Raw genomic sequence first — 56795 nt, 5'->3', positions numbered from 1 at the left:
CGCCCGCCATAATCCCGGTGCGCAAGCTCGACAGGTCAAACCCGGCCCGCTGCGGGTGATCGAGCAGGGCAATAAACATGGTGGGCACCCCGTAGAGCCCGCTGGCGCGTTCTTGTGCGATGGCTTGCAGGGTCAGGCCGGGATCGAAGGCTTCACAGGGGTAAATCATCGTGGTGCCGTGGGTGACGCACCCCAGGTTGCCCATGACCATGCCAAAGCAGTGGTACAACGGCACCGGAATCACCAGACGATCATTGGCCGTCAGCCCGAGGCTTTCGCCCACCATGAAACCGTTGTTGAGGATGTTGCGATGGCTCAGGGTCGCGCCCTTGGGAAAACCTGTGGTGCCTGAGGTGTACTGGATATTCACCGGGTGCTCGGGCATCACGGCCGCCTTGCGCGCCTGCAATTGCTCAACCTCGACCCCTGCCCCCAGCGTGGCCAGTTGCGCCCAGGGCAAAAAGCCGGGCGCCGGCGCCGCCGCGAGGCTGATCACACCACGCAAATCCGGCAGGTGCGCACTGCACAGGTGGCCAGGCGAGTGAGCACTCAATTGCGGGACCAATTGCTCAACCATCGCGTGGTAGTCCGATGTTTTGAACGCCCCGGCGCACACCAGCCACTGACAGGCCGACTGCTTGAGCACGTAGTCCAGTTCAGAAAGCCGGTACGCCGGGTTGATGTTGACCAGAATCACGCCGATCTGGGCGCTGGCAAATTGGCAGATAAACCATTCAAGGCAATTGGGCGCCCAGATGCCCAGCCGGTCGCCAGCTTGCAGCCCCAGCGCCATGAAGCCACGGGCATGCAGGTCGACAGCACGGCTCAATTGCGACCAGCTCAGGCGCTGGTGTTGATGGCGCACAATCAGCGCCTCGTTCTCGGGGTAACGCGCGGCCGTACGCTCAAACGCCTGGCCGATGGTCAATGTCAGCAGGGCCTTGTCCTGCGCACCCTGGCTGTAACTGGGGGCTGATTGCGACGTCATGACAACTCCTCTTGTGATTATTGTTGGGAGTATGGGAAAGCGCGCACAGGCGCCCTCTCAATCAGAAGAATAGCAATCACTCTGGCTTAAGTTGACGTTAACGTAAAGGTCATTGACAGGCCCAGGTGCCAAGTTTACGTTTACGTAAAGCTTCCCCCTGGCGACGCAGTAACCGCCTCATACAAGAACAATGAACAAGGTGCCCCATGAGCTACCCGACTTTGAACTTCGCCCTGGGCGAAACCATCGACATGCTGCGCGAACAGGTCCAGTCATTCGTCGCCGCTGAACTGGCGCCCCGCGCAGCGCAAATCGACAAGGACAACCTGTTCCCGGCAGACATGTGGCGCAAGTTTGGCGACATGGGCTTGCTGGGCATCACCGTTCCGGAAGCCTACGGCGGCACCGGCCTCAGCTATTTGGCCCATGTGGTGGCCATGGAAGAAATCAGCCGTGGTTCGGCGTCGGTTGCGCTGTCCTACGGTGCGCATTCGAACCTGTGCGTGAACCAGATCAACCGCAACGGCAGCGATGCTCAAAAACGTCACTACCTGCCCAAACTGATCAGCGGCGAACACATCGGCGCGCTCGCCATGAGCGAGCCCAACGCCGGCTCTGACGTGGTGTCCATGAAATTGCGCGCTGACAAGCGCGGCGACCATTTCGTGCTCAACGGCAGCAAAACCTGGATCACCAACGGCCCCGACGCCGACACTTATGTGATCTACGCCAAGACCGACCTCGAAAAAAAGGCCCATGGCATCAGCGCCTTTATTGTCGAGCGCGACTGGAAAGGCTTCAGCCGCAGCAAGCATTTCGACAAGCTGGGCATGCGCGGCTCCAACACCGGCGAGCTGTTTTTCGACAACGTTGAGGTGCCTGAAGAAAACCTGCTGGGCCCCCTCAACGCCGGGGTCAAGGTGCTGATGAGCGGCCTCGATTACGAGCGCGTCGTACTGTCGGGCGGCCCGACCGGCATCATGCAAGCCTGCATGGACCTGGTGGTGCCCTACATCCATGACCGCAAACAGTTCGGCCAAAGCATCGGGGAGTTTCAGCTGATTCAGGGCAAAGTGGCCGATATGTACACCCAACTCAATGCCAGCCGTGCCTACCTGTATGCGGTCGCGGCCGCCTGTGAGCGGGGCGAAACCACCCGCAAGGACGCCGCCGGGGTGATCCTCTACAGCGCCGAACGCGCCACGCAAATGGCCCTCGACGCCATCCAGATCCTCGGCGGTAATGGCTACATCAATGAATTCCCGGCCGGACGTCTGCTGCGCGACGCGAAGCTGTACGAAATCGGTGCGGGCACCAGCGAGATCCGCCGGATGCTGATTGGCCGCGAACTCTTTAACGAAACCCGCTAAGGAGTGGCCCATGTCTATCTTGCACAGCACCGTCAACCCGCGCTCCCCCGAGTTCGCCGCCAATCGCGACGCCATGCTCAAACAGGTGGACGCCCTGCACAGCGTGCTCGCCCATGTGCAACAGGGCGGCGGCGCCCGCGCCCAGGAGCGCCACACCGCCCGGGGCAAACTGCTGCCGCGTGAACGCATCGACCGGCTGGTGGACATTGGCTCGCCCTTCCTTGAACTGAGTCAGCTGGCGGCTTACGAGGTGTACGGCGAGGACGTCCCGGCTGCCGGCATCATTGCCGGCATCGGTCGGGTTGAAGGCGTGGAATGCATGATTGTGGCCAACGACGCCACGGTCAAAGGCGGCTCGTACTACCCGCTGACGGTCAAAAAGCACCTGCGGGCGCAGACCATTGCCGAGCAAAACCGACTGCCTTGCATTTACCTGGTGGATTCGGGCGGCGCCAACTTGCCGCGTCAGGACGAAGTCTTCCCGGACCGCGAGCACTTTGGGCGCATCTTCTTCAATCAGGCCAACATGAGCGCCGCCGGGATTCCTCAAATCGCCGTGGTCATGGGCTCGTGCACGGCGGGCGGCGCGTACGTGCCCGCGATGGCGGACGAAGCGATCATGGTGCGCCAGCAAGCCACCATTTTTCTCGCCGGGCCGCCGCTGGTCAAAGCCGCGACCGGAGAGGTGGTCAGCGCCGAAGACCTGGGCGGTGCCGATGTGCACTGCAAGATCTCCGGGGTGGCCGACCATTACGCCGAGAACGACGCGCATGCGCTGGCGCTGGCGCGGCGCAGTGTTGCCAACCTCAATTGGCGAAAGCTGGGGCAATTGACCCGGCGCACACCGTTGGCGCCGCTGTATGCCAGCGACGAGCTGTACGGCATCGTCCCGGCTGAGGCCAAGCAGCCGTTTGATGTGCGTGAGGTGATCGCCCGGCTGGTGGACGGCTCGGTGTTCGATGAGTTCAAAGCACTGTTCGGCACCACGCTGGTGTGCGGTTTTGCCCATTTGCACGGGTATCCGGTGGCGATTCTGGCCAACAACGGCATTTTGTTTGCCGAGGCGGCGCAAAAAGGCGCGCATTTCATTGAGCTGGCCTGTCAGCGCGCCATTCCGCTGGTGTTCCTGCAAAACATCACCGGTTTTATGGTGGGGCAGAAATACGAAGCCGGCGGCATTGCCAAGCATGGTGCCAAGCTGGTGACCGCCGTGGCGTGCGCCAAGGTGCCGAAATTCACGGTGATCATCGGTGGCAGTTTTGGCGCGGGCAACTACGGGATGTGCGGGCGTGCCTATGACCCGCGTTTTTTGTGGATGTGGCCCAACGCCCGCATCGGCGTGATGGGGGCGGAACAGGCGGCGGGCGTGTTGGTGCAGGTCAAGCGTGAGCAGGCGCAACGTACCGGCGAGGCCTTTACCCCTCAGGACGAAGCCGACATCAAGCAGCCGATCCTCGACCAGTACGAACATCAGGGCCACCCCTACTACTCCAGCGCCCGGCTGTGGGATGACGGCGTGATCGACCCGGCGCAAACCCGTGACGTGCTGGCGTTGGGCTTGTCCGCTGCCTTGAGCGCGCCGATCGACACCACGCGCTTTGGCGTGTTCCGCATGTAAACCCGTACCGGGGCGTGCATGGGCGGGCGCAACACCTACCCGCCGCGCCACTGCCGGCCCCCCTGCGCACTCATCTACACGTACAGCCATCCAAGGACTGACGGACATGATCGATTTCAACACCCTTGAACTCCAGACCGACCCCCGGGGTTTCGCCACCCTGTGGTTGAGTCGCGAAGAAAAAAACAATGCTTTCAATGCCGAGATGATCCGCGAACTGATCCTCGCGCTGGACGCTGTGCAAAGCGACGCCAGCCTGCGGTTTCTGGTCCTGCGCGGGCGCGGCAAGCACTTTAGCGCTGGCGCCGACCTGGCCTGGATGCAGCAATCGGCTGAACTGGATTACAACACCAACCTCGACGACGCCCGGCACTTGGCCGAGCTGATGTACAACCTGGCCAAGCTGAAAATGCCGACGCTGGCCGTGGTGCAAGGCGCGGCCTACGGCGGCGCGCTGGGCCTGATCAGCGCCTGCGACATGGCCATCGGCACGGACGACGCGCAGTTCTGCCTCTCTGAAGTACGCATCGGCATCGCGCCTGCGGTCATCAGCCCGTTTGTGGTGCAAGCGATTGGCGAACGTGCCGCGCGCCGCTACGCGCTGACCGCCGAACGTTTCAGTGGCGAACGGGCGCGTGAGCTGGGGCTGTTGTCCGAAAGCTACCCGGCCGCCGAACTCGATCAGCAGGTCGCACGCTGGATTGACACGTTGCTGCTCAACAGCCCCTTCGCCATGCGCGCCTGCAAAGACCTGCTGCGCGAAGTCAGCCATGGCGCACCGACGCCAGCCATTCGCCGCTACTGTGAAAACGCTATTGCGCGCATTCGCGTCAGCCCCGAAGGCCAGGAAGGCCTGCGCGCATTTCTGCAAAAGCGCGCGCCCAGTTGGCAGATCGACTCAACGCAACAGGAGCCGCGCCCATGAAGGCCCAGACCCTTACCACCGTGTTGGTGGCCAACCGTGGTGAAATTGCCTGCCGGGTGATGCGCACTACCAAGGCCTTGGGCCTGACCAGCGTCGCCGTGCACAGCGACACTGACCGCGACGCACGCCACTGCAGAGAAGCCGACCAGTGCGTGAACCTAGGGGGCAGCAAGGCGGCCGACAGCTACCTGCAAATCGACAAGATCATTGCCGCGGCCAAGGCCAGCGGCGCGCAGGCGATCCACCCCGGCTATGGCTTTTTGTCTGAAAACGCCGGGTTTGCCAGGGCGATTGAACAGGCAGGCCTGATCTTCCTCGGCCCGCCCGCCTCGGCCATTGATGCCATGGGCAGTAAGTCCGCCGCCAAGGCTTTGATGGAAGTGGCCGGGGTGCCTCTGGTGCCGGGTTATCACGGCGAGGCGCAAGATCTGCAAACCTTTCGCGCCGCGGCTGAGAACATCGGCTACCCGGTCTTGCTTAAAGCCACCGCCGGGGGTGGCGGCAAGGGCATGAAAGTGGTGGACGACGAAAGCCAACTGGCCGAAGCACTGGCTTCGGCTCAGCGTGAAGCGCTGTCGTCGTTTGGCGATGCACGCATGCTGGTCGAAAAATACGTGCTCAAGCCCAGGCATGTGGAGATTCAGGTGTTTGCCGATCAGCACGGCCATTGCCTGTACCTCAACGAACGGGATTGCTCCATTCAGCGCCGTCACCAAAAAGTGGTTGAAGAAGCCCCTGCGCCGGGGCTCAGCCCCGAGCTGCGGCGCGCCATGGGCGAATCGGCCGTGCGGGCGGCCCAGGCCATTGGTTACGTGGGCGCCGGTACGGTGGAATTTTTGCTGGATGCGCGGGGGGATTTCTTCTTTATGGAGATGAACACCCGGCTGCAGGTGGAACACCCGGTGACGGAAGCCATCACCGGGCTTGATCTGGTGGCCTGGCAGATCCGCGTTGCGCGCGGCGAAGCGTTGCCCATCACCCAGGCGGATGTACCACTGCGCGGGCATGCCATCGAAGTGCGTCTGTACGCCGAAGACCCGAGCCATGATTTCTTGCCCCAGACCGGCCGTCTGGCGGTGTACCGCGAGTCGGCCGAGGGTGCAGGACGCCGGGTCGACAGCGGGGTCAGCGAAGGCGATGAGGTGTCGCCGTTTTATGACCCGATGCTGGGCAAGCTGATCGCGTGGGGCGAAGACCGCGAGCAGGCGCGTTTGCGCTTGTTGGCCATGCTCGATGAATTCGCTATCGGCGGCCTGAAAACCAACCTGAGTTTCTTGCGCCGAATCATCGCTCACCCTGCGTTTGCCGCGGCCGAGCTGGACACGGGGTTTATCCCGCGCCATGAGGCGCAATTACTGCCAAAGGCGCAACCTTTGCCTGACGCGTTTTGGTCAGTGGCAGCCCCCGCATTCGTCCAGACCCTGCCACTTGATCGTCGCGACGACGAAGCCACTTCACCGTGGGCGCAGCGCAACGGATGTCGCATCGGTTTGCCCGCGCAAACCCTGTTGGCCCTGAGCTGTAAGGGTGAACACAAGCTCATTGCCCTGACCGGGCAGCAGCCCACGGTGCAGGATCAGCATCTGGTGATCGAACAACACGGCGTGCGCACCCGGCATCTGGCTGTGCGGCGCGGCGACACGCTGTATGTGCAGTGGGACGGCGAGCTGCAGGCCGTGAGCGCTTGTGATCCGTTGGCCGCGGCCGGTGCCCGGCAGGCACACGAAGGCGGACTGAGTGCGCCCATGAACGGCAGCATCGTGCGCGTCATGGTGGCGGTCGGACAGAACGTGGCGGCAGGGGCGCAACTGGTCGTGCTTGAGGCCATGAAGATGGAACACAGCCTGCGAGCGCCACGCGACGGGGTGGTCAAAGCCGTATTCGGCCAGGAAGGTGACATGGTGGGAGAAGGCGCGGTACTGGTCGAACTCGAATAAAGCAACGGGCATGAAAAAGGCGGCTACCGGTTTCGGTAGTCGCCTTTTTAGTGGATGTCTGGAAACTGCGCCTCAGAACTTGGTCGTCGCCTGCACCACGACGCCAAGAACGCGGCAGCCTTCATCAAACAGGACTTTGGGATAGGTCGGGTTGAGCGGCTTGAGATAACGCTGGCCACTGTCCTCGATCAACTGACGGAACATGGCGCTTTCGGCGCCCGGTGTGCGCACGACCACCATTTTGCCGGGCTCCACCTCGATATCGGGGTCCACCAGGATCAGCATGCCCTGGGGAATGCTGAGGCCCATGGGCGCCGTCATCGCATCACCGGTCACTTGCAGCCAGAAAGCATCGCCCTTGGCGTAGTGATCACTCATTTCAAAAGCTGTGGCCGCGGGATAGCCGTCGGGCGTGGCCTCGTTGATCTCACCCACCTTCTCCCAATCCCGCACGGGGTATCGGAAGGCTGAGGTAATGACGTACGTGTTTTCTTCAGGGTTGAGGTCGTCGTTACTGGCCTTGCGTTCACGCACCACCAACGCTACCTCAAGGTGCCCAAGCCCGAGGGCATGCAGCACTTTGTTCATGGTTTCGAGGTCGGGTTGACGACGTTTATTAAGCCAATGACCAACGCCGCCCTGGGAAGCCCCCACGCGTTCGGCGAGTTTTTCTTGCGTGAGTTTGAGCTCGCGCAATTTCGTTCTGACTAAAGCGATCCATTTATCCATTTGCCGAACAATACGGATTGCCCGTCACGCAACAATACACATATTGTATTATTTATTTTGTTAATCATAAATACCTTACGTACTAATCTGACCTCTGCTGATTCGATTAACCTCACAAACGCAGGCAGATCATGACTCCAATAACAAAAATCCCTCTCAAGATTGAGGCCGATGCCGAGCTTGAAGCCCTCAAAGACAGCGCCGCAACCCAACGCGCGCTCGACTATTATTTGAAACCATCTGTAACTCAGCGCTGCAACGAGCAAAAAGTGTTCAACGTCAGCGACGATGTCGGCTACGAAGAAGCCTTGTTGCACGCGTCGGAGTTAATGCGTTTTGCATTGACTTACGCTCATGGAGGCGCGGCGAGTGTGCAAGGCCCTCATCTGGACCTCATCAGGGGCATGGCGCACTTCGTCGAAATGGCCAAAGACCTGGTCGACAAGACCATCGACAAGCAAAAAGCACCTGCACGCTGAGGTGGGTCGTCGCTCCAAGGCAATGAAGTCGCACACGAGGGGTTAACGTCACACCGCGGGCAATGGCTGCTCCCTTGCGCAGCCTCGCCCACGGCGGCAACCCCATTGGCTGCCTGCGGTGTTGCGTTACATCAGGCGTTGAGGCGTTCGTGGGCAAGGCTGTCGGCTATCAGCGTGGTGTTGCGATCCTCAGCCTTCGCTCGCTCAAAAATCTGACGCAATGTTTCGCCAATGCCTTCAACGTGCTGACGCACTTGCTCAGGCGTCCCGCCGTTGTACTCGTAGGACACGTCGATAATGCCCCCGGCATTGATCGCGTAATCGGGTGCATGCAGGCAGCCCCGGCGCCACAACACGTCGCCGTGCTCGGGACGGGCCAGTTGATTGTTGGCTGCACCGGCAATCACCGGGGCACGCAGCAATTGCAGGGTTTCGTCGTTGATGACCGCCCCCATGGCGCAGGGTGAGAACACATCCACGTCCAAGCCGTAGATGTCCTGCCCACTGACCGCATGGGCGCCCAACTCGTCCACGGCGCGGCGGACATTGGCTTCCTGAATATCGTGCACCCATAACTGGGCACCGGCCGCGCTGAGCTGTTGGGCCAGGTTGAAGCCCACTTGCCCCAGGCCTTGAATGGCCACGCGCAGCCCGCTCAGGTCGGATCGCCCCAGACGCTGGCGAACGGCCTCGCAGAGGCCGATGTACACCCCCAGTGCCGTGGCAGGCGACGGATCGCCGCTGCGCGTGCCGCCACCCAACTGCTCACGTGTACCGGCCCCCACGACGTGACGGGTGCGTTGGCCCATTTGCGCCATCTCCGTCACCCCGGTGCCCGAGTCAGCGGCGGTGATGTAGCGACCGCCCAGGCTTTCGACAAAGTCGCCCATGGCCTGGAACAGCGCCTCGGTTTTGTCCTTGCGCGGATCGCCAATGATCACGGCCTTGCCACCGCCCAAGGGCAACCCGGCCAGGGCCGATTTGTAGGTCATGCCCCGTGACAGGCGCAACACATCATTGACCGCCTGTTGCTCATCGGCGTATGGCCACATCCGGCAACCGCCCAGTGCAGGGCCCAGGCGCGTGTTGTGCACCGCGATAATGGCGTTGAGGCCGCTGGCCTTGTCGTGGCAGAACATGACCTGTTCGTGTTGATCAAATTCGGGATGAGCAAATATCGGCATTTCAGTTCTCTCTTGTTGTTAGCGCACAGGGACGTCAGACCAAAAGGTCAGTTTTCGACCCGTTCAGGGGCTGCGAAGTCCGCCTTAAGAGCGTGAAGGGTTACAAGAGGATTTTTCTTTCTAATTCTTAGGAAATGCAGTGCTACGCTGCATGAATCATTCAACAAAAATAAGAAATCTGATCAATTCATGCCGATTAAATTAAGCCCCATCGACCGTAAGATTTTGCGCCTGCTGCAACATGACGCCGACCTGTCCGCCGCCGAGGTGGCCGAGCGCGTGGAATTATCCCAATCCCCCTGTTGGAGACGGATTCATCGCTTGCAGGAAGAAGGCTTGATAGAGCGCAAAGTTGCCCTGCTCAGCCCGAAGAAACTGGGACTTAACGTCGTGGTATTCGTCAATGTGCGGTTATCGGGGCACGGACGTCGTCACCTGACCGAATTCGAAGAAGCCATCACTCATTACCCGGAAGTCATCGAGTGCTACACCATGGCGGGCGATATGGATTACCTGCTGAAAGTGGTCACGCACGACATCGACAGTTACGAGCGTTTTTTACGCGACCATCTTTTGCAGAAGCCACACGTGCAGGAAGCTCACTCCAACATCGCCATGAGCGAAGTCAAACGCACCACTGAGTTGTTGCTGGATTAGCGAGATAGAGCCTTGCGGCGGGGGAAGGGAAAAAAATTTCCGCGAAGCACAGAAAAAACACTTGCTTTGCAAATGATAATGATTACTATTGCATGCAGCTGGTCGCGAGATCAGCCGATCATTCAAGGGACCTTAGGTCGGTGCTTTGAATAATCTCCTCATCAGGCTAATCACGGTTATTTGACCCGGCTTATGGCCGGGTCTTTTTTTTTGTGGCCAGTTATCTGGCTCAGCTTGCTTCAGGCTAATGAAGTCGGGTGTGCGACCGGTTTTTTTCAGTGGCCGCTACGATGCCGGCGATGATAGCAAAAGAACATCGACCGAAGAAAGCCTGAAGTCTAGGACTATAGGCGTAATGGCAATTTAGCACTTGAGAATCACTCGCAAAAACACTAGAATTGCGCCGCGTCACGGATGACGCCCCCCTGACGTTTTTCTCCCCCATTCTCTCTGTAAATGCCTGCATTTTCGTATTGGCCCCACGCCATGGCGAGGTACAGTAACGCCCACAATTCTCAGACTCAGGGATCTGGACGATGACTGTGGCGCCCTCCTCACTTCACATCAGCAGTGACTTCGACAGCGGCAATATTCAAGTGCTGGATGCCAGCGATCCGTTGGACGTGAAACTGGCAATCAAACCCGACACCAAAAGCCCGCACTTTCAGTGGTTTCATTTCAAGGCCAGCGGCCTCACGCCCGGGCAGCCCCATCACTTTCATCTGACCAACGCCAGCCAGTCTTCCTACAACAAAGCGTGGGACGGCTACCGTGCGGTGGCGTCCTACGATCAGGAACATTGGTTCCGCGTGCCTACAGACTTTGATGGGACTTCGCTCAACTTCAGTCTTGAACCTCAACACAGCAGCGTCTGGTTTGCCTACTTCGAACCCTACAGCCGCGCACGTCACGAGGTATTGATCAGCGACGCGCAGCAATGGTCCGGTTGCCAAGTGCTGGCGGTGGGCAAAAGTGCCGAAGGGCGTGACATTCAGCTGTTGCGCAAAGGAAATGGCGCCGCCCGCAAACACAAAATCTGGATCATTGCGCAGCAGCACCCCGGCGAACACATGGCCGAGTGGTTTATGGAGGGCATTTTCAAGCGCCTGGAACAAGGCAGCGACCCGCAACTGCGCAAGTTGCTTGATTACGCCGAGCTGTACCTGATCCCCAACATGAACCCCGACGGCGCCTTTCACGGGCATCTGCGCACCAATGCCAACGGCCAGGACTTGAACCGCGCCTGGCAAAACACCAGCCCTGAGGTCAGCCCTGAGGTGTTCTTCGCACTGGAACAGATGCACACCTACGGCGTCGACCTGTTTCTGGACATTCACGGCGACGAAGAAATCCCCTACGTCTTCACCGCAGGCTGCGAGGGCAACCCGGGCTATAACGAGCGGATTGCCGCGCTCGAAGAACGTTTTCGTTCGCACCTGAGCCAGCAGACGAAAGACTTCCAGACAACCCACGGTTACACCCGCGACGAACCCGGCCAGGCCAATATGACCCTGGCCTGCAACAGCGTGGGCCAACGCTTCGACTGCTTGTCCCTGACGCTGGAAATGCCGTTCAAGGACAACAACGACGCACCCGACCCGGTCACCGGCTGGGATGGTAAACGCTCGATGCAACTGGGCCATACGGTGCTGACCACCCTTTCGGATATGGTCAAAACGCTGCGTTAACCTCCTCGCCTTAATTGCCTGAAACCCGCGCACGATTAATCGCTATCATGCGCGGCACTTTCACTGATCGATACGAGTGCACATCGCCTGCTTATGGATACCCTCGCTAAACTGCGCGCCGGTCAACTGTCGGGGCTCAAACGTCTGGATTTGTCCTGTGGGCTGACCGAGTTCCCTGAGGAAATCTTTCAACTGGCGGATTCGCTGGAAATCCTCAATTTGAGCGGCAACGCCCTGTGTTCCCTGCCCCACGACCTGCATCGCCTGACGCATTTACGGGTACTGTTCTGCTCGGACAACCTGTTCACCACCCTGCCCGAATGCCTGGGTCAGTGCGCCCAACTGAGCATGGTTGGCTTCAAGGCCAACCGGATCACCGACGTGCCAGGCGCCGCGTTACCGCCGCAACTGCGCTGGTTGATCCTCACTGACAATCACATCAGTCAGTTGCCGGATGAGTTGGGCCGCCGCCCCTTGCTGCAAAAATTGATGCTGGCCGGTAACCGTCTTCAGGCGTTGCCGCGCAGCCTGGCCGGTTGCGAGCGTCTGGAGCTGATTCGCCTAGCCTCCAACCAACTGCGCGAACTGCCGGACTGGTTACTGGCGATGCCCGGCCTGAGCTGGCTGGCGTACTCGGGCAATCCGTTGGCGGACAAACTGAATGCCGAGCACGCGCCTGACAGCACGCCAAACATCGACTGGACAGAACTGGAACTGGCGCAGCCGCTGGGCGAAGGCGCATCCGGGGTGATTTACCAGGCCATCTGGCGGGCACCGGGTCAGGCGCAACGTGCGGTGGCAGTCAAACTGTACAAAGGCGCGATCACCAGTGATGGCTCACCGCTTGACGAGATGCACGCCTGCATTGCTGCGGGCCAGCACCCGAACCTGATCAACGTGTTAGGGCGCGTGGTAGGCCATCCGCAGCACCAGGCGGCATTGGTGATGGAGCTGATTGCGCCCTCTTTCCGCAATCTGGCCGGGCTGCCGAGCCTTGAGAGCTGCAGCCGCGACGTCTATGCCGATAGCACGCGGTTCAATGCCGACAGCGCGTTGCGCCTGGCACGTGGCATCGCGTCAGCCGCAGCGCATCTGCACGCGCAGGGCATCTGCCACGGTGACCTGTATGGGCACAATATTTTGTTCAATGATCAAGGCGAGTGTTTGCTGGGCGACTTCGGGGCCGCGTGCTTGCACGCCACCGATGACAGCCCGCACACCCGCGCCTTGCAGCGTATCGAGGTGCGTGCGTTCGGCATTCTGCTGGGGGAGTTGCTGCAGCGGATCGATTCAGGATTGAGCGATCAACAGTGCGCAGCGTTGCAACACTTACAAACGCGCTGCATGCAGCCTGAGGTACTCGCCCGGCCGGACTTCGTTGAAATCTGCCGCGCCCTGGGCTGAGGGCTGCCCGACCACCGCCCCACGCCTGGTCAGCGACATACAGAGCGGCAGTCGTTGACGAGGCGACGAAGCAAGGCCCGGCGACACACTCGTCGTGAACGGGCCTCTTAAGGGGCGGGCTCGTCTTCAGGCGCAAGCGCTACAAACATGTCCTGCACATCGTCCTGCTCTTCCAGCTTCGCCAGAAATTCCTCGACTTCGGCCATTTGCTCGTCAGTCAGGCCCGTTACCGGGTTTTTAGCCATGTAGCCCAACTTGGCCGACAACACGGTAAAGCCTTGTTCAGGCAACGCCTTTTGCACGGCATCCAGGTCCGTGGTCTCGGTGATGAACAAGGTCGTGCCTTCTTCTTCGCCCTTTTCGAGATCCTGAGCGCCTGCTTCAATTGCTGCCATTTCTGGATCAGCATCCGGGGTGTCAGGCTTGGCTTCGATCAGGCCAACATGGTTAAAGTCCCAGGCTACGGAGCCCGACGCACCCAACTGCCCCTTGCGGAACGCCACGCGGATTTCAGCCACGGTGCGGTTGACGTTATCGGTCAGGCACTCAACGATCAGCGGCACCTGATGCGGGGCGAAACCTTCGTAGGTCACGCGGGTGTATTGCACCGCTTCAGTGCCGATACCGGCACCCTTGTTGATCGCCCGCTTGATGGTGTCAGCCGGCATGGACGCCTTTTTGGCCTGTTCGTACACCAGGCGCAGGTGCGAGTTCATGTCCGGGTCGGCGCCGTTACGGGCTGCAACGGTCAGCTCTTTGGCCAGCTTGCCGAAAATCTTGCCGCGGCTATTGGCGGCTTCCGCTTTGTGTTTAACCTTCCACTGTGCGCCCATTTCTCACTCTCTCAATCGTGTGTGTCGCGGCACGCTGGCCGTCGAATGGGCGCAAGTTTATACGCCCAGAACGCCTCAATCGACCAAAAAATCCAATCACGCCCGGCTCAACCTTTATCCACACCGCCCTTCACCGACGGCACGCGGCCGCTGTCCAAGGCGATAACCCTCACGCTGGGTACGATGGCGCCAGTTCCATGAACGCCTTGATCAGTCGCAGTTGGGCGCGACGCTCCATGCAGCCGAGCAGGTGCCGGTTGGTCAGGCCCTGCCCGTTAATGGGTACAGCGTGTACCCGTGGGTCCTGACTAACCTCCGCCGACGAGACAATGCCCACCCCAAGCTGTGCCGCCACCGCCTCGGTCACCGCCTCGCGGCTGTCCAGCTCCAGCAACACACGCGGGCTGACCCCTGCCTGCTCGCAGGCCAGGTCAAACGTGCGGCGGGTCGTGGACGCGGGTTCGCGCAAGACCATGATGACCTGATCCAACAGCGCCATCTCGACCCCGCCCGAGAGCGCCTGCCAAGGGTGACCGGACGGCACCAACGCGCAGATACGCGATGCCTTGAGGGGCCGCAGCATCAAGCCTTTACGCGGCTCGACCTCTGTCAGCACGGCCACGTCTGCATGTTCTGAGAGCAAAGCGGCCAGGGTGTCCTGCGCATTGCCCAAGCGTAAATTCACGGTGATGCCGGGATAGCGCTCACGCAGGCTCGCCAGCATGGGCATCACCAGGTGCGGGCCGTCCGCCGCCACTTCGAGGCGCCCGGTGAGCAGTTGGCGATTGGCTTCGAGCATGACTTGCGCCTCATCCACCAAACCAAACATGGCGCGGGTGATGGCCGCCAGTTTGATGCCCTCTTCGGTCAACTCCACACGCCGGGCCGTGCGGCGCAATAAGGTGATCTGGTAATGCTCTTCAAGGGTTTTGATATGCCCGGTGACCGCCGGCTGGCTGATAAACAAGCGTGCGGCCGCCCGGGTGAAGCTGCCTTCGCGAGCCACCGCGTCGAAGGCCCGGAGCTGGAACAGATTCATAAATAAGCCTCGCTGATGGCTGGCATCACAACAAACAATTTGAATGATGGTAACTCAAACTGCAATTTAGCCGGTGTATCCAGTCGCTATCCCATTGTTTGCGAGGAACCCCCGAATGCACACTGCCGCGCCGATCCTGCTGACTCCCGGCCCCCTGACCACCTCGGCGCGAACCCGTCAGGCCATGATGGTCGACTGGGGCTCATGGGATGAACGCTTCAACCAATTGACGGCCAGCCTGTGCGAACACCTGCTGGCCATCATCAACGGCGCCAGCAGCCACCATTGTGTACCGTTGCAAGGCAGCGGCACCTTCGCTGTAGAGGCCGCTATCGGCACCCTGGTCCCGCGTGACGGCAAAGTGCTGGTGTTGATCAACGGCGCCTACGGCAAGCGTGTGGCGAAAATCTGTGAGGTGCTGGGGCGCCGCTTCAGCACGTTTGAAACCGCCGAAGATCAACCCACCACAGCCGCTGACGTAGAACGCCTGCTCAAGGCTGATCCCGGTATCACCCACGTGGCGTTGATCCATTGCGAAACCAGTACCGGGATACTCAATCCGCTGCCAGAAATTGCCGAGGTCATTGCCCGACAGGGCAAGCGTCTGATCATCGATGCCATGAGTTCTTTCGGCGCACTGCCGGTGGACGCACAAAAAGTACCGTTCGATGCGCTGATCGCCGCCTCCGGCAAATGCCTCGAAGGGGTGCCGGGCATGGGCTTCGTGTTCGCCCATAAAGCCTCCCTGGCCCAGGCAGCGGGCAATGCCCACTCACTGGCGATGGACTTGCAGGATCAGCACGCCTACATGGCAAAAACCGGCCAGTGGCGCTTCACCCCACCCACCCATGTGGTCGCCGCCCTGCACGAAGCGTTACTGCAATACCACGAAGAAGGCGGCCTGCCCGCTCGCCATCAGCGCTACGCCAACAACTGCCAGACACTGCTCGCCGGCATGGCCACGCTGGGGATTCGCAGTTTCCTGCCCGAAGCGATTCAGGCACCGATCATCGTCACTTTCCATGCCCCGAAAGACCCGCGTTATCAGTTCAAGGAATTCTACGAACGGGTCAAGGCCAAGGGTTTCATTCTCTACCCAGGCAAATTGACCCAAGTTGAAACATTCCGCGTGGGCTGCATAGGCCACGTCACCCACGTCGATATGCAGGCGGCGGTCGATGCCGTGGCGCAGGTGCTGCAAGACATGGAAGTGCTGGACATCTGACGGCACAAACGCTGGTTGAACGTAAATTTCTCCGTGCGGTTACGACCGCTCACACAGGATCCAACGACATGAACTACACCAACCCCCACACGCTTCAAGCCGCCATCTTCGACTGGGCGGGCACCGTGGTCGACTTCGGTTCATTCGCCCCTACGCAGATTTTTGTCGAAGCGTTTGGCGAGTTCGATGTGCACGTTTCCATCGAGGAAGCACGCGGCCCCATGGGTATGGGCAAGTGGGACCACATTCGCACCCTGTGCAATCAGCCGCAGATTGCCGAGCGCTACAAAAAGGTCTTTGGCCGCACCCCGACCGATGATGACGTGACGGCCCTTTATGAGCGCTTCATGCCGCTGCAAATCGAGAAAATCGCCGCGCACTCGGCGTTGATCCCCGGTGCGCTTGAGACCATTGCCCAATTGCGCGCCCAAGGCTTAAAAATCGGCTCTTGCTCGGGTTACCCCGCACAGGTCATGGCCAAAGTCGTTGAACTGGCGGCCTCCAACGGTTACGTCGCCGACCATGTGGTGGCAACCGACGACGTACCCAACGGGCGTCCATGGCCTGCTCAGGCGCTGGCCAACGTGATCGCGCTGGGCATTGAGGACGTGGGCGCTTGCGTGAAGATTGATGACACCGTGCCGGGCATTCTTGAAGGTCGCCGCGCAGGCATGTGGACAGTGGCGTTGGTGTGTTCGGGCAACGCCCTGGGCCTGACATGGGAACAATTCCAAGCGCTGGACGCGCAGACGCTGGCCAGCGAGCGCACGCGCATTCACGCGCTGTTCGAGGGCTCACGCCCGCACTACATGATCGACACCATCATGGACTTGCCGCCCGTGATTGCAGACATCAATACGCGCCTGAAAAACGGCGAAATGCCACACAGTAGCTGACCCGATTCAACGGAGGACAGCGGCCAATGGCGCCGCTGTCTTCACCGCATTCAGGCTGGCGTGTTCAGCTCAACCCACTGCACATACGCATCAATAAAGGCTTGCAGGAAGGGACGGGTTTTTTCCGAGAGTGCGCCGGACTCATCAAAAGCCGCGCCCGCTCCGCCCAGATAGGCTTCTGGCTGCTGCATGCACGGAACATTCAGGAACACCAGCGACTGACGAAGGTGATGGTTAGCCCCAAAGCCGCCAATGGCGCCAGGGGAAACGCTGATCACAGCGCCCGGTTTGCCGCTGAAGACACTTTGACCGTACGGGCGCGATCCCACATCGATGGCGTTTTTCAGCGCACCCGGCACTGAACGGTTGTATTCGGGGGTCACAAACAGCACCGCATCGGCCTGGCGAACCTGATCGCGAAATGCCGTGTACGGCGCAGGCGCCGGGGTGACATCAATGTCTTCGTTATAAAGCGCCAGCTCGCCAATTTCGACAATGTTCAGCTTCACGTGGGGTGGCGCCAGGTGCGCCAGGGCGTGTGCCACTTTTCGATTGAGCGAGTCCTTTCTCAAACTGCCGACCAGTACTGCAACGTTGTAGACCTTGCTCATGGAAACCCCCGAAGCTGCTGTAGGAAAGCTGTAAGAACGTTAGTTATAGATGATCGGACGCCTTTCTTGCACCCCGGTTCACCCTATCGACCGGCAAGCCTGTAAAGTAGCCGGACTATTTTTTCCACAGCGTTAAACTTCCCCGGCTGATCAACGGTCTACAAGAACCGCAAATTGGGTGTTTATCTCCAGAGGTTCTCTACAAATGGCAGCAGTGCTCGTTGGGCAGTTTCATGCAAGAGACGCGGAAGGCCGTGTTTATTCCGTGCATGAGTTTCAAGACTCCACCCCTGGAACAGACGGTCAGCCGGTCATCACGTACAAGTTGGCGATTGGCGACCGCGTCAAGAAAATAAGTGATACCGAATTCGAACTGGTGCAATCAGGCATTGCCCTGGTTCGCGAGCCTGAACCCGCTCACTCTTAACACGTCATTTTTGTGGGAGGCGCGCCTGTCGGGTGGTGCACGATCATGCGCCTTGGCTGAGAAGTCGCTGCGCGCTGCGGGTATCACACGACACGCTCAACCCTGCGTTGACTGACGGCTCATGCCTGCTTTTCAAATAGCAGATACCAGAAGATCGCCACCTCGGCTGTCTGCGGATCAATCCCGCGATAGCGCAAATGATCGACCCCGCCTACCTGATACCCACAACGCTCGTACAAACGGCACGCACCGATGTTGTTGTTCTGGGTTTCCAGCATGATGCCCGGCAGCTTTTTCTTGTGGCTCCAGAACCTCACCACATCCAGCAATGATCGGGCGACCCCATGGCGACGGGCGCCAGCAATCACGGCCAATTCGTCAACGTGGGCAAAACCGTTCCAGTTGGTACTGACCACTACGTGGCCTACGGCCTGGCCATCGAGATAAGCCATGAACACGGCGCTGTCTGGCGCGCCCCGATAACTGGCGAACTCGTCGGGATCGATTCCGTAACACTTGCGGTAGGGTGTGATCCGGTGCAGGGGCCATTCATCGACGCGCGTGTGCAGGTCTACCTGGGCGTAAGCGCGTACTTCAAAACTGAAATCGTTGCACCACACATAGGGCGCGAACCCTTCATCCGCCAGGCGCACAGACACTTCAGGATTTTGCGGGTTTATGACCAGGTGCATGGGTGAGCCGATCCTTGTGTGCGGGCACCTCTCACCCAGGTGCCGCCGATGGCGACAAGGGCTGCCAGCCCTTGCCGAGACCTCAAAGGGGGTCGTTTATTGCAGCGTCTGCTGCTTGGCTTCAAGCAGTTGCACCCATAACGAAGGGGCGCCCGCAGACTTGGCAATCGCTTCGAGCCGCGCTGCGTGCTCAGCCATATCGCTTTCACTTGCACGAATAATCCGACCCGGCTGACGATCTGCGGGCAAACGGCGGATTTCAGTGGCCTGGTTGCCGGAGCCTTCGCCCGAGCCATTGCCGTCAGAGGCATTCCCGGCCAACGACAGACTGGTCTGCCCACCCGTCATGGTCAGGTAAACGTCTGCCAGGATCTCGGAGTCGAGCAAGGCGCCGTGCAGCTCACGGCCCGAGTTGTCGACGCCATAGCGTTTGCACAAGGCATCGAGGCTATTGCGCTGACCCGGGTGTCGGGCACGCGCCATCATCAAGGTATCGAGGATGGTGCAATGCTGCGTGAGGTCGGCGCGGTCGGTTTGCCCGATCAGGGCAAATTCGTTGTTCAGGAAGCCGATGTCGAACGCGGCGTTATGAATGATGAGCTGAGCACCCTTGATGAACTCGAAGAATTCATCGGCCACTTCGGCAAAACGCGGCTTGCCCACCAGAAACTCGTTGGTGATCCCGTGGACGCCAATCGCGCCCTCGTCGCTTTCACGGTCGGGTTGCAGGTACACGTGAAAATGCCGTCCGGTCAGGCGGCGACCCATTAACTCGACACAGCCGATTTCGATGACCCGGTGGCCATCGGTCACCGGCATACCGGTGGTTTCGGTATCGAGGACAACACTACGCATGCTTGAGGCCCCTCATTTCATCCACACCCCGATTGGCCAACTGGTCGGCACGTTCATTGCCCGGATGGCCGATGTGACCACGCACCCATTGCCACTTCACGGTGTGACGGCTGACTTGTTCATCGAGCAACTTCCACAGGTCGGCGTTTTTCACCGGTTCTTTGGACGCGGTTTTCCAACCGCGTTTTTTCCAGTTGACCATCCACTCGGTGATGCCTTTCATCACGTACTGGGAGTCCGTCACCAGCACGACTTCGCACGGACGCTTGAGTTCTTCAAGGCCACGAATGGCCGCCATCAGTTCCATGCGGTTGTTGGTGGTATTGGGTTCGCCGCCCCAGAGTTCTTTCTCGACACCCTGACACACCAGCAAGGCACCCCAGCCGCCGGGGCCGGGATTGCCCTTGCAGGCACCATCGGTGAACATTTCAACGCTATTGCTCATTACAACCTATCCAGAAAAGGGTGTTGTGGCCTGCCCATCACGGATCGGCAGCACCTGAGGCCGGATCGCTCCGGCCCTTCGTTTATTCAAGCGCAACTACGGTTGGCTGTGACGCCGGTTGACCTTGGCCATCGGCAAGGGAATCAGCTTGCCCATGGGCTCGCGTCGTAACGGATTGACCGGCCGCAAGCCAACCACCATCTTGCGTGCCACCAATATATAGAAGCCGCCACCGGCCAATTGCCAGTTGCCCGCCTTGTGTTCCCAACCTGATAAACGACGCTGCCAGGCCGGGGACGCGAGCGGCGGACGATAGCACCCGAAGCGGCGTTTCTCCAGCGCAAAGCCCAGCAGGTTCAGCCAATCGGCCACGCGGGAGGGGGAAATACAACGCGCCTTGCTCAGCGCATCCTTGGCGAACACGTGGCGCAGGCCCCAGGTGCTCCAGGGGTTGATGCCCACGATCAGCAAATGCCCACCGGGCCGGACGCTGCTGGCGGCTTCGCGCAACAAGCCATGGGGCGACAGGCAGAAATCCAGACCGTGTTGCAGCACCACCACGTCGGCCGCGTGCTCGCACAACGGCCAGGCCTGCTCTTCACAAAAAATCTCAACCCCCGGTAATGGCGCCCCCAGGCGCACCGTGCGCTGGACTTGAGCCGCATTGGGCGGGGTATCCGCGCCCGGCCCGTAATGCACCAGATAACCGCCAAAGAACCGGCCGAGCTCGTCTTCCAGTACACGTTGTTCATCTTCCAGCAATAACTGCCCGTGGGGACCGGACAACCATTCGCGCGCCGAACGGATCAGCGCCAGCCACTCAGGGTCAGCCTGAGCCAATGCTTTATCGGTCATTGCTCCTCCAACTCGCCATGTACCCATCACAAGCCCTAAGATGCGCCATTGTTTCGCACTTGGGAATTGCGCCATGCTACAGATCGATGCACTGCCTGCCTTCAATGACAACTACATCTGGTTGTTACAGGACACTGCCAGCAAACGCTGCGCGGTCGTGGATCCGGGCGACGCTGCGCCGGTCGAAGCCTGGCTGGCCCAACACCCGGACTGGACCTTGAGCGACATCCTGATCACCCATCACCACTCCGACCATGTCGGTGGGGTTGAACAGTTGCACCAACAGACTAACGCCAAGGTCTGGGGCCCGGCCCAGGAAACCATCCCCGCACGACAAGCGGCCCTTAACGACAACGATCGCATCGAGGTGCTGGGGTGTACGTTCGAGGTCTTCCTACTGCCCGGCCATACCCTTGGGCACATCGCCTACTATCATGCGCATCCGGCAACCCCGCTGCTGTTCTGTGGCGACACCCTGTTTGCGGCGGGTTGCGGCAGGCTGTTTGAAGGCACCCCCGCACAAATGCATCGCTCCTTGGGCCGACTGACGGCGCTGCCCGGTAACACCGCCGTGTATTGCGCCCATGAATACACGTTGAGCAATTTGCGCTTTGCTCAGGCGGTGGAGCCGGACAACGCGGATATCAAGGCGCGCATCGAACAAGTCACGCAATGGCGAGCCAAGGATCAGATCAGTCTGCCGTCCGATATCGCACTGGAATTACGTACCAACCCTTTTTTACGGGTTAACGAAACATCTGTTAAAGAAAAAGCTGACGAATGGAGCGGGCAGGACAATGCCTCGCCGGGCGCGGTGTTTGCCAGCTTGCGCCGCTGGAAAGATAAGTTCTAATCAGGGTCGCGGTTGGCACAAAAATTCTGAACAGTTGACCGCGTCCCACCTGCTTTCTAGAATCGCCCGACATTTTTGCCCGGAACTTACTTCCAGCCAATGTCGTCATCTATACGTAACTCCCTCAAAACAGACGCATTGACGCGCCTTGCGCAAGCCATCGCGCTGGCCGTGTCCGCTGTACTGGCGGGTTGTCAAAGCATGGATCATTCGGCTCAAACGTCCGAAAGACCCTCGCTCAAACTGACCAAACGCATTCCTCAAGAGCCGATCTGGCTCAACGAAAAACCCAGCCCTGCCGCCCCGCAAGATGTGTGGGAGCGGATGCGCCAGGGGTTCAAGTTGCAGGAAGGCGCGGACGTTAACCCGCGAATAGAACAGCAGCGCCTCTGGTTCGCCAGCAACCCGTCGTTTCTCGAAAACGCGGGCGAGCGCGGCAGCCTTTATATCCACTACATCGTGGAGCGCCTCGAAGAGCGCAACATGCCCCTTGAACTGGCCCTGCTGCCAGTGATTGAAAGTGCCTACAACCCAATGGCGTACTCCCACGCCAATGCCGTAGGTCTCTGGCAGTTCATCCCCTCGACCGGTCGCTACTTCAACCTGCGCCAGACCCGCGCTTACGATGGCCGCAAAGACATTACCGCCTCGACCCTGGCGGCTATGAACTACCTGACCCGCCTGCATGACATGTTCAATGGCGACTGGTTGCTGGCACTCGCGGCTTACAACGCGGGCGAAGGCACGGTGAGCCGGGCAATCGAGCGCAATGAAAAGCTGGGCCTGCCTACCGATTACTGGAACCTGCCCCTGCCCCAGGAAACCAAGGACTACGTCCCCAAGCTCCTGGCATTGTCCCAAGTGGTGATGGCCCCTGAAGCCTATGGCATCAACCTGAACCCTATCGCCAACGAACCGTACTTCGAGATGGTCGAAATCAAGCAGTCCATGGACTTGTCCCGTGTGGCAGCGCTGGCTGAAATCGACGAAGACGAAATGTTCCAGTTGAACCCGGCCTACAAGCAACGCGCCACCACCGATGGCCCGCAGCACTTGCTCGTACCGACCTCCAAGGCTCAATTGCTGACGGCCAGCCTGTCCAACCTCAAACCTGAAGAATTGGTCAGCCTGCGCCCTAAAAAGGCTGTCTTCGATACCGTCGCCAGCACCACGCCACGCCTCAAGCGCACGTACAAAGTCAAAAGCGGCGACAACCTGACCACCATTGCCAAAGCCAACAGGGTCAATGTTCGCGACTTGCAGCGCTGGAACAAGCTCACCGGCAAAAACCTCAAGGCCGGTCAGATGCTGGTCATGCAGGACACACGCAAACCCGCGACCCGCCAGAAACCCACGCAATACAAGGTAAAAAAGGGCGACTCGCTGTACATCGTCGCCAAGCGGTTCAACGTTGAGATGCAACACCTCAAGCGCTGGAATCCCAACAGTGCCAAGGCACTCAAGCCAGGGCAGATGCTGACCATTTCAAAGCCTCGGTAAGCGTCACGCCGTCAACGCAGCGGGCAATCCTGCTCCTACATAAATGTGGGAAGCAGATTGCCCGTTTTGCTTTCCGGTGCAGTCTTTTTCCTACAGATACAAGCTGTTACTGTACGGAAACCCAAGCCCAATGCCGGATCGGATCTCTGACTTGAAGCGTCCCCTCCTCCCGTTACTGCTCTGCCTGGCCTTGAGCGCCCCCGCCTGCGCAACCCTCAGCGAAAGCCACGGTTATGCGCAGTTCGGCACACTCAAATACCCGGCCACATTTACCCATTTCGACTGGGTCAACCCTGACGCGCCCAAAGGCGGGACGCTCAAGGTCATGGCGTTTGGCACGTTCGATACGCTAAACCCCTATACCTTCAAAGGCACCAGCCCGGTTTCAACCCCCAATTTCTTGCAATACGGGGTCAATGAGCTCAATGAAACCCTGATGGCGGGCACCGGCCAATATGCTCCCTCCGGCGACGAGCCGACCGCCAGTTATGGCTTGATTGCCCAATCGGTTGAATACAACGAAGACCGCAGCTGGGTCGTGTTCAACCTCAGGCCCGAAGCGCGCTTTCATGATGGCGCCCCCATCACAGCCTACGATGTGGCGTTTTCATACAACCTGCTGCTCAAAGAAGGCCATCCGCAGTACCGCACCAACCTGCAAGAAGTGCAGCGCGTGGACATTCTGGGACCCAAGCGGATCCGGTTTGTGTTCAAGCGTTCGGGCAACCCGCTGCTGATTTTGCGCCTGGGAGAGCTGCCGGTGTTGCCCCAGCATTACTGGGCCACGCGCGACTTCAAGGCCACGACGTTCGAACCGCCGCTGGGCAGCGGTCCCTACCGGATCACTAAAGTGACGCCGGGACGGCAACTGATGTTTGAACACGTCAAGAACTGGTGGGGCGCCAACCTGCCAGTCAACCGTGGCAAATACAATTTTGACCGGGTGGACGTTGAGTTTTACCGCGACAGCGATGTGGCGTTCGAAGCCTTCAAGGCCGGTGAATTCGATATGTATATCGAACATCAGGCCAAAAATTGGGCCAATGGCTACAACTTCCCGGCCGTGCGCCGGGGCGATGTGATCCAGGCGCAAATCCCTCATCACATCCCGACTCAAACCCAGGGGCTGTTCATGAACAGCCGCCGCAACACGTTCAATTCAACCGGCGTGCGTGAAGCCATGGGCTTGATGTTCGATTTTGAATGGACCAACCGCACCCTGTTCAACGGCGCCTACCAGCGCGCGACGAGCTTCTATCCCAACAGCGATTTCTCGGCCAGCGGCATTCCACAGGGTCATGAATGGCTACTGCTTTCGCCTTGGCGCACGCAATTGCCGCCCGAACTGTTCAAACAGGCTTTTAGCCTGCCGCAAACACAAGGGCGCGGCATCCCCCGCGACACCCTGCGTCGCGCGCTAGCCTTACTGGCCGACAATGGTTGGAAACTCTCCGGGCAACGCTTGATCAATAGCGAAGGAAAACCGCTGAGCTTTGAGATATTGCTGGTAAATCCAAACCTTGAGCGCATTCTGCAACCGTACGTGGAGAACTTGGCGAGCATCGGCATTGCAGCGCGGCTGCGTACGGTGGACCGGGCCCAGTACAAACAGCGTCTGGATCAGTTCGATTTCGACATGATCCTCATGACCCTTGACCAGACCCTGAGCCCCGGCCTTGAGCAGTGGCAGTACTTTCACTCGAGCCAGGCCAACGTCAAGGGCAGTAAAAACTATGCAGGCGTGGCCAATCCGATTGTCGACCAACTGCTCGAAAAGCTGCTGGCCGCGCAAACCCGTGAAGAGCAATTGGCCGCAGGCCGGGCACTGGATCGTGTCCTGTTGTGGCAGTACTACAGCATCCCAAACTGGTATCTGAATTATCACCGCCTGGCGTACCGCAACCGGTTCGCCTTCGTGACTACGCCGCCCTACACATTGGGCTTGAGTGCGTGGTGGCTAAAGCCTACGGAGAAATCCCAATGATGCCTTTGCGTACCCTGCTAAAGCCCCTTGGCGGCCTGCTATTGGCCGGTGTCAGCTGCCTCGTGCTGGCCGCCCCGCAACATGCCCTGACCCTGTACGACGAACCGCCAAAATACCCGGCCAATTTCAAGCACCTCGATTACGTGAACCCGAATGCGCCCAAAGGCGGCACCTTCCGCAAATCCGCCCTCGGCACGTTCGACAGCCTGAACCCGTTTATCAATAAGGGCGTTCCGGCCGATGACATCGATCTGACCTACGACACCCTGGCCCGTCAGAGCCTCGACGAACCGTTTACCGCCTACGGACTGATCGCAGAAAAAATCGAAAAAGCCCCTGACAACAGTTGGGTGCGTTTTTATCTGCGTCCGCAGGCCAAATTCAATGACGGCCACCCGATCCGCGCAGAAGACGTGGTGTTCAGCTTCGACACCTTGATGAAAAGCGCCTCGCCGCTGTTCAAGAGCTATTACAGTGACGTAGAAAAAGCGGTCGAAGAAAACCCGTTGCAGGTGAAATTCATCTTCAAACACACCAAAAACCGCGAATTGCCGCTGATTCTCGGACAACTGCCGATTTTGCCCAAACACTGGTGGGAATCTCGCGACTTCAACAAGGGTAATCTCGAAATACCCGTCGGCAGTGGCCCTTACACCATTACCGAGATCAAGCCGGGCCGTTCGATACGCTACGAACGCAACAAGGACTACTGGGGCAAAGACTTGCCCATCAATAAAGGCCTGTACAACTTCGACGCCATCACCATCGATTATTTCCGCGATAACAGCGTCGCGTTTGAAGCACTCAAGGCCGGCCAATTCGATTACTGGCTGGAAATCAGCGCCAAAAACTGGGCAGGTGCTTACAACGTGCCTGCGGTCAAACAGGGTCGCCTGATTAAAGAAGAAATCCGCAACGCCAACCCCACCGGTATGCAAGGCTTTATTTTCAACCTGCGCAGGCCGATGTTTCAGGATGTGCGCGTGCGTGAAGCCCTGAACCTGCTGTTCGACTTTGAATGGGCCAACAAACAGCTGTTCAACGGTTCATATGCGCGCACCAGCAGCTATTTCGAAAACTCGGACATGGCCGCCAAAACACTGCCGAGCGACGAAGAACTGGCGATTTTGGAACCGTTGCGCGGGCAAATTCCCGACAAGGTCTTCACCGAGGTGTACAAACCGGATGTGACCGACGCCAGCGGCATGATTCGTGAGCAGCAGCGCCGCGCGTACAAGCTGTTACAAGACGCCGGGTGGCGCATCGTTGACGACAAGATGGTCGACACCCAGGGCAACCCGGTAAAGATTGAATTCCTTCTGGCGCAAACCGAATTCGAACGCATCTTGCTGCCGTTCAAGCGCAACCTCAGTGACTTGGGCATCGACTTGCAAATTCGTCGCGTCGACACCTCCCAATACCTGAACCGTCTGCGCTCAAGGGACTTCGACATGATCATCGGCAGCTTCCCGCAATCCAGCTCGCCGGGCAGTGAGCAACGCGAGTACTGGGCCTCTGAAAGCGCCGAAAAACCGGGCAGTCGCAACTTCATGGGCCTCAAGGACCCAGCCATCGATCAACTCACCGAAGGGCTGATCAATGCCGACTCCCGCCAGAACCTGATCACCCATGCCCGCGCGCTGGATCGCGTGTTGCAGTGGGGGTTCTATGTCATTCCCAACTGGCACATCAAAACCTGGCGCGTGGCCTATTCCAACCACATCGGTCACCCGGCCGTCACACCGCTGTATGACATCGGCACCTCCACTTGGTGGGTCAAGCCTGATGTCGAGCCGGTCACTGCCACTCAACCCACAAGCGAAAGCCTGGAGCCTTAGATGCTGGCCTATATATTCAGGCGACTGCTGCTGATTATTCCGACACTCTTCGGGATTCTGCTGATCAACTTCGTCATCATCCAGGCCGCTCCCGGCGGCCCGGTGGAGCAGATGATTGCCAAGCTCGAAGGTTTTGACGGCGCGACCAGCCGGATCGCCGGGGGCGGCTCCGAAGTGTCGGTCGCAGGCTCCAACTACCGTGGTGCGCAGGGGCTGGACCCTGCGTTGATTCAGGAAATCGAAAAAATGTACGGGTTCGACAAGTCTGCCCCGGAGCGCTTGTGGATCATGATCAAGAATTACGCCCACCTGGATTTCGGGGAGAGTTTTTTCCGCGACGCCAAGGTCATTGATCTGATCAAAGAAAAAATGCCCGTCTCGATCTCGCTCGGCCTGTGGAGCACGCTGATCATGTACCTGGTATCGATCCCGCTGGGGATCGCCAAGGCCACGCGGCACGGCAGTCATTTCGACGTATGGACCAGCTCGGCCATCATTGTCGGGTATGCGATACCCGCCTTCCTGTTCGCCATTTTGCTGATTGTGGTGTTTGCCGGCGGCAGCTACCTGGACTGGTTTCCATTGCGCGGCCTGACCTCCAACAACTTCGATGAACTGAGCCTGGGCGGCAAGATCCTCGATTACTTCTGGCACCTGGCCTTGCCGGTCACGGCGCTGGTGATCGGCAACTTCGCGACCATGACCCTGCTGACCAAAAACAGCTTTCTGGACGAAATCAACAAACAGTACGTGGTAACGGCCAAGGCCAAGGGGCTGACCCGTCATCGCGTGCTGTATGGCCACGTGTTTCGCAACGCGATGTTGCTGGTGATTGCCGGTTTCCCGTCTGCTTTTATCGGCATCTTTTTTACCGGTTCCTTGCTGGTCGAAGTGATTTTCTCGCTGGACGGGCTGGGTTTGATGAGCTTTGAAGCGGCGATAAACCGTGACTACCCCGTGGTTTTCGGCACGTTGTTCATCTTCACGCTGGTCGGCTTGCTGGTAAAACTGATCGGTGACCTCTCATACACCCTGGTTGATCCGCGCATCGACTTTGAAAGCAGGGAGCATTGAGATGACGTTATCGCCCCTTAACAAGCGACGATTCGCACGGTTCAAAGCGAATAAACGCGGCTGGTGGTCACTGTGGATTTTTTTGGTGCTGTTCACGCTCAGCCTCGGCGCCGAGTTGATCGCCAACGACAAACCGCTGGTCATCCGCTACGACGGCGAGCTGTACTTTCCCGCCCTCAAACGCTACCCCGAGACCGACTTTGGCGGTGAGTTCCCGCTGGAGGCCAATTACAAGAGCCCTTACATCCGCGAACTATTGGCCAAAAAAGATGCCTGGGTGCTGTGGCCACCCATTCCGTATAGCTATCAGAGCATCAACTACGACCTGAAAGTCCCGGCCCCCGCACCGCCTTCAGCCGAAAACTGGCTCGGCACCGATGACCAAGGGCGCGACGTGCTGGCGCGGGTGATTTACGGCTTCCGGATTTCGGTGCTGTTCGCCCTGACCCTGACGATCTTGAGTTCCATCATCGGTGTGATTGCCGGGGCGCTGCAGGGCTTCTACGGAGGCTGGGTCGACCTGGCAGGTCAGCGCTTTCTGGAGATCTGGTCCGGATTGCCAGTGCTGTACCTGCTGATCATCCTCGCCAGTTTTGTGCAGCCCAACTTCTGGTGGCTGCTAGGCATCATGTTGCTGTTTTCGTGGATGAGCCTGGTGGATGTCGTGCGGGCCGAATTCCTGCGGGGTCGCAACCTGGAGTACGTTCGGGCCGCCCGTGCCCTGGGCATGCAGGACATGGCCATCATGTACCGGCACATTTTGCCTAACGCCATGGTGTCGACCATGACGTTCATGCCGTTCATTCTGACCGGTGCGATCGGCACCCTGACTGCGCTGGACTTTCTGGGCTTCGGCCTGCCGCCGGGAGCGCCCTCTCTGGGCGAGCTGGTCGCCCAGGGTAAATCCAACCTGCAAGCGCCGTGGCTGGGCATGAGCGCGTTCGCCGTGCTGGCAATCATGCTCAGCTTGCTGGTGTTCATCGGTGAGTCCGCTCGCGATGCCTTCGACCCGAGGAAATGAAATGACGCAGGACAATCTGATCGAAGTGCGCGATCTCTGCGTCGAGTTCGTGGCCGGGGAGCAACCGCAGCGTGTGGTGCAAGGCGTGAGCTTTGACATCAAACGTGGCGAAACCCTGGCACTGGTGGGCGAAAGCGGCTCAGGCAAATCTGTCACGGCCCACTCGATCCTGAGGCTGCTGCCCTACCCCATCGCCCGCCACCCCGGCGGCAGCATCACCTATGCGGGGCAGGATCTACTGACGCTGGACGAGAAAAAACTGCGGCACATCCGCGGCAACCGCATCGCCATGATTTTTCAAGAGCCGATGACGTCACTCAACCCCTTGCACAGCATTGAAAAGCAGATCAATGAAGTGCTGGGGCTGCACAAAGGGTTAACGGGCAAGGCAGCCACTGAGCGGACGCTGGAGCTGCTGGACCTCGTAGGCATCCCCGAGCCCCGCAAACGGCTAAAGGCCTTGCCACACGAGCTCTCCGGCGGCCAGAGACAGCGTGTCATGATTGCCATGGCCCTGGCCAATGAGCCTGAGTTGTTGATTGCCGACGAACCCACGACGGCGCTGGACGTCACGGTACAGCTCAAAATCCTCGATTTGCTCAAAGATTTGCAGGCCCGGCTGGGCATGTCGCTGTTACTGATCAGTCACGATTTGAACCTGGTTCGACGAATTGCTCACAGAGTATGTGTCATGCAGCGCGGTTGCATCGTCGAACAAGCATCGTGCGAACAGCTGTTCCGTTCGCCGCAGCATCCTTACACCCGGGAACTGCTCGGTGCAGAGCCCAGCGGAGGCCCAGCGGATACCGTCGCGGGCCCGACGTTGCTGAAGGTCGAGGACCTGAGAGTCTGGTTTGCGATCAAAAAAGGGCTGTTGCGCAAAACCGTCGATTACGTAAAAGCAGTCGATGGCATTAACTTCAGCCTGCCCCGTGGTCAAACGCTGGGCATTGTGGGGGAAAGCGGATCGGGCAAATCGACGTTGGGGCTGGCGATTTTGCGGCTGATTGCCAGTCGCGGCGCGATTCATTTTGGGGACAAGCAGCTAGACTGCCTGTCGCAGAAAGACGTCAGACCGTTGCGACGCCAGATGCAGGTGGTGTTTCAGGACCCGTATGGCAGCCTCAGCCCGCGCATGAGCGTCAGCGAAATTGTCGGTGAAGGCTTACGCATTCACGGCATGGGCACCGCTCAAGAGCAAGAAGCCGCCATTATTGAGGCGTTGCGTGAAGTAGGTCTGGATCCTGAAACCCGGCACCGTTACCCTCACGAGTTTTCAGGTGGACAGCGGCAGAGAATCGCCATTGCCCGCGCGTTAGTGTTGAAGCCAGCGTTGATTTTGCTGGACGAGCCAACCTCTGCGTTGGACAGAACGGTACAACGCCAGGTCGTCGAGCTCTTGCGTGCTCTGCAAGCCAAGTACAACCTGACGTATTTGTTTATCAGCCATGATTTGGCGGTAGTCAAAGCGCTGAGCCACCAATTGATGGTGGTCAAGCAAGGCCAAGTGGTCGAACAAGGTGAGGCGTCTTCCATTTTTGCCTCGCCGCAACATCCATATACACAGCAGTTGCTGGAAGCCGCCTTTTTGGCACCAGTGGCTGTCGATTAATCTGATAGAGGAACAACACATGGGTTTTCTCGCCGGTAAGCGCGTCCTGATCGTCGGTGTCGCTAGCAAATTGTCCATCGCTTCTGGCATTGCTGCCGCCATGCACCGTGAAGGCGCTGAACTTGCTTTCACTTATCAGAACGAAAAGCTGAAAGGCCGCGTTGAAGAGTTCGCCGCAGGTTGGGGCTCCAGCCCTGAACTGTGCTTCCCTTGCGACGTTGCCAGCGATGAAGAAATTGCCAAGGTCTTCGAAGACCTGAGCAAGAAGTGGGACGGTCTGGACTGCATCGTTCACTCCGTGGGCTTCGCTCCGGGCGACCAACTGGATGGCGACTTCACCGACGCCACCACCCGTGAAGGTTTCCGCATTGCCCACGACATCAGCGCCTACAGCTTCGTGGCCCTGGCCAAGGCTGGCCGCCCGATGATGAAAGGCCGTAATGGCAGCCTGCTGACCCTGTCGTACCTGGGCGCAGAGCGCACCATGCCCAACTACAACGTGATGGGCATGGCAAAAGCCAGCCTGGAAGCGGGCGTACGCTATCTTGCTGGCAGCCTGGGCCCGGAAGGTACGCGCGTTAACTGTGTATCGGCAGGCCCGATCCGCACGTTGGCCGCGTCGGGCATCAAGAATTTCCGTAAAATGCTGGCAGCCAACGAAGCGCAAACGCCTCTGCGTCGCAACGTGACCATTGATGAAGTCGGTAATGCCGGCGCCTTCCTGTGCTCTGACCTGGCGTCGGGCATCAGCGGTGAAATCATGTACGTTGACGGCGGCTTCAACACCACCGCAATGGGCAACATCGAAGAGTAACTCTTCGCTGTCGCTGCCTTGAAAACGCCCGGTGCAGCCACTGCATCGGGCGTTTTGCGTTTAAGGTCGGCGCTCCTCCTGCTCTTCCCTCGTCGCATGCGCCGCTACACGGCCAGCCCCCTGATCACGCGAGGACCGCATTCCCTCTGCGTACCCTAATCGCGAGGGAGCTACTGGCCCGTTTCCCAAGCAAAAAAAATGGCCGCTCCATGAGCGGCCATTTTGGTTGAGGCTAAACGCTTGATCTCACGGCTTAGTAGCGTTCGACCTTGGCCTCGTTTTCCAACTGCTTGCGGAAAGCAGAGAAGTCCTGCTGACCGGCACGCGAGGCGAGAACGCGACGATACGTAGCTTTCTCTTCTGCTGTCGGCTGGGCACCGTCATTGACGGCATTCAACCGCAGCACAACAACACTGCCATCCGCCAGGGTAACGCTGCTGAACGTCGGCTTGTCCTTGGAGGCTGGCTTGGGCATGCGGAATACGGCTTGCAAGACAGCCGGATCGATACCGTCCTGACCTCGTGCCACCGCTTGCTCAACCTTCCAGGCATGACCATCAACCGGCTGATTCAACGGCAACTTGCCATCGCGCAGACCTTTAATGATGTCCTCAGCCCGAGTTTTGGCCGCAGCACTGGCGTGCTCTTTAACCAATTGCGCACGAATGCTTGGCGCGACCGCTTCCAGCGGCAATTGCTCCGGCTTGCGGTGCTCCTTGACGCGCAATACGACAACGGTCTCAGGATCAAGCTCAATGGCAGAGCTGTTCGCCCCCTCATCCATCACTTCAGTGCTGAATGCGGCCTGAACCACAGCGCGGTTGGCGGCAACCCCTTCTCCACCTTCACGACCAAACGGTGCAGAGGTGTGAACGGTCAACTTCAGCTCCTGGGCTGGCTGCGCCAGATCAGAGGCTTCAAATGCCGAATCTTCAAGCTGCTTGCTGGCATCGACAAAGCGCTGCTCGACCTGTTGTGTTTTCAGGTCACGCGTCAGTTTGTCTTTGAGGCTGACAAAGGTCGGCACCTCAGGCGCTTCCACACCCAGCAGTTTGATCAAGTGGTAGCCAAAGCTCGTGCGAACCGGCTCGGACACCTGGTCTTTGTTCAGCGCATACAGGGCTGTCTCAAACACCGGGTCGTAAACACCCGGGCCTGCGAAACCAAGATCACCGCCGTTAGCCGCCGAACCTGGATCCTGAGAGAACTCCTTGGCCAATGCCTCGAAACTTTCGCCCTTGGCCAGACGTTGTTGAATCTCGGCGATTTTGGCCTTGGCTTGCTCGTCGCTGACTTTGTCGTTCACTTCAATCAGGATGTGCGCGCCACGACGCTGTTCAGCCAAATTGGCGATTTCTTTCTGATAAAGCGCCTGAAGCTCGTCATCCTTGACCGCCACCTGATCAAAGAAAGAAGACTTCTTCAATTCGATGTAATCGATCACAACCTGATCAGGGGTCATGAACTCTTTGGCGTGCTCGTCGTAGTAGGCCTTGATCTCGTCATCGCTCAATTTCACCGCAGCAGGATCGGCCTTGATGTTCAGCGAGTCGAAATCGCGGGTCTGTTTTTCAAGACGGGCGAAGGCGTTGACTTGCTCATCGGTAACGAAACCACTGCCTGCCAAACCGGCGCGCAGCTGACCAATCAGCATTTCTTCAGCCAACATGTCACGAAATTGCAGACGGCCGTAGCCCAACTGGCGGATGACCTGATCGAAACGCTCGGGACTGAACTTGCCATCCACCTGGAACTCTGGCGTTTGCAGAATCACTTGGTCCAGCGCGGCCTCAGAGAAAGAGAACTTGGACTGGTTGGCACCTTGCAGCAACAGCTTGCGGTCGATCAACCCTTTGAGGGCCGACTCACGCAGCATTTTCTCGTCCAGAAGCGAGGCATCGAAATCCTTGCCCAGTTGCTGCATCAGCTGACGACGTTGCATGTCGACGGCCTGGCTCAACTCGGTTTGAGTGATTTCTTCACCGTTTACCTTGGCTGCATCCTTGCTGGTCGAAGTGGCTTGAAAAATGGCATCGAAACCGGTCAACGCCATTAACGCGACGATGACACCGATGATGGTCTTGGCAATCCAGCCTTGTGAATTGTCCCTGATATTTTGCAGCATGCTTCCCCCAGAAACGGTCTTGCTTAATGAACAACCGTGGAGCGTGGGTAGAGTCCGGATAGAAGAAAGGCGCATCCGAGGATGCGCCTTCTCGTAACTGGCGGAGCGGACCGGGCTCGAACCCGCGACCCCCGGCGTAACTGATCGATATAGCCATCGACCGCACTACCGCTCCGCTGCCAAGCCTGGCGTGCGCCTGACCCGGTTGGGTAAAAGGTGTAGCAGAAACTCAGTTAACGGCTTCTTTCAGCGCTTTACCGGCTTTGAAACCTGGCTTTTTAGCAGCAGGAATTTCCAGCGTTTTACCGGTCTGTGGGTTACGACCAGTACGAGCAGGACGATCGGTTACAGAAAAAGTACCAAAGCCAACCAGTACCACAGAGTCGCCAGCCTTAAGAGCGCCAGTGACGGATTCGATTACTGCGTCCAGCGCACGGCCGGCGGCAGCTTTCGGGATATCAGCAGATGCAGCGATAGCATCAATCAGTTCCGACTTGTTCACTCTAAGTCCCCTTATATCTATCTGAGTATGTTTCTAAAGTTTTTTGGTCAAAGCAAAACGACTGCTGAAGCACTTACGGACACTTATAGAGCCGCTTTATAACAAGGGCTCTAAAAAGCGTCAAGAAAGCCCCTCAGGCGAATCCGTATTAATGCGTGCTAATTCTTTCCTTAGAGTCAGACTCTCGTTTGTCTTCCTTGGCGACAATCTCGGGAGCCTCGGCCGGCAAGGGCTCCGGCGCGTATTGCAGCGCAATTTGCAGGACTTCGTCAATCCATTTAACCGGTTTGATTTGAAGATCCTGTTTGATGTTGTCAGGGATTTCCTTCAGATCACGGACATTTTCTTCAGGAATAATTACTGTCTTGATCCCACCACGGTGAGCAGCCAATAGTTTTTCCTTCAAGCCCCCGATGGCCAATACCTGACCACGCAGCGTAATTTCACCGGTCATCGCAACATCGGCCCGCACGGGAATCAGCGTCAGTGCGGAGACCAAAGCGGTGCACATTCCGACACCCGCGCTCGGGCCGTCCTTGGGCGTAGCGCCTTCAGGCATATGAATGTGAATATCGCGTTTCTCGTGGAAATCCAACGGGATACCCAGACTTTTAGCCCGACTGCGCACAACCGTCAGCGCTGCCGTAATCGACTCGACCATGACATCGCCCAGCGAGCCGGTCTTGATCAGTTGACCTTTGCCAGGCACGACTGCGGCTTCAATCGTCAACAGCTCGCCGCCCACCTGAGTCCAGGCCAGGCCGGTTACCTGACCAATCTGATCTTGCTGTTCAGCCAAGCCATAACTGAATTTTCTTACACCTAAAAAGTGCTCGAGCAAATCAGACGTCACCACCACAGAGAAGCGTTTTTCCAACGCATGCTCTTTGACGGCTTTACGGCAGATCTTGGCAATTTGACGCTCAAGCCCCCGTACACCGGCTTCACGGGTGTAGTAACGAATGATGTCGCGAATGGCTTCGTTGTCGAATGCCAATTCGCCTTTTTTAAGGCCATTCGCCTCGATTTGCTTGGGTGCCAGGTATTTGACAGCAATGTTGATTTTTTCGTCTTCGGTGTAACCCGGCAGACGAATCACCTCCATCCGGTCCAGCAACGCTGGCGGAATGTTCATGGAGTTAGAGGTGCACAGGAACATCACATCGGACAGGTCGTAATCAACCTCGAGGTAATGATCGTTGAAGTTATGGTTTTGCTCGGGATCGAGCACTTCGAGTAACGCTGACGCGGGATCGCCACGCATGTCGCTGCCCATTTTGTCGATTTCATCGAGCAGAAACAGCGGGTTACGTACGCCCACCTTGGTCATCTTTTGAATCAATCGGCCTGGCATCGAACCGATATAAGTCCGGCGATGGCCCCGAATTTCAGCCTCGTCACGGACACCACCCAACGCCATTCGCACGAATTTACGATTGGTTGCATGGGCGATCGACTCGGCAAGCGAGGTTTTACCGACCCCGGGAGGCCCGACCAGGCACAGCACCGGTCCACGGATTTTCTTCACCCGCTTTTGCACAGCGAGATATTCAAGAATCCGCTCTTTAACTTCCTCCAGACCGTAATGGTCGGCATCAAGGATGTCTTCAGCGCGCTTGAGGTCCAGACGCACCTTGCTCTGCGCTTTCCAGGGCACCTGGACCAGCCAGTCGATATAGGAGCGTACGACCGTCGCTTCGGCCGACATGGGCGACATCTGCTTGAGCTTGTTAAGCTCAGCCTGCGCTTTGGCCATGGCATCTTTTGGAAGGCCGGCTGCATCAATGCGCTTTTTCAGTTCTTCAATTTCGTTGTGACCTTCGTCACCATCACCCAGCTCTTTCTGAATGGCCTTCATCTGCTCATTCAGGTAGTACTCGCGCTGACTGCGTTCCATCTGCTTTTTGACGCGGCCGCGAATGCGCTTTTCAACTTGCAGCAGATCGATTTCGGCGTCCAGCAGCGCGAGCACGTGCTCCACCCGGGTTTGCAGATCGATGATTTCGAGTATTTCCTGCTTCTGTTCGATCTTGAGTGCCATATGGGCAGCCATGGTATCGACCAGTCGGCTTGGCTCATCAATGCTGTTAAGCGAAGACAACACCTCAGCCGGTACTTTTTTGCCCAACTGCACATACTGCTCAAACTGCGAGAGCAGGCTGCGTACAAATACTTCGGACTCGCGCTCAGGCGCAGCCGCTTCTTCGATCAAGGAAACTTCGGCGCTCAGGTAGCCATCCGCCTGGCCAAATTTTTCAACAGCGCCACGCTGCTCACCCTCGACCAGCACCTTGACGGTACCGTCTGGCAGTTTCAGCAACTGCAAAACAGTGGCGATAGTGCCCACGCCATAAAGTGCGTCGGCAGTGGGATCATCGTCTGCAGGGTTTTTTTGAGCCAACAGCAGGATTTGCTTGTCGCCCGTCATCGCAGCCTCGAGGGCCTCGATCGACTTCTCGCGTCCCACGAACAGTGGGATCACCATGTGCGGATACACAACGACATCACGCAACGGCAGGAGAGGCAATTCGATGGTTGTCTTCATGATTTCGCCTCTACGGCGGCCATACGGCCGTAATCAGATGGAAGTAAGCTTGAAGCCAAGATGGGGGCTGTCTCTAAAAAAAACAAGCGTTGATAGGCAGTAAAAACAAAGGGGCCCGAAGGCCCCTTTGTTAAACACGCACCATGTAACAAAGAGCTACACATTTACGCGTCTGGCGCAGCCTTGGCAGTCGCATCGTTGTTTTCGTAAATCAACAATGGCTTGGACTTGCCTTCGATAACGCTTTCATCGATCACCACTTTACTCACCTCGGACTGCGAGGGGATTTCATACATGGTGTCGAGCAGCACGCCTTCGAGAATGGAACGCAGGCCACGAGCACCTGTTTTACGTTCCAGAGCACGCTTGGCCACAGCTTTCAGCGCATCCGCACGAAACTCAAGGTCTACACCTTCCATTTCGAACAGCTTGCCGTACTGCTTGGTCAGCGCATTTTTAGGCTCGGTGAGAATCTGCATCAATGCAGCCTCATCCAGCTCATCCAATGTCGCCAGTACAGGGAGACGGCCTACGAATTCCGGAATCAGACCAAACTTGACCAAATCGTCAGGTTCGACCTCACGCAGGGATTCACCTACCTTCTTGCCCTCTTCCTTGCTGCGAACCTCAGCACTGAAGCCAATACCGCCACGGGTTGAGCGAGCCTGAACGACCTTTTCGAGGCCGGAGAAAGCACCACCGCAAATGAAGAGAATATTACGGGTATCAACCTGTAAAAACTCTTGCTGAGGATGCTTGCGCCCACCTTGAGGCGGAACGGAAGCCACGGTGCCTTCGATCAGCTTCAACAAAGCTTGCTGCACACCTTCGCCGGAAACATCCCGGGTGATGGACGGGTTGTCAGATTTGCGTGAAATCTTGTCGATTTCATCAATGTAGACAATGCCCATCTGAGCCTTCTCTACATCGTAGTCGCACTTCTGCAACAGCTTCTGAATGATATTTTCAACATCTTCACCCACGTAACCCGCCTCAGTCAGCGTGGTTGCGTCGGCAATGGTGAAAGGCACATTCAGCAAACGAGCCAAGGTCTCTGCCAGCAGGGTTTTACCCGAGCCAGTAGGACCGATAAGCAAGATATTACTCTTGCCCAGTTCGACGTCGTCGTTCTTTTTGTCACGCTGGTTAAGGCGCTTGTAGTGGTTATAAACCGCTACAGCCAAAACCTTTTTGGCACGTTCCTGACCAATTACATACTGATCAAGGATGCCGCTGATTTCTTTTGGCGATGGTAATTTATGCGCACTGCTCTCGGCCTGGGCTTCCTGCACCTCCTCACGGATGATGTCATTGCACAGGTCGACGCATTCGTCGCAGATAAAGACCGAGGGGCCGGCAATCAATTTGCGCACTTCATGCTGGCTTTTGCCACAGAAGGAGCAATAGAGCAATTTGCCGTTGTCCTCGCCGTTGCGGGTGTCAGTCATTCGATCGATCCAAATCCGATAGGCTTGCAACACAAGATGAAGGCAACTGCAGGCTTTTTCAAGCCCACAGGTGGCCGGATAAACCAACCACCTACATTTGAGCTGCTTAAGCGGGCATTTGACGCTTGCTGAACACAGAGTCGATCAAGCCATATTCGGCTGCACGCTCGGCACTCATGAAGTTGTCACGCTCCGTGTCACGCTCGATGGTTTCGAGGGTTTGACCGGTGTGATGCGCCAACAGCGAGTTCAAACGATGACGGATGTTGAGGATTTCCTTGGCGTGAATATCGATATCCGACGCCTGCCCCTGGAAACCGCCCAGTGGCTGGTGAATCATCATCCGCGAGTTTGGCAGGCAATGACGCTTACCCGGCGCACCGCCAGCCAACAGGAATGCACCCATGCTGCAGGCCTGACCAATACAGATGGTCGAGACGTCCGGCTTGATGAACTGCATGGTGTCGTAGATCGACATGCCTGCCGTTACCGAGCCACCAGGGGAGTTAATGTAAAGATGGATGTCCTTGTCCGGGTTTTCGGCTTCAAGGAAGAGCAACTGCGCCGCGACCAGGTTAGCCATGTAGTCTTCTACAGGGCCTACCAGGAAGATGATCCGCTCCTTCAACAGGCGCGAATAGATGTCATAGGCGCGCTCGCCACGGGCGGACTGCTCAACAACCATCGGGACCAAGCCGCCAGCGGCTTGAATGTCAGAGTTCTGCTGCATATAAGAATTGCGGGACATGTCCTGCAGTCACTCCCAAATAGTTCTGTCTTGAATACGCATAAGCCAGCACGAGGCTGGCTTATGGTTGTGTTTTCAAACGAATCTGAAATCAGTCGGCTTGTGGAGCTTCCACCGGCTTGACAGCTTCTTCGTAAGAGACCGACTTATCGGTCACCTTAGCCTTCTGCAGAACAGTATCCACAACTTGTTCTTCCAGCACAACCGAACGGACTTCGTTCAATTGCTGGTCATTTTTGTAGTACCAGGCTACAACCTGCTCCGGCTCTTGGTAAGCAGAAGCCATTTCCTGAATCATTTCACGAACGCGATCTTCGTCTGGCTTCAGGTCGAACTGCTTGACCACCTCAGCCACGATCAGACCCAGCACAACGCGACGCTTGGCTTGCTCTTCAAACAGCTCGGCTGGCAGTTGATCCGGCTTGATGTTGCCGCCGAACTGCTGAACAGCCTGAACGCGCAGACGGTCAACTTCGCTCGACAACAGCGCCTTAGGCACTTCAATCGGGTTGGCAGCCAGCAGGCCTTCCATAACCTGATTTTTAACCTTGGACTTGATCGCCTGACGCAATTCACGCTCCATGTTCTTACGAACTTCGGCGCGGAAACCTTCAAGGCCAGTCTCTTTGATACCGAACTGAGCGAAGAATTCTTCGTTCAATTCAGGCAGCTTTGGCTCAGAAACGGTATTAACCGTCACAGTGAACTCGGCAGTTTTGCCTGCCAGATCAAGATTCTGATAATCCTCAGGGAATGTCAGGGTCAGAACGCGCTCTTCGCCTGCCTTGGCGCCTACCAGACCTTCTTCAAAACCTGGAATCATGCGGCCCGAACCCAGAACCAGCTGAGTACCTTTCGCCGACCCGCCCGCAAACACTTCACCGTCAACCTTGCCAACGAAGTCGATATTCAGTTGATCTTCGTTCTGAGCAGCACGCTCAGTGACTTCAAAACGGGTGTTCTGCTTGCGCAGCACTTCCAGCATTTTGTCCAGGTCAGCATCAGCCACTTCAGCGCTCAGACGCTCAACGGCAATAGTGTCCAGACCCGTCACTTCGAATTCAGGGAACACTTCGAAAGTGGCGATGTATTCCAGATCTTTGCCTTTTTCGAACACTTTAGGTTCTACAGATGGCTGACCTGCCGGGTTGAGTTTTTGCTCAACCACTGCTTCGTAGAAGGAAGCCTGAATGATGTTGCCCAGCGCTTCTTGACGCGCATCAGCTTCGTAACGCTGGCGGATCACGCTCATTGGCACTTTGCCTGGACGGAAGCCCGGGATCTTGGCCTTTTGGGCAGTCTGTTGCAGACGCTTGTTGACTTCAGCCTCAATACGCTCAGCTGGCACGCCAATGGTCATGCGACGCTCAAGAGCGGAAGTATTTTCAACAGAAACTTGCATGGATATTCCTCGTTGCACAGACGTTAGCCGGCCGTTTCCGACCCCATAATCAAGGGCATGCATTCTAGTGGGTCAAACTCAAGAAGTCACCCTACCGCATTCGTACCCGGAAACAGCACACGCATTAATAAGGAGCAGCATTCATTCGCTCACTCCCGGAGACACAACCTATAACCATAAAGACCGAATCAGAACCTTCCTATATAGAAGGCGACTCTCGGCCATAAACGCCCACCAAAAAGGCCCAGCTAAAGAGGAAAAACAGAAATGCCTGACTCGACAACCCGCCTCTTTAGCATGATCAATGGCGCTTGAACATTTAAAAACGCCAAAACGAAAAAGGCGCAGCCCTTTTCAGGTGCTGCGCCTTTTTTAGTAAGTGGACGAGCCACTAATTTGGTGCGGACGGAGGGAATCAAATCAAAGCCTGAAGCCCTTACCGTACAAGGCCTGCGATACAAACCGAAAAACCAATGTACTAACCGCTGTACTAAAATGCGCTTGCTGGGAACTCTCCACGAGCACCCTAACGTGTTGGTATTGTTACACAAAATAGGCTCTGCATAGAAACCCTGCCGCAGCAGGGTCAATCCAACGCTAATCCTCGCATACGATCGAGCCTTCTATATATAAGGAGGGACATGACGCGTAGATCGATCATTCCCAGCCGGATCAGTAAACCATTTTCTCGACTCCCCCTATCCTGAGGGCCTGGACTTGAAAAGGGGCAGCCTGTCGCCGTTGACCTCAGCCTCATCCAGAAACAGCCCAATGAGATATGCCTCTTCCCACTCAACCAAAGCCCATAATCTGGCAGCATCAGAAATTTCAAGCATGTCCGATAGCTCTCCCGCGTCAACCTGTCGGCGTGCATGAGCCAGTCTTGCCAAGGCTACCAGCCTCCTCAAGCCTTCATCAGGATCGGTAATCAGGTCAGTTGGCATCCTGATGGCAGCCTTCCATTCGGCTAGCGGGTCAGATATAAGCTGAGTCATATTTAAACTGTATAAATAAACAGCATTTGTATCAGGTAACCACTGTCGAATAAAGGCCCGTTCAGCGGGAGTATGCAGTCAGGGCATCGTAGGATCGCTCGCAGGAAAATCCGGCCCGACGACTCGCTGCAAGCGCTGCCGCCAATTCTCCCGCATATCCATCAGCTTCTGATCGCAGCTCGGCGAGCAGATCGACAAGGTCGTTGATTGTCTTGCCTCGCTGGGCAAGGCGGGCACTGAGGACGGACTTGTCGGCAAGTAGCTGACGGGTTTGGTCGCGCAGGCTGTCATTGTCAGCGCGCTGCTCAGCAGCAAGAGCATCGTCTTTCTGTTTCTGATGAGTTGCATCGGCGCGCACCTGGTCAATGTCTCGTTGACGTTGTTGTTCGGTCTTGCGGGCTTTTTCGCTTGCCTCTGTCGCAGCGCTGGCAAGGGCCGCACTCAGTTCGGCCAGTTGCTTACCGTAGCGCCATGCGTCCACTTTCCATGTGGAAAAACAAGCAATGGCCACCAGTGTGGCAATGCTAATCCAGCGCCCCTGACTCACGCCAAAACCTTCAATGCTCGCGCATACACCGCCTGACGATCCGCCGCGCCGTTCTGGCCACCGTTGATGCGGCGAGTGATGGCGTCGAACTGGCCAGCATCGGCCAAGGTGTTGAGCCCCCTGTTCGCCCAAAACCACGCTGCCGACATGCACGCATGTTGCGGCTTTTCCAGCAGCTCCGGCTGGCTGATCAGGTCCAGGCCCAGCGCTTCACCGCAGGCTTTGTAGTTGGCACGGCCGGTGATCTGGATCAGGCCACGGCCGCGAAACTTGGAACCGTCACCCGGCTGAGTGTTGCCCAGATCAGCGCGGCCTTCGTAGCGGGCCTGGGCTTTGGTCGGGCCCCAGATCTCTTTCACGTATTTGAGCTGACCGGACTCATGACCGATCTGGGCGATGAAGGCCGCCACCCGCTTCGAGCCGACGATCTGATAACGGTTCATGGCAGTGTTCAGGACAGGTGCAAAAACGCCGGCAACATGGCCGGCGTTCGGGAAGATTTGCAGCAGTTGCTGCGTGGTGATAGGCATGGCTTTCTCCAGGCAAAAAAATACCCGCACAAGGCGGGATCGTTGATCGTGAATTCCGTCTCAGTTGAGCTGAGAGGAAAGCCAGAGCGGTTCCTGAGGGCGACTTTTCAAGTCCGGAAATGTTTCGGTCTGCGGCCAATCCCGCAAATCCATTCTGAACCCTTGCAACTCCTGGTACTGGTCAGCCTGCAAGGATGTTGGGCGACCGGCTTCCGCTTCATCACGATGACGAATGATTAGCGTGTCAGTGCTCTGCAAAAGTCGGTCACGCCACTGTCTTTGCATTTCACGCTGTTGCTCAAGGGATGGCGGCGGCAGGTCTACCAGACAGGGATAGCCCTGCTCATCCAGCGCAATCACCTTACCGAATGAGGATGCATGCGAGAGTTCTAAATATTGAGCTTCAGTCAGCTCTATAAGCTCGTCCTCGGGAGGCAACAAGCAATCCGGGTTAGCCACGCGGATCAGGCGCGGCGGAACGTCTTCGTCGGGTATTGCAATCATTTCGGCCGAGCTGCCGAGGCTCTCAACGTCCGGCGTCCAGTCGGGATCAGGCACGTACACCATGGGCGGCATCCACTCTGGATCGATCACGTCTTTGAAGCGGGAGCCAAATACCGACTCACAGTAAAAGTTGAGCCCTGTGCGGTGCAAATAGTAAATGTCAGTCATATCAGTTACCCCAAGCCTCCCAGTAGCACGGGCCTACGCCATCGTTACCGTTAACGATGGTGAACCCCGTACGCGTTACATCTTTAACGGCATAGTTGCCAACAGCACTGCCTTTCATCTCGGCGTTCTGCACGAAATTCACGCCCAAAATGGCGCCGGGGAATGTCATGGGAAACGCCACCGCTATAGCCGCATCCTGCCCCAAATTGGCGGTCACACCCCACATGCGAATCAGGCCTGTATCAGCGCATCGCCACCACCCAGTAGCGCCCATGCTGCTGGTGTTCTTCGGAGCATTCCCCGAGTGCCACACAGTGTGGGCGTTGGCACCCATCGACAGCCCGCCTACCTTGAACTGGTTGTCCGTGTCCAAACCAAAGTACGCACCGAAAATCCCTTTGCGGTGAAACAGCATCACCGCCGAAGCCGCGCTGTTGGCTTCGTTATGCACTTCCAATGAGCCGGTTTCGCCGGTCAGAGCGGCTATTTGCGGAGAATTCCCCGAGCCGCAATGCAGGTTCGAACCGCTGGCCAAAGACTGGTTAACCTTGAGGTACTGCGCAGGCGGGTACTTGGTCACGTCCCACAACGCGCCGCGCCCGTTGAATACATCGCCAGTAACAAAGTCCGCCGAGAAAATCTCTTTTGACTCACTGCCGTAATAGCCGATATAGCGCAGGCGCTGACGGTAGACGTTCAGCGAGCCGATGCCCTCTTCGGACTTAAAGCTAATCGAAGGGCTGCTGGTGGTCAGGCCCGCAAGGGTCAGCGGGCCGGTCATGGTGTCGCCGGTATTGCGTACACGCTTGGCCAACTCATCGTTGATGGCCGTGGCAAAGTTCGGGTTGTTTCCCAACGCTGCTGCCAGCTCATTGAGCGTGTTCAAGGATTCTGGAGACGAGCCCACAAGGGCGGCCACTGCGCTCTCAATCAGTTGTGTGGTTTGGGTCTTTGTGTAGGTTGTAGCGCTGTCAGCTTTAGTCGCAAGCGCTGCTGTCATCGCCGCCGCGTCAGCTTTTGTGGCGGGGTTGAAAGTTGCAGCCGACCACAGTTGCTGCCCACCCCAGCACAATACCCCTTGGGCGCTCATGGCCAAATCACGCGCTAAACGCCCACTCCAATGGAAGACCGCTCGCGGCGCATATTCAAAGTCAGAAGTGCTCGCTGCAACGCCGCCGGCCTCAAGAATCTGTAAAGCGCCCCCATTACCGTCTGATGAAGTTCCTCCAGGCTCAGGGGCTGAGAGCTGCGGACGCTGTCGACTGATGCTCCCAACCTTTAAAGCATCAGTAATGCCATACCCGGCAAGGGTCGTCGGGTTGCTGCCTGCAATAGCACGCCCCCTGCGATCAACAGTAAGGCTCTTGTAAGTTCCCGGTGCTATACCGGTATTCCCCAAGACCTGCTCAAAGTTCAGTGCCGTAGCACCCACGTTAGGCGGGGTGATGTTGCTCAATTGCCAGATAGATCCGTAATTCACCGTGCCTGCTTGCACAGGCACCATCATGCCGGGGCTGACCTCGATGTTTTCATCTGCGTCTTGAGTGCGAACCCATACCCCGCCCCCGGCAGAGTACAGGCCATTTTGGGCCGCATTGGCCTGATTCTTCACCAACACCCGGTCACCAGCCGCCAAAGCCACGCCGTCAATCGACTGTAGGCCGCTGAGAGCAATTGCTCCCGTAGTGGCCACTCGTACCGTTTTCTTCATGTCGGCCGCTGCGAAGGTCTGGATAGCCTTCAACAACTGGTTAACCTGACTTTCATCCGGTGTCAGGCCGGCCGCTTTGATAACGCTCAACAGCTCTTCAGTAACCGAGTTGCCCCACGCGGAGGGGATCAATGAACCCACTTGGCCCGTGGTGGAGTTTTCATCAACAAACTTGCCTTCGACCAAACCTACGTTTGGAACGCTCTTTGGATAATCCATTAGGACTGCTCACCGTAATTAATAAATTCAACTGTGTGGGCCGGGGCCGCTCTGCGTAGCACGCACTCCAAGGCCCCGCTCGGATTACCCCCGAAGGTCTCGCCCCAGTAACTGGCACCAAAGCGCCGCCCAAGGCGCCTGCGAGGCCCGGTTTCTAATGTCCACATGAACTGCGCCACCCACGTACCAAAGCGCGCAGACCCGAAGCGCGAGCGCGAGCCAAAACGCGGCGCTCTATGCTCGATCACCTTGGCATGGGGGTAGCCTTGACTGATGGCCAGCTCAACGAAATACGCCGGGGTCTGGCCACCGACTTCGACCAGTCGGCGGCGAACCGCCAACTGACGATCTTCAAAACGCGGGAACTCGCCCATGCACGCATCAGGCAGATTCATGACGCGCTCCCAGTCAGGGACCAGTTCGCGCACGGTATCCGGCAGGCTCTCGGCCAGCAGGTCAGCGGCCCGCAAGTCCTCACGGGCCAGCTCTTGCGCTCCGGCCTGCAACAACGCGTCAATGTCCGGGGAGAACTCCAGCTCCCACGCAGGGCCGGGAGGCAACAGGGCACGTAATTGCTGGTAATAGTCGGGGGCTGTTCTTATAGCCATTGCACCCCCCCGTACGTCAGCAGCTCGTTACGGGCGGCGGTAATGTTTCCTGACGGGCTCTGTAGGTCGTGGTCTTTTTCGCCCGTCGCGCCGCTGATTGCCTCCCGGATATGGGTGTTCAGCATCACGCCACCCAAGTCAGATTCCCGGTTATGCAAATCCACCAGCGCTGCCTCAACAGCCGCCCGAACTACCCCGCTGTCAGGGGTCAGCTTGATTCGGTACTGAATGGGTCTTTCCACAGGGGGAAGCACGTATAGCTCTGCCGTGACGGGGCGCTCTTTCTGGATGTAAGCCTCAACAACGGCGCAGGCTTCTGCACTGGGGATCAGGTCGATATCATCATCACGGACAAAGAAAAGCCCGACCGTACCGGGGCCAAGCCAGTGACGAATCAGCCACGCACGCGTCACGCCTGCCACCTCTAAGGCCCACGTCACGTAGTCGCTGGAACTGCCGCCGTGAGGGATCACCCGGTACGAGCGAATCACCCGCCCGCGCAGGGTCTCTATGCTTTCTTGCTCTGTGCCGCCTCCCAGACCGGGAGCCATCACCGTGAACTCCGTCCCAACACCCCGCGCCGGTGAGACCAGTCGCAACACTGTGCCTGCCGGTGTATTGCCTAACTGGCCGGGCTCTAACGCCTCCAGTTGGGCGACACCTTGCGTCTTGACCAGCTTGACCGATGCGGTAACGCGAAAGCGCACACCATCCTCACGCTGCAACAACGTGCCGGCGTCCAGAAGGGCGGGCGCTGCGCCGATAAAACTTGCTGATCCTGTCGCCGCCACAGCGTCCAGCCGGTCGCGTTTGAGCCGCGCCCGAGCCATGCGCCGCAATGTGTCCTCGTCAGCGGTGTCAGGGAGAATTTGCGCGGCAATGTATTCCTGATGGCCGTAGCGCCCATAAGCAGCCCCCGCAAAGACGCGGGCCAGCACTTCGGCATCAGAGCGCAGCAAGGCGCTGGAGCCGCCCAAGTCGCTTTGGGCTCGGGCAATCAGCTCCGGGAGTGACGGGGTATTAAATGGCATTGATCACCAACCAAAGGTTTTCAAGATAAATTTCCACGGGCCCGCCTTCGCGCATGTGAAGCACCACTTGCAAGTCCAGCCGGTCAAGGCCGCGTGTCACGATGATGTCGATATGCGTCACGCGGCCATCGTCGAGCATCCATTGCAGCGACTCGCGGGCGAACGCCTCGGCATCGCGCTCCGTGGTCGCCGTCAGCTTGCGGCGGCGCAACTGCCAAAGCCGTGACCCGATACGGTCATTGGCCTGCGTGGGAAAGCTGTCTCCCCACCAGCCGTAGCGTTCGTCATCGTCCAACGGGTCATCAGGGGAGGCCCGACGCCACGTAAGCAGACTGTTTACCGCTGCCCTTCGCCAAGCGCTGTCCACGTTTTCGCTATTGATAACGGCCATCAGCTATCCCCCAGGCACCGGTTTTTTGTCCGACCCTTCGTGTACGTGATTCACTTGGCTGACCTTGGCGGCCACCTGATCGCCGTCCGAGACAATTCGCCCTGTGGTGTGGATCAACGGCGTGTCGAACTCGACAGCCGTACCGGCTTTGATTTTCAGGGTCATGGTTTCAATCTCGATAACCCGATCACGCTTGAAGTGCAAAACGTCGCCTTCATCGGTGTACAACGCGACCTCACCGGTCTCAAGACCTGCCAGCCGAAAGCGCCGGTCTGCAATGCAAACCACCACGCCGTGTGAACGATCACCGCCAATGAAAGCCGCTAACCCCTCTGCACCCGGATGCGGATTGGACGTGTAGCCATACGGTTCGAGGTGTTCCATGTCGTCTTTCATTTCCCCGGCCAGCAGGCGCATTTGCAGGCTTTGGAGTTTGCTTGTGGCATTCACCAGACTGACAACCCCACGGGCAAACACTTTATTCATCAGGCTCATTCGGGCTTCCAGTCAGCAGGGATCAGGTATTCAAAGTTGTCCGCCTTGCCGCCCTTTTTCAGCTTGCGGGCTTTGTGCGGGTCTTTGGGTTCCGGTTCAAAGGCATCAGGCGGCGCCACGGTCATGGCAGCCGTGGTGCCGCTGTCATCGAGCACGTATTCGATTTCACTGATCAGCATGTCGCGGTCGATGCCTATGAGCGGATCAACCACGCGCACCAACATGTTCGGGCGCCATAGCTCGCCATTGGATTGCCGCCACCCCTGCACTTTGTATTGCAACGAAAGCGCCTTGCCGATGCGATTACCGCGCTCCCAGTTGGCCCGTGCGCTGGCCAGCTCGGGGCTGAGCTGGCCACTTTCATGAATCAGCAACACCCGCTTTCTGGCAGCCCGTGGGTCACTGACACTGGCCTGCACCTCTGACGCGCCCTCTCCGTGGACGGTGTCCGTTCCAGCCCGCTGCCCCACCACTTCGTAGTCGGAGAACACGCCGGAAAAATCCAAAGCCCCCGAACCGGTGAGAATATTTTTCCCCAGCTCCAGGCGATCAACTGCGCGGCCAGCACTGCCCGGCTTGACGATCACCAGTCGCCCACGCGCGTCATCCGTCGACAACAAACGCGATAACGTCAGCAGGCGGTCGATGGACTCGAAAACGGTTTCACCCGGTTCAATGGTGTGGTCGATCAGCTTGTCGGTTTCGGGCACTTCGCTAAGCACGCTGATGCCGTACGAGTCGGCCAGCGCCTGCACCACCTGTTGCACGCTTTGGTTGCGCCACTGGCCCGGCTTATTGATTGCTGCGCAGTCCACCAGATCCGCGGTTAAAGATCGTCCGCTAATGCTGCGGCTGACTTTGGTGGCGTCATAGCTGATTGGCGTAGCGAATACCCAGCCCGTTAAAACCAGATCCTCGCCTATCCTGACCTCGCATCGAGCGCCTTGGCGCACAGGAATTTCCGTGTCCTGCCCCGGCCAACGCCATGTCACGTCGAGGGAAAAGTCCCGGCTTTGTCGTTCTATCCCTGCGCTGATGCTGACTTTTTCCCAGCCACGGTAATCCAGTCCGTTGACGCTGAGCGTCACGGCATTGGTGTTTTGCATGGGGTTTACTCCTGAGCGACTTGCAACACCGCAGGCGGCAGAAAGCCGGGGTGTTTGACCCTGTTACGCGTAACGATTTCTTGCGCCCGCGACGCGTCACCAAAGCGCTGATAAGCCAGCACCAACGCAGGCAGGCTTTGTTTGGGCGTGACCTGCACCAAGCGCACACCCGAGCGGGCAACTTGGGTCAGGTGTGTTTGCAACTGCTTACGCACGCTCTCAAGCTGCGTGAAGTGCTCGTGAGGGGCGGCCAGTGCTGCCCCCCATAGCGCTTCGCACGCCGCATCACGCAGCGCAATAATTTCATCGGCCGCAGGCACTTCAGGCCGAACAATGGGCAATGCCACTTGCTGTTCCAGAGAAGGCACAGCCGGCAACGCCGCCGGCGGGAGCACCACCGGCATGGCGGCGGAAGTACGCACCGCATGGACCAACAGCATATCCCGCACCAATTCCCGTGCCGCCTTGACCACTGCAACGGTGGCCAAGCCGCCGGCTGCACTGTTGGCCACCGAGTCTGCCACTGCCGCCGCCGTCAGGGTTCGTGCTGCCTCCAGCTTGCTGGTGACGTCGCGTCTTGACTCGACAAAGCTGGTGAAGCCGGGTTCGGTATCCGCCAGTTTTGCAACCGTCTGCATGAACAGCGGATCAGCTTCAACCGCCGCCCCCGATACTGCGCCGCCACTCCCGACCGCACCGCCTGAACTGCCTGAGCCTGAACCCGAGTTGCTGTAACCCGAGTTATAGGGCTTGGTCGATGAACCTGTGTAGGACTGGCCGAAGCGGGCGAATTGAGCGCGAAACATGGCACTGAAATTACCCGGCGCATTGATCAGCATGTCCGCCAAAGCCTCGACCGACCCCACCAGACCAATCAGAGAAGCAAACTCGCGCTGGATCAGCATTTGCACACCGGCAATGCTGTTTTGCAGTGCGGCCACTGATAACCGGGCTCGGTTCACAATGGCCATTGCCGCCTTGTAGCGCGACAGAGCCGACTCCAGCAGGGTCTCAGAGGATTCTTCCAGTTGCTTTGAGGTGTTGGGCACCCCGGCCGGAAAACCCTTCTCACCATCCTCTACAAACGTCAGATCAAACCGAACTACCCCACCCTCACGACGCTCATGGGACACGTCGCAATCTGTCGCCGTGACCGTCATGCGGCCAAACCATGGGTGTATCAATTCGCCGGGGCCAGGCTGATCGAGTGCTTTTAACAGGTCATCACGTTTTACAAAACAATCATCCCCCACCACAAAAGCCGCTAGTTTTGGAATCCGCGTTTTACGGCCAAGATCCTCTACAAATGGCTTATCCCGTTGCGGGTACTCATGCACCTGCGTGCGCCGACCTACAGACTGGCTGTCACTGTCCACAAAGAACGGGACGCCCCTGAACGAGGCCGGCTGTAACTGATCGCGCCACGTTGTATCTGCCATCGGCCGCTATCCTTCCCTTGCCAAACTTCGGTAACCGACTTGCGGGGTCACGGTAAGACCCGGCTGATTCGTTTTCATGGGATCAACCCGCATGCCCTGTGGCGCATTGTCGAAGCGAACCACCATTGCGCCTTCCAGACTGGTGCGGTTATTGGCTGCCGTCTGCTGCACCAGAGACCCACGCTGAGCCACCAACTCACCCGAAGGCGGGGTCGGCTTGTGCTGCTGTAGAAGACTGCCCGGCTTGGGCATTTCACGCTGCTCAGGCATCGCCACCAACGCGCCCGGACGCGGCACAGTGGGGGCCTCAGCCTCGGGCAACAGGTCGCCCGGCCTGACTGGCCGCACCGCCTGAGTACGGTTCAGCAACTGGCCCGGATTCAGTAGGGGCTCAACCTCGGATTGACGCAACAGATTGCCCGGCACAGGCAAGGACTCAGCGCCCGTTACGCGTAACGGCTTGCCGGGTGCGGGCAGTGGCGGCGGTTGCGAACTCACCAGTTGCAAAGTCGGGGCACGTATTAAACCGCCGGGTACGACTGGATCATTAGCCGGCGGCCGTAGCAGATCAGCCGAGCGCGTAGCCCCTTGCAGAATGTTTTGATTGCGCTGCGCCTGGGCGGCATCCGCCCGCAGGAACTCCCCAGTGCCGCCACCCTCTCCGGCGTTGGCCAGCTTCTGGCGTTCCGTCCAGCCGTCCACCGTCGTTTTTGCCGACTCAAGGAATCCGGGGCCATCCGACCCAATCCCGAAGAGCTTCATCATGGGCTCAAGGATCGGCTTGAGCTTGTTCCACATGGACTGGAAGAAACCGCTGATGGGCTCCCAGTTGTTAACGATCATCCCCAGCGGCGTCCAGTCGAAGATGCTGGCCATAAAGTCCATGAACGGTACAGACAGCGCTTTAGTCAGCTCCCACATGGAGCCAAAAAACGCTGTCAGCGGTTGCCAGTTCTCGATGATCATCCCGATCGGCGTCCACGAAAACGCCGTTTTCAACCACCCCCACACCGCCATCGCCGGTTTCTCGATGCGCTTCCAGATCGCCTCAAAGTACGGCGCGACCGTTGACCAGTTGCCAATGAGCAAACCCGCCGCCAACGCAATACCGCGCACGATCAACCCTACCGGGCTCATACCCACGACAGCGTTCATCAGACCCAGCGCAGCCGTTGTACCAGCCGTGGCCACCCGCAACACACCAAAGCCGACAGCCGCACCCAACAGCCCTTTAATCAACCACGGGTTGGCATCTGCCAGCGTTGAAACCTTGCTGATGATTGGCCCCACCGTGGCCATGAAGTCGTTGAACGGCGGCAGCAACACAGTGCCTACCGTGATGGCCAAGGCCGTCATGCGGTTTTGCAATAATTGCAGGGCGTTTTCAGTGGTCTCTGATCGGGCCTTGTATTCACCCTCCATCGAGCCCGCGTATTTTGTCTTGTCCCCCACGGCCTTGAAGTTCTTTTGCAGCACGTCAAGGTTGGTCAGCAAGGGGGCAATAGCCCCTACCGATTCCTTACCGAACAGATTGGTCAGCACAGCGGCCTGCTTGGCCTTATCGACCTTGGCCACCGACTGGAGCACCTTGTTAATGGTGCCCTCGGAGTCCGTCTGCATGCCCCGTGCGATTTCGTTGGCATCAAGCCGCAAGGCCTTGAACGCCATCTGCTGCGACTTGGTGGCGGCGCTGCCGGCGGTCAGGGTCAGGGCGAAGTTCTTCATGCCCGTAGCCGCGACATCCTGAGCAATACCCACACCGGCCAGCGCCGAACCCATTGCCGCCAGTTGCCCGGCATTCAAACCGGCGATTTCACCCAGCGGGCCAATGGCCGTCACGATGTTAGAAATTTGCGCGGTACTCGCCGCGCCGGTATTGCCCAAATAGTTGATCTTGTCAGCCAGGGTAACGACTTCTTCCTGATTGAGTTTGAACGCCGTGCGCCACTTGGCCATCATCGAGCCGGACTGTTCTGCCGTCTGATCAAAAGCAATGCCCATTTTTACGGCATCTTGGGCGAACTGGCTCAAATCCTCCCGCGCAATACCCGATTGGCCACCCGCCGCCACAATCTGTGCAATGCCGTTTGCCGCCATTGGCAGTTGCTCTGACAGGTTGAGCACGTCCTTGCTCATCTGCTTGAACTGATCGGGGGAGTCGAAGTTAACCACCTTCTTGACGTCCGCCATGGCGCTCTCAAAGCGCATGGCCTCCTTGGCCCCAAGCACAAAGGGCAGCGCCAGTGCGCCGCCCTGCAAGGCTTCCATAAAGCCGATCTTGCCAAGGCCTGATTCGGTTAGCTGCCGGCGCAAGTTGTTGGCGTTACGACGAATCCCCCCGAGCACTGGCGACAGCCGGTCAACACCGGTAATAAGCGCCTTGAGCTGAAACCTGTCAGACATTATTGCTCCCCACTAACGCCGAGATTCGCCAAGCGTGTTCCTCACTTTCAAGGATCACGTCCAGCGGCTGGTTCTTCATTGCTTCTGGGTCGGTCTTCCAGAACCACGCAAGGTCGTAGACCAGTGCAATCAGGTCGTCGGGACTGGCGAAGCGGGATTGAGGAAAAAACCAACGATCATCCAAGCCAGTGTGTTCAGGTCGGACAAATCCAATTCGTTTACCGACCCGGCCGGGATCGCAGCGCAAACAGCCAAATACTTGGCAGCGACTTCAAGATCAGCCACCGGGTGACCGGTTTCCCCCAAGGTGTAGGGCAACAGCTTGATAGCGCGGGCCTCTTGAGTGGTTGGCCGACGAATACTCAGTTCTGTGACTTCTTCACCATGCGCCTTGATGGGGCGGCTCAATTTAAAGTTCGTCTTTTCCATTACTGCCAATCCCCTGATACGCCTTCGAATTTGAGCGAGACCTTGCCGTCATCGCCGGTCACTTTGATTTCATCCACTGCATAAGCGCCGCTCAACACGTAGCTACTGCCGTCCTTGAATTCGGCGGTAATGGTCATGTTCTGAGACTCGGCAATTTTCTGGTGCGGGAAGCCCGGTGTTTTCAGGGCATCAACGCTGATGAAGGGGGCCAGGTCTTCCTCTTTGAAGTAACCCGGCATGATGGTTTCACGCTTGACCTTCGACAGCGGGCATTCCACGCCGCCAGTGATAACGATCTGCTCACCGTCAATCTTGATGTAGCACGTGCCCGCAACTTTCTGACCCATAAGGGGTGCTCCAATGAAAAAGCCCGCACAGGGCGGGCTTGGGTGTTTCTTATGGCTTTACGCCGCTTCGGGGTACTGCAACCGGAACTGATACAACAGCGCAAAAACGCGGAGCTGGTTGACCAGATCTGGCGGGAACAGCACGTTCAACCGGTTGGGGTTAGCCGGATCGCGCTCTACGATCAAGTTGGCCTTGAACATTTCCATGTTTTCAACAATGCCAGCCCGCTCAAGCTCGCCATACGCGGCAATCAACTCCCCACGAATCACCACAGGGGTGACAATGCGCTGGCCGGGGCCAAAGTTGGTCCCGTCATTGGCTAGCTTGTGGCGGCCATACTTGCTGGTAATACGGCTACGCAACACACGCAGCACGTGCGCCGACTGATGCAACGTTTCGCTGTCCAGATACGAGTCGTCGGGCTGGTCGTACGCGTTGCGCTGGTAGGTCGTTACAGCGCGCTGAATGCGCAGCGCACCGCCCGAATAGTTCGCCGTGGCCGTGCCATACCCCAGCAACGACTGGAACTCTGTCAGCGTGAAACGCTCACTGACCGGCGCCGGGTCAATGCCGCCCAGCTCCCCCGTTTGAGTGGGACAGGCCGGGTCAGCGCTGATGAATACCGCCGTGCGGGCCACCAGTTGCGCGGCCACTTCCCACACCGGCTGTGGCACCCCTTTTTCAATGCCCAAAATGGTCATGTGCGGGTCATTGCGAAGCCGGCCGGCAGCGACATGCTCGCCCAACGTGCCACGGCGAACGCTGTAGACATGGCCATAAATCTGCTTGGCCCATGACCAGCGCCCGGCGCTGTCATCCATGGTTTCTTTCCACGCGTCCAGCGTTTGTGCATCGGTCCAAGGCTGGCAAATGAACTCAAATTCTTCATCCCCCAACGCTGCCAACGCCGCCGCCATGTCGGGCGTACCGGCGCCGCCTGACATTGGCGTGACCACCACTGTCAGACCGGCCGGGGTAATTTCGCCATTGACCCGGCCCAAGCGGTTCATCACCACCTGAATGTCATTGGCCTGCACGCCCTTGAATTTGGACGTGAGCGTCACAACGCCCTCAACCGCCGCCGCCTTCACAGGCAGCTCAATGGCGTCATTGATCTTGTTGGCCAAGGTGGCCGCAACCGCCGAGGCCGGCGACAGATTTGGCACCATCGCCTGTACGCGCTGCCCCGCCACGTAAAGGTTCAACAGTCCTGCTTCGCTGGTTGTGCCTGTCAGGGTGATGGTGGCCGTTGCAGATACGCCCTCAGCCACTTTGAGTGGCAAACACCAGACCTCGCCCGCCGGATCAATGGCGCGCAGTTGCTTGTGCATGGCCGCGATCATCGACCCGTCGCCACCGATGGCGCGTGCTTCAGTCGTGCGCGACACAATCGACAACTTGCCGATTTCATCGCCCTCCGCGTCATCGTTGACCTGACCCACCAGCAGCCGGCGCAGTGTTGACAGCCCGCTGTTGGCCATTGAGTTGTCCACCTCTGCATAAAACAGCGGGACACGTAGATCACCTGGAATAGCGCTGAACCCTACACTCATGTTGCTTTACCTACTTTGGCGGGCTTGGACTCAACGGCATCACCATCATTGATACGGCGCTGCCAATAAGCGTTATGCGGCACTTGCGCGCCAGTTTCGGGCAGCAGTTCGCCGCCCTTCTCAGGGTCGGGAACATCCCGGCCCTGAGCGGGTTTCAAATAAATGCGCTTCACTTTTGTAAATCCTCTCGGGCTTGAAACTCGATACGGCCGTCAGGGCCTGTAGGGGATAGGTTCTTGTCGAATATCGGGTCGATAAAATCCATATTGATATTCATGCCTTCCAGCGGCGGCAAACCGTCCAGCTCGTATTCGTGCCACGTTTCAGCCGGATCACTTTCGCGGTTACGGCCAAGCTGAAAAGCGGTCACAAACGAGAAGCGGTAAACCGCCTTGTCCCGGCTGTTGAGCAACATTTCCCGGCCCACGTATTCCACCGGGTCGTATTCCGGCTCGGGCTTGAACCCCACCAAAGCGCGGCATAGCTCCTTGCGCACCGCGTCCACCTGATCACCCACCGCAAGACCGCGCTCGTCCCCAGCGCGCTGCGGAAAGACCACGCACACGTCAAATTCCTCGGTCACGTCCTGCAAAATCACGTTTTGCGCCTCAGAAGGATCAGCGCGCTCGTCGGTCAGCACCACGTAAGCCGCAAGGCCTGACAGCTTTGAACTTTTCTCGATGCTTTCCCAGTCAATGCCACCCGTAACGGCGTTGGTAAAGCCGGGGCAATGCGCACGCAAGTGCATCACCAAAGGCGTCACTTTCATAAATCACCCGTAACAAAAAGCCCGCACTGGGCGGGCTTAGCCGTTATGTAGGCTCTTGGCGAATGCGTCCTGCAAAATGCTGACAATCCTGTCATTGCTCTTTTGCAGGGCGTCTTCCATGAAGTTCTCGCGGGGCGCGATTCGCCACCCTCGCCCGTTGTCAGCTTGACGGCGGTGGCCTTTGGTTCGCTTGGCGCCGTTTCTAACACCGTAGTGCAGGTAGGCCGGGTAATACTCTTTCATGGCAGCGGTTTTGTTCGGCATGATCCGCACCATAAAACCCGACCTGCTGACTTTGGGTGTAATCGACTTGGTAAGCCGGCCAGTCCTGTGGCCCGGATAACCATCAGGCCCCGAACGCTTGGCTTTGCCGGTGAGTTTGCGGGCTTCTTTCTGAACCAGTCGCCCCACCTTGGCAAAGCCCTTGCGGATTTCCGAACGGTTGAAGTTGGCCCGTTGAAAATCGTCGAACGCACCAAAGTGCATGTAGGCCGCAACATGAGGTTGGGTCATAGTTCTTCTACCTCCAGCACCGTAAACCTGCGCTTACCGTTGAGATGCGAACTGCGCCGAACCCGGTAAACCGTGGCGCCCTCGCCTTCACCTACCACCGCCTCCCAATCGTTGGTAATGCCGTTACGGTAACGAATGGTGATGCGGTGAGTCATGATGCTGTCAGCCTGAACACTGCCCGAATACAACGCGCTGCCCACCGGCTCGACCTTGGCCCACGTTCGTTTTTGAACTGGAAAGCTCGACTCCAGGTCGGCATCGAATTCATTGGGTTGGTCGTCACGGTGACGCAGCGTCACCCGCGTATCCAGCTCACCTATGGCCGGCTCATTCATAAGCTGAACCAACGGTAAGGGCCAATCAACGCATCCACGGCCAACGGCAGCACCTTCATGCCGGTGGCCTCACTGGCGGCCTCTCGATGCTCGTACCAATGGGCAACCAGCAGCAGCATGGCCAAGCGCCAATCATCATCCAGTAGCAGAGCGTTTTCGGGCGCATCATCTGGCAACGCATCACCCGCAATCAGCAATCGCCCGGTCTTGTTCTGCACCAAATTCCACGCCGCACGCCCGTAAGCCTGCAAGAGCGTGTCTTCGTCGGTGCTGTCGTCATCGAGGCGCAGATGCGCCTTGATCATGGAAAGTTCCAGCATCAGCGCACAGGGGCCACTTGCGCGGCCCCGCTCCTTATCAGGCTGCGACTTCGGCGCC

55 protein-coding genes (2 of these 55 cut by a window edge) are annotated in these 56795 nt (G+C 58.1%); 19 read left to right on the top strand and 36 right to left on the bottom strand.

The genetic code is table 11. From position 1 onward, the window contains the following. On the bottom strand, positions 1 to 988 hold the 5' portion of the coding sequence (locus BKD70_RS12515) for an AMP-binding protein (protein WP_047276539.1). The gene continues 710 nt to the left of window position 1, outside the view; only the first 988 of its 1698 coding nucleotides appear in the window; the start codon lies at positions 986 to 988; its stop codon lies beyond the left edge, outside the window. Between the two features lie 206 nt (positions 989 to 1194). Between BKD70_RS12515 and BKD70_RS12510 the strand changes: the two genes are divergently transcribed. The 4 genes from BKD70_RS12510 (at position 1195) to BKD70_RS12495 (ending at position 6838) form a co-directional block, all read left to right on the top strand. Beyond that, the gene (locus BKD70_RS12510; protein ID WP_047276541.1) at positions 1195 to 2358 is read left to right on the top strand and encodes an isovaleryl-CoA dehydrogenase; all 1164 of its coding nucleotides are present in this window, start codon (positions 1195 to 1197) and stop codon (positions 2356 to 2358) included. Between the two features lie 10 nt (positions 2359 to 2368). Next, a complete protein-coding gene (locus BKD70_RS12505) occupies positions 2369 to 3976 on the top strand; it encodes a carboxyl transferase domain-containing protein (RefSeq protein WP_047276543.1) in 1608 nt (535 codons plus the stop codon). Between the two features lie 106 nt (positions 3977 to 4082). Beyond that, positions 4083 to 4901, top strand: a complete 819-nt coding sequence (locus BKD70_RS12500) for a gamma-carboxygeranoyl-CoA hydratase (protein WP_047276545.1) — start codon at positions 4083 to 4085, stop codon at positions 4899 to 4901. Next, positions 4898 to 6838 (top strand): acetyl/propionyl/methylcrotonyl-CoA carboxylase subunit alpha, encoded by a 1941-nt coding sequence (locus BKD70_RS12495; RefSeq protein WP_047276547.1) that lies wholly within the window; start codon positions 4898 to 4900, stop codon positions 6836 to 6838. Before BKD70_RS12500 ends, BKD70_RS12495 begins: the two co-directional genes overlap by 4 nt. A gap of 72 nt (positions 6839 to 6910) precedes the next feature. Here the strand turns inward: BKD70_RS12495 and BKD70_RS12490 are convergent, their stop codons facing one another. Beyond that, the gene (locus BKD70_RS12490) at positions 6911 to 7567 is read right to left on the bottom strand and encodes a LexA family transcriptional regulator (protein WP_047276549.1); all 657 of its coding nucleotides are present in this window, start codon (positions 7565 to 7567) and stop codon (positions 6911 to 6913) included. A 131-nt stretch (positions 7568 to 7698) separates the two neighbouring features. On the opposite strand from BKD70_RS12490, the gene BKD70_RS12485 reads away from it, so the two are divergent. Next, a complete protein-coding gene (locus BKD70_RS12485) occupies positions 7699 to 8046 on the top strand; it encodes a DUF6124 family protein (protein ID WP_047276550.1) in 348 nt (115 codons plus the stop codon). Positions 8047 to 8177: 131 nt separating this feature from the next. Here the strand turns inward: BKD70_RS12485 and BKD70_RS12480 are convergent, their stop codons facing one another. Continuing rightward, the gene (locus tag BKD70_RS12480; RefSeq protein ID WP_047276551.1) at positions 8178 to 9230 is read right to left on the bottom strand and encodes a Glu/Leu/Phe/Val dehydrogenase dimerization domain-containing protein; all 1053 of its coding nucleotides are present in this window, start codon (positions 9228 to 9230) and stop codon (positions 8178 to 8180) included. 189 nt (positions 9231 to 9419) lie between these two features. On the opposite strand from BKD70_RS12480, the gene BKD70_RS12475 reads away from it, so the two are divergent. From BKD70_RS12475 to BKD70_RS12465, 3 genes are all read left to right on the top strand, one after another. Next, complete coding sequence (locus BKD70_RS12475) at positions 9420 to 9887, top strand: Lrp/AsnC family transcriptional regulator (RefSeq protein ID WP_047276552.1); 468 nt, start codon at positions 9420 to 9422, stop codon at positions 9885 to 9887. Between the two features lie 536 nt (positions 9888 to 10423). After that, complete coding sequence (locus BKD70_RS12470) at positions 10424 to 11575, top strand: M14-type cytosolic carboxypeptidase (protein WP_047276553.1); 1152 nt, start codon at positions 10424 to 10426, stop codon at positions 11573 to 11575. 93 nt (positions 11576 to 11668) lie between these two features. Then, positions 11669 to 12979, top strand: a complete 1311-nt coding sequence (locus tag BKD70_RS12465) for a leucine-rich repeat-containing protein kinase family protein (protein ID WP_047276554.1) — start codon at positions 11669 to 11671, stop codon at positions 12977 to 12979. A gap of 107 nt (positions 12980 to 13086) precedes the next feature. Here BKD70_RS12465 and BKD70_RS12460 read toward each other — a convergent pair whose 3' ends face one another. Both BKD70_RS12460 and BKD70_RS12455 read right to left on the bottom strand, forming a co-directional pair. Continuing rightward, positions 13087 to 13812 (bottom strand): YebC/PmpR family DNA-binding transcriptional regulator, encoded by a 726-nt coding sequence (locus BKD70_RS12460; protein WP_047276559.1) that lies wholly within the window; start codon positions 13810 to 13812, stop codon positions 13087 to 13089. Between the two features lie 169 nt (positions 13813 to 13981). Continuing rightward, a complete protein-coding gene (locus BKD70_RS12455) occupies positions 13982 to 14851 on the bottom strand; it encodes a LysR substrate-binding domain-containing protein (RefSeq protein ID WP_047276561.1) in 870 nt (289 codons plus the stop codon). A 115-nt stretch (positions 14852 to 14966) separates the two neighbouring features. Here BKD70_RS12455 and BKD70_RS12450 point away from each other — a divergent pair, with 115 nt between their 5' ends. Then, positions 14967 to 16076, top strand: coding sequence for a 2-aminoethylphosphonate--pyruvate transaminase (locus BKD70_RS12450; RefSeq protein ID WP_047276563.1), 1110 nt, complete (start codon positions 14967 to 14969; stop codon positions 16074 to 16076). 68 nt (positions 16077 to 16144) lie between these two features. Continuing rightward, positions 16145 to 16972 carry a phosphonoacetaldehyde hydrolase gene (gene phnX, locus BKD70_RS12445; protein ID WP_047276564.1) on the top strand — a complete coding sequence of 276 codons (828 nt, stop codon included), beginning with the start codon at positions 16145 to 16147 and terminating at the stop codon, positions 16970 to 16972. A gap of 50 nt (positions 16973 to 17022) precedes the next feature. Here phnX and BKD70_RS12440 read toward each other — a convergent pair whose 3' ends face one another. Further along, entirely contained in the window at positions 17023 to 17583 is a 561-nt protein-coding gene (locus BKD70_RS12440) for an NADPH-dependent FMN reductase (RefSeq protein ID WP_047276566.1), read from the bottom strand. A 205-nt stretch (positions 17584 to 17788) separates the two neighbouring features. Between BKD70_RS12440 and BKD70_RS12435 the strand changes: the two genes are divergently transcribed. Further along, positions 17789 to 18010 carry a hypothetical protein gene (locus BKD70_RS12435; protein WP_047276568.1) on the top strand — a complete coding sequence of 74 codons (222 nt, stop codon included), beginning with the start codon at positions 17789 to 17791 and terminating at the stop codon, positions 18008 to 18010. A 119-nt stretch (positions 18011 to 18129) separates the two neighbouring features. Here the strand turns inward: BKD70_RS12435 and BKD70_RS12430 are convergent, their stop codons facing one another. The 4 genes from BKD70_RS12430 to BKD70_RS12415 all read right to left on the bottom strand — a co-directional run bounded on the left by BKD70_RS12430 (position 18130) and on the right by BKD70_RS12415 (position 20857). After that, the gene (locus tag BKD70_RS12430) at positions 18130 to 18702 is read right to left on the bottom strand and encodes a GNAT family N-acetyltransferase (protein WP_047276570.1); all 573 of its coding nucleotides are present in this window, start codon (positions 18700 to 18702) and stop codon (positions 18130 to 18132) included. 96 nt (positions 18703 to 18798) lie between these two features. Continuing rightward, positions 18799 to 19557 carry a DNA polymerase III subunit epsilon gene (dnaQ, locus tag BKD70_RS12425; protein WP_047276571.1) on the bottom strand — a complete coding sequence of 253 codons (759 nt, stop codon included), beginning with the start codon at positions 19555 to 19557 and terminating at the stop codon, positions 18799 to 18801. Continuing rightward, on the bottom strand, positions 19550 to 20002 hold the full coding sequence (rnhA, locus tag BKD70_RS12420) for a ribonuclease HI (protein ID WP_047276573.1): 453 nt from the start codon (positions 20000 to 20002) through the stop codon (positions 19550 to 19552). The genes dnaQ and rnhA overlap by 8 nt, the downstream gene beginning before the upstream one ends. 96 nt (positions 20003 to 20098) lie before the next feature. Further along, positions 20099 to 20857, bottom strand: a complete 759-nt coding sequence (locus BKD70_RS12415) for a class I SAM-dependent methyltransferase (protein WP_047276574.1) — start codon at positions 20855 to 20857, stop codon at positions 20099 to 20101. Positions 20858 to 20930: 73 nt separating this feature from the next. On the opposite strand from BKD70_RS12415, the gene gloB reads away from it, so the two are divergent. The 8 genes from gloB to fabI all read left to right on the top strand — a co-directional run bounded on the left by gloB (position 20931) and on the right by fabI (position 31553). Beyond that, a complete protein-coding gene (gene gloB, locus BKD70_RS12410) occupies positions 20931 to 21710 on the top strand; it encodes a hydroxyacylglutathione hydrolase (RefSeq protein WP_047276575.1) in 780 nt (259 codons plus the stop codon). Between the two features lie 99 nt (positions 21711 to 21809). After that, on the top strand, positions 21810 to 23210 hold the full coding sequence (locus BKD70_RS12405; protein ID WP_047276576.1) for a transglycosylase SLT domain-containing protein: 1401 nt from the start codon (positions 21810 to 21812) through the stop codon (positions 23208 to 23210). A 151-nt stretch (positions 23211 to 23361) separates the two neighbouring features. After that, positions 23362 to 25194 carry an extracellular solute-binding protein gene (locus tag BKD70_RS12400; RefSeq protein ID WP_256542650.1) on the top strand — a complete coding sequence of 611 codons (1833 nt, stop codon included), beginning with the start codon at positions 23362 to 23364 and terminating at the stop codon, positions 25192 to 25194. Continuing rightward, complete coding sequence (locus BKD70_RS12395) at positions 25191 to 27032, top strand: extracellular solute-binding protein (RefSeq protein WP_047276579.1); 1842 nt, start codon at positions 25191 to 25193, stop codon at positions 27030 to 27032. The genes BKD70_RS12400 and BKD70_RS12395 overlap by 4 nt, the downstream gene beginning before the upstream one ends. After that, the gene (locus BKD70_RS12390; RefSeq protein ID WP_047276581.1) at positions 27033 to 28106 is read left to right on the top strand and encodes a microcin C ABC transporter permease YejB; all 1074 of its coding nucleotides are present in this window, start codon (positions 27033 to 27035) and stop codon (positions 28104 to 28106) included. Between the two features lies 1 nt (position 28107). Further along, positions 28108 to 29127 (top strand): ABC transporter permease, encoded by a 1020-nt coding sequence (locus tag BKD70_RS12385; RefSeq protein WP_047276583.1) that lies wholly within the window; start codon positions 28108 to 28110, stop codon positions 29125 to 29127. Position 29128: 1 nt separating this feature from the next. Then, positions 29129 to 30739: an ABC transporter ATP-binding protein gene (locus BKD70_RS12380; RefSeq protein WP_047276585.1), complete on the top strand. Its 1611-nt coding sequence runs from the start codon at positions 29129 to 29131 to the stop codon at positions 30737 to 30739. A gap of 19 nt (positions 30740 to 30758) precedes the next feature. Next, entirely contained in the window at positions 30759 to 31553 is a 795-nt protein-coding gene (fabI, locus tag BKD70_RS12375) for an enoyl-ACP reductase FabI (protein ID WP_047276587.1), read from the top strand. 253 nt (positions 31554 to 31806) lie between these two features. On the opposite strand, the gene BKD70_RS12370 is transcribed toward fabI, so the two are convergent. The 26 genes from BKD70_RS12370 to BKD70_RS12245 all read right to left on the bottom strand — a co-directional run. After that, entirely contained in the window at positions 31807 to 33678 is a 1872-nt protein-coding gene (locus BKD70_RS12370; protein WP_047276592.1) for a SurA N-terminal domain-containing protein, read from the bottom strand. 229 nt (positions 33679 to 33907) lie between these two features. After that, the gene (locus BKD70_RS12365; RefSeq protein WP_003183171.1) at positions 33908 to 34180 is read right to left on the bottom strand and encodes an HU family DNA-binding protein; all 273 of its coding nucleotides are present in this window, start codon (positions 34178 to 34180) and stop codon (positions 33908 to 33910) included. 148 nt (positions 34181 to 34328) lie between these two features. After that, entirely contained in the window at positions 34329 to 36725 is a 2397-nt protein-coding gene (gene lon / locus BKD70_RS12360; RefSeq protein WP_047276594.1) for an endopeptidase La, read from the bottom strand. A gap of 164 nt (positions 36726 to 36889) precedes the next feature. Continuing rightward, on the bottom strand, positions 36890 to 38173 hold the full coding sequence (clpX, locus tag BKD70_RS12355) for an ATP-dependent Clp protease ATP-binding subunit ClpX (RefSeq protein WP_047276597.1): 1284 nt from the start codon (positions 38171 to 38173) through the stop codon (positions 36890 to 36892). 106 nt (positions 38174 to 38279) lie between these two features. Continuing rightward, complete coding sequence (clpP, locus tag BKD70_RS12350) at positions 38280 to 38921, bottom strand: ATP-dependent Clp endopeptidase proteolytic subunit ClpP (protein WP_047276599.1); 642 nt, start codon at positions 38919 to 38921, stop codon at positions 38280 to 38282. Positions 38922 to 39012: 91 nt separating this feature from the next. Beyond that, positions 39013 to 40323, bottom strand: coding sequence for a trigger factor (gene tig / locus BKD70_RS12345; RefSeq protein ID WP_047276601.1), 1311 nt, complete (start codon positions 40321 to 40323; stop codon positions 39013 to 39015). A gap of 1056 nt (positions 40324 to 41379) precedes the next feature. Then, complete coding sequence (locus BKD70_RS12335) at positions 41380 to 41865, bottom strand: DUF2514 family protein (RefSeq protein ID WP_047276603.1); 486 nt, start codon at positions 41863 to 41865, stop codon at positions 41380 to 41382. Then, on the bottom strand, positions 41862 to 42395 hold the full coding sequence (locus BKD70_RS12330; RefSeq protein ID WP_047276604.1) for a glycoside hydrolase family 19 protein: 534 nt from the start codon (positions 42393 to 42395) through the stop codon (positions 41862 to 41864). The genes BKD70_RS12335 and BKD70_RS12330 overlap by 4 nt, the downstream gene beginning before the upstream one ends. 60 nt (positions 42396 to 42455) lie before the next feature. Continuing rightward, complete coding sequence (locus BKD70_RS12325; RefSeq protein WP_052892190.1) at positions 42456 to 43067, bottom strand: phage tail assembly chaperone; 612 nt, start codon at positions 43065 to 43067, stop codon at positions 42456 to 42458. Between the two features lies 1 nt (position 43068). Next, positions 43069 to 44997: a hypothetical protein gene (locus BKD70_RS12320; RefSeq protein WP_139047517.1), complete on the bottom strand. Its 1929-nt coding sequence runs from the start codon at positions 44995 to 44997 to the stop codon at positions 43069 to 43071. Continuing rightward, a complete protein-coding gene (locus BKD70_RS12315) occupies positions 44997 to 45605 on the bottom strand; it encodes a YmfQ family protein (RefSeq protein ID WP_047276606.1) in 609 nt (202 codons plus the stop codon). The genes BKD70_RS12320 and BKD70_RS12315 overlap by 1 nt, the downstream gene beginning before the upstream one ends. Beyond that, the gene (locus BKD70_RS12310) at positions 45596 to 46636 is read right to left on the bottom strand and encodes a baseplate J/gp47 family protein (protein ID WP_047276608.1); all 1041 of its coding nucleotides are present in this window, start codon (positions 46634 to 46636) and stop codon (positions 45596 to 45598) included. Before BKD70_RS12310 ends, BKD70_RS12315 begins: the two co-directional genes overlap by 10 nt. Further along, positions 46626 to 47027 carry a phage GP46 family protein gene (locus BKD70_RS12305; RefSeq protein WP_047276610.1) on the bottom strand — a complete coding sequence of 134 codons (402 nt, stop codon included), beginning with the start codon at positions 47025 to 47027 and terminating at the stop codon, positions 46626 to 46628. Before BKD70_RS12305 ends, BKD70_RS12310 begins: the two co-directional genes overlap by 11 nt. Before the next feature lie 3 nt (positions 47028 to 47030). Continuing rightward, positions 47031 to 47522, bottom strand: coding sequence for a phage baseplate assembly protein V (locus BKD70_RS12300; protein WP_047276612.1), 492 nt, complete (start codon positions 47520 to 47522; stop codon positions 47031 to 47033). Beyond that, positions 47519 to 48628: a phage baseplate assembly protein gene (locus tag BKD70_RS12295; RefSeq protein WP_047276614.1), complete on the bottom strand. Its 1110-nt coding sequence runs from the start codon at positions 48626 to 48628 to the stop codon at positions 47519 to 47521. Before BKD70_RS12295 ends, BKD70_RS12300 begins: the two co-directional genes overlap by 4 nt. Before the next feature lie 5 nt (positions 48629 to 48633). Then, the gene (locus BKD70_RS12290; RefSeq protein WP_047276616.1) at positions 48634 to 50067 is read right to left on the bottom strand and encodes a DNA circularization protein; all 1434 of its coding nucleotides are present in this window, start codon (positions 50065 to 50067) and stop codon (positions 48634 to 48636) included. Between the two features lie 6 nt (positions 50068 to 50073). Further along, on the bottom strand, positions 50074 to 52470 hold the full coding sequence (locus BKD70_RS12285; RefSeq protein ID WP_052892192.1) for a phage tail tape measure protein: 2397 nt from the start codon (positions 52468 to 52470) through the stop codon (positions 50074 to 50076). Positions 52471 to 52599: 129 nt separating this feature from the next. Continuing rightward, positions 52600 to 52899: a phage tail assembly protein gene (locus tag BKD70_RS12280; RefSeq protein WP_047276618.1), complete on the bottom strand. Its 300-nt coding sequence runs from the start codon at positions 52897 to 52899 to the stop codon at positions 52600 to 52602. Next, positions 52899 to 53246, bottom strand: coding sequence for a phage tail tube protein (locus tag BKD70_RS12275; protein WP_047276620.1), 348 nt, complete (start codon positions 53244 to 53246; stop codon positions 52899 to 52901). Before BKD70_RS12275 ends, BKD70_RS12280 begins: the two co-directional genes overlap by 1 nt. 57 nt (positions 53247 to 53303) lie before the next feature. Next, positions 53304 to 54800, bottom strand: a complete 1497-nt coding sequence (locus tag BKD70_RS12270; protein ID WP_047276622.1) for a phage tail sheath subtilisin-like domain-containing protein — start codon at positions 54798 to 54800, stop codon at positions 53304 to 53306. After that, complete coding sequence (locus BKD70_RS24240; protein WP_205884296.1) at positions 54797 to 54973, bottom strand: DUF2635 domain-containing protein; 177 nt, start codon at positions 54971 to 54973, stop codon at positions 54797 to 54799. Before BKD70_RS24240 ends, BKD70_RS12270 begins: the two co-directional genes overlap by 4 nt. Continuing rightward, positions 54970 to 55569, bottom strand: coding sequence for a hypothetical protein (locus tag BKD70_RS12265; protein WP_047276623.1), 600 nt, complete (start codon positions 55567 to 55569; stop codon positions 54970 to 54972). Before BKD70_RS12265 ends, BKD70_RS24240 begins: the two co-directional genes overlap by 4 nt. Before the next feature lie 36 nt (positions 55570 to 55605). Beyond that, on the bottom strand, positions 55606 to 56082 hold the full coding sequence (locus BKD70_RS12260; RefSeq protein WP_047276625.1) for a hypothetical protein: 477 nt from the start codon (positions 56080 to 56082) through the stop codon (positions 55606 to 55608). Further along, positions 56079 to 56417: a phage head closure protein gene (locus BKD70_RS12255; protein WP_047276626.1), complete on the bottom strand. Its 339-nt coding sequence runs from the start codon at positions 56415 to 56417 to the stop codon at positions 56079 to 56081. The genes BKD70_RS12260 and BKD70_RS12255 overlap by 4 nt, the downstream gene beginning before the upstream one ends. Continuing rightward, the gene (locus tag BKD70_RS12250; RefSeq protein WP_047276628.1) at positions 56414 to 56737 is read right to left on the bottom strand and encodes a head-tail connector protein; all 324 of its coding nucleotides are present in this window, start codon (positions 56735 to 56737) and stop codon (positions 56414 to 56416) included. The genes BKD70_RS12255 and BKD70_RS12250 overlap by 4 nt, the downstream gene beginning before the upstream one ends. A gap of 37 nt (positions 56738 to 56774) precedes the next feature. Beyond that, positions 56775 to 56795 carry the final stretch of a phage major capsid protein gene (locus BKD70_RS12245; protein ID WP_047276630.1) on the bottom strand. The gene runs 1227 nt beyond the window's last position, so the window shows 21 of its 1248 coding nt (coding positions 1228-1248); its start codon lies off the right edge, out of view; its stop codon occupies positions 56775 to 56777.

The organism is Pseudomonas sp. BS-2016, from assembly GCF_001806145.1.
Lineage (GTDB): Bacteria > Pseudomonadota > Gammaproteobacteria > Pseudomonadales > Pseudomonadaceae > Aquipseudomonas > Aquipseudomonas lundensis.
This window is presented reverse-complemented; position numbering and strand designations above follow the sequence as displayed.

Bases quoted from the DNA above. Each gene is read 5' to 3' on its own strand.
- BKD70_RS12435 (WP_047276568.1), top strand. From the start codon at position 17,789: ATGGCAGCAGTGCTCGTTGGGCAGTTTCATGCAAGAGACGCGGAAGGC.
- BKD70_RS12480 (WP_047276551.1), bottom strand. From the start codon at position 9,230: ATGCCGATATTTGCTCATCCCGAATTTGATCAACACGAACAGGTCATG.
- BKD70_RS12485 (WP_047276550.1), top strand. From the start codon at position 7,699: ATGACTCCAATAACAAAAATCCCTCTCAAGATTGAGGCCGATGCCGAG.
- BKD70_RS12330 (WP_047276604.1), bottom strand. From the start codon at position 42,395: ATGCCTATCACCACGCAGCAACTGCTGCAAATCTTCCCGAACGCCGGC.
- BKD70_RS12310 (WP_047276608.1), bottom strand. From the start codon at position 46,636: ATGCCATTTAATACCCCGTCACTCCCGGAGCTGATTGCCCGAGCCCAA.
- BKD70_RS12270 (WP_047276622.1), bottom strand. From the start codon at position 54,800: ATGAGTGTAGGGTTCAGCGCTATTCCAGGTGATCTACGTGTCCCGCTG.
- rnhA (WP_047276573.1), bottom strand. From the start codon at position 20,002: ATGAGCAATAGCGTTGAAATGTTCACCGATGGTGCCTGCAAGGGCAAT.
- BKD70_RS12250 (WP_047276628.1), bottom strand. From the start codon at position 56,737: ATGCTGGAACTTTCCATGATCAAGGCGCATCTGCGCCTCGATGACGAC.
- BKD70_RS12290 (WP_047276616.1), bottom strand. From the start codon at position 50,067: ATGGCAGATACAACGTGGCGCGATCAGTTACAGCCGGCCTCGTTCAGG.
- BKD70_RS12325 (WP_052892190.1), bottom strand. From the start codon at position 43,067: ATGACTGACATTTACTATTTGCACCGCACAGGGCTCAACTTTTACTGT.
- BKD70_RS12380 (WP_047276585.1), top strand. From the start codon at position 29,129: ATGACGCAGGACAATCTGATCGAAGTGCGCGATCTCTGCGTCGAGTTC.
- BKD70_RS12465 (WP_047276554.1), top strand. From the start codon at position 11,669: ATGGATACCCTCGCTAAACTGCGCGCCGGTCAACTGTCGGGGCTCAAA.
- fabI (WP_047276587.1), top strand. From the start codon at position 30,759: ATGGGTTTTCTCGCCGGTAAGCGCGTCCTGATCGTCGGTGTCGCTAGC.
- BKD70_RS12295 (WP_047276614.1), bottom strand. From the start codon at position 48,628: ATGCAAAACACCAATGCCGTGACGCTCAGCGTCAACGGACTGGATTAC.
- BKD70_RS12385 (WP_047276583.1), top strand. From the start codon at position 28,108: ATGACGTTATCGCCCCTTAACAAGCGACGATTCGCACGGTTCAAAGCG.
- BKD70_RS12430 (WP_047276570.1), bottom strand. From the start codon at position 18,702: ATGCACCTGGTCATAAACCCGCAAAATCCTGAAGTGTCTGTGCGCCTG.
- BKD70_RS12260 (WP_047276625.1), bottom strand. From the start codon at position 56,082: ATGACCCAACCTCATGTTGCGGCCTACATGCACTTTGGTGCGTTCGAC.
- BKD70_RS12305 (WP_047276610.1), bottom strand. From the start codon at position 47,027: ATGGCCGTTATCAATAGCGAAAACGTGGACAGCGCTTGGCGAAGGGCA.
- BKD70_RS12395 (WP_047276579.1), top strand. From the start codon at position 25,191: ATGATGCCTTTGCGTACCCTGCTAAAGCCCCTTGGCGGCCTGCTATTG.
- BKD70_RS12275 (WP_047276620.1), bottom strand. From the start codon at position 53,246: ATGGGTCAGAAAGTTGCGGGCACGTGCTACATCAAGATTGACGGTGAG.
- dnaQ (WP_047276571.1), bottom strand. From the start codon at position 19,557: ATGCGTAGTGTTGTCCTCGATACCGAAACCACCGGTATGCCGGTGACC.
- BKD70_RS12505 (WP_047276543.1), top strand. From the start codon at position 2,369: ATGTCTATCTTGCACAGCACCGTCAACCCGCGCTCCCCCGAGTTCGCC.
- BKD70_RS12510 (WP_047276541.1), top strand. From the start codon at position 1,195: ATGAGCTACCCGACTTTGAACTTCGCCCTGGGCGAAACCATCGACATG.
- BKD70_RS12300 (WP_047276612.1), bottom strand. From the start codon at position 47,522: ATGAGCCTGATGAATAAAGTGTTTGCCCGTGGGGTTGTCAGTCTGGTG.
- clpX (WP_047276597.1), bottom strand. From the start codon at position 38,173: ATGACTGACACCCGCAACGGCGAGGACAACGGCAAATTGCTCTATTGC.
- BKD70_RS12450 (WP_047276563.1), top strand. From the start codon at position 14,967: ATGCACACTGCCGCGCCGATCCTGCTGACTCCCGGCCCCCTGACCACC.
- BKD70_RS12490 (WP_047276549.1), bottom strand. From the start codon at position 7,567: ATGGATAAATGGATCGCTTTAGTCAGAACGAAATTGCGCGAGCTCAAA.
- BKD70_RS12265 (WP_047276623.1), bottom strand. From the start codon at position 55,569: ATGAAAGTGACGCCTTTGGTGATGCACTTGCGTGCGCATTGCCCCGGC.
- BKD70_RS12475 (WP_047276552.1), top strand. From the start codon at position 9,420: ATGCCGATTAAATTAAGCCCCATCGACCGTAAGATTTTGCGCCTGCTG.
- BKD70_RS12320 (WP_139047517.1), bottom strand. From the start codon at position 44,997: ATGGATTATCCAAAGAGCGTTCCAAACGTAGGTTTGGTCGAAGGCAAG.
- BKD70_RS12405 (WP_047276576.1), top strand. From the start codon at position 21,810: ATGTCGTCATCTATACGTAACTCCCTCAAAACAGACGCATTGACGCGC.
- BKD70_RS12440 (WP_047276566.1), bottom strand. From the start codon at position 17,583: ATGAGCAAGGTCTACAACGTTGCAGTACTGGTCGGCAGTTTGAGAAAG.
- clpP (WP_047276599.1), bottom strand. From the start codon at position 38,921: ATGTCCCGCAATTCTTATATGCAGCAGAACTCTGACATTCAAGCCGCT.
- tig (WP_047276601.1), bottom strand. From the start codon at position 40,323: ATGCAAGTTTCTGTTGAAAATACTTCCGCTCTTGAGCGTCGCATGACC.
- BKD70_RS12315 (WP_047276606.1), bottom strand. From the start codon at position 45,605: ATGGCTATAAGAACAGCCCCCGACTATTACCAGCAATTACGTGCCCTG.
- BKD70_RS12370 (WP_047276592.1), bottom strand. From the start codon at position 33,678: ATGCTGCAAAATATCAGGGACAATTCACAAGGCTGGATTGCCAAGACC.
- BKD70_RS12415 (WP_047276574.1), bottom strand. From the start codon at position 20,857: ATGACCGATAAAGCATTGGCTCAGGCTGACCCTGAGTGGCTGGCGCTG.
- BKD70_RS12285 (WP_052892192.1), bottom strand. From the start codon at position 52,470: ATGTCTGACAGGTTTCAGCTCAAGGCGCTTATTACCGGTGTTGACCGG.
- BKD70_RS12255 (WP_047276626.1), bottom strand. From the start codon at position 56,417: ATGAATGAGCCGGCCATAGGTGAGCTGGATACGCGGGTGACGCTGCGT.
- BKD70_RS12500 (WP_047276545.1), top strand. From the start codon at position 4,083: ATGATCGATTTCAACACCCTTGAACTCCAGACCGACCCCCGGGGTTTC.
- BKD70_RS12390 (WP_047276581.1), top strand. From the start codon at position 27,033: ATGCTGGCCTATATATTCAGGCGACTGCTGCTGATTATTCCGACACTC.
- BKD70_RS12460 (WP_047276559.1), bottom strand. From the start codon at position 13,812: ATGGGCGCACAGTGGAAGGTTAAACACAAAGCGGAAGCCGCCAATAGC.
- BKD70_RS12470 (WP_047276553.1), top strand. From the start codon at position 10,424: ATGACTGTGGCGCCCTCCTCACTTCACATCAGCAGTGACTTCGACAGC.
- BKD70_RS12280 (WP_047276618.1), bottom strand. From the start codon at position 52,899: ATGGAAAAGACGAACTTTAAATTGAGCCGCCCCATCAAGGCGCATGGT.
- phnX (WP_047276564.1), top strand. From the start codon at position 16,145: ATGAACTACACCAACCCCCACACGCTTCAAGCCGCCATCTTCGACTGG.
- lon (WP_047276594.1), bottom strand. From the start codon at position 36,725: ATGAAGACAACCATCGAATTGCCTCTCCTGCCGTTGCGTGATGTCGTT.
- gloB (WP_047276575.1), top strand. From the start codon at position 20,931: ATGCTACAGATCGATGCACTGCCTGCCTTCAATGACAACTACATCTGG.
- BKD70_RS12495 (WP_047276547.1), top strand. From the start codon at position 4,898: ATGAAGGCCCAGACCCTTACCACCGTGTTGGTGGCCAACCGTGGTGAA.
- BKD70_RS12455 (WP_047276561.1), bottom strand. From the start codon at position 14,851: ATGAATCTGTTCCAGCTCCGGGCCTTCGACGCGGTGGCTCGCGAAGGC.